Source organism: Pseudomonas sp. GW822-FHT04H02 (genome assembly GCF_058800645.1).
The window spans coordinates 169944-226221 of record NZ_JBXAMM010000001.1 but is presented as its reverse complement, the minus strand read 5'-3'; the positions used below and the strand labels follow the sequence as shown (position 1 = coordinate 226221).

Sequence of the window (56278 nt, the reverse complement as noted above, 5' to 3'; positions counted from 1 at the left end):
TGCCAGCTACATGCTGGCCAACCTCTATGAACTGCCCTTCCAGACCGCCGCCGACATCGCCGAAAAACTCGGCGTCAGCGAATCCAGCGTCGGCCGTTTCTGCCGCGCCATCGGCTACAGCCATTTCAAGGACCTGAAAAACGACCTGAAGAACGACCTCGGCGAAGGCCCGTGGCTGGTGGGCGACCGCCTGCAGGAATTTCGCCAGCAGCCCAACCCGGCGGCCCAGGGCCTGCCCCGCAGCTTCGAGCTGGAAGTGGCGGCGCTGGTCAAGGTCTACGAATACAGCCTGACCCCGGCCTGGCAGACCGTGGTCCAGCGCCTGGCCAGCCGGCGCCGGGTGTACGTGGCGGGGTTCCAGACCGAGCGCGGCATCGCCGCCTCCATGGTCCACCTGCTGCAATACCTGCGTGATGGCGTGCACCTGGTGGACGGCGCCGCCGGGCATTTCGCCGACGTACTGCTGAGCCCCGCCGAGGACTGCGCCCTGGTGGTGTTCGAGGCCCGGCGCTACTCGCGCCACGCCCTGACCCTGTGCCACAAGGCCCGCGAGGCCGGCATTCCGGTGACCCTGGTCACCGACACCTTCTGCGACTGGGCCGAGCAGAACGCCGACGAGGTGTTCCGCGTGCCCACTGAATTCAACCTGTTCTGGGAGTCCACCGCGGCCATGCTGTCGCTGGTGCACCTGTTGGTCAACGAGGTGTGCAAGCACCTGGGACCCGAGGTGGAAAAACGCCTGGAAGCCACCGCTGCCCTGCATAACGAGTTTGTTGGCTACACATCGTCCGCCCGACCAAAACAATAAATAACCGAGGTGCTCCATGAACAACGTCCTCCGCTTCGCCGGCGCTTGCGCCCTGGTCATCGCCGCCTCCACGGCCCAGGCCGAAACCCTGAAGATCGCCACCGAAGGCGCCTACCCGCCCTTCAACTACGTGGACTCCAACAACCAGCTGCACGGCTTTGATGTGGACATCGCCAACGCCCTGTGCGAGCGCATGAAGGTCGAGTGCCAGATCGTCGCCCAGGACTGGGAAGGCATCATCCCGGCGCTGCTGGCGAAGAAATACGACGCCGTGGTGGCCTCGATGATCGCCACCGACGAACGCAAGAAGAAGATCGCCTTCAGCAACCACTACTACCGCACCCCGCTGTCGGTGGCGGTGCCCAAGGACTCGGACATCACCGACGCCCAGACCAACTTCAAGGGCCGCACCGTGGGCGCCCAGGCCTCCTCGACCCAGGCCATCTACGCCGAGGACCACTACGGCCCGGCCGGTGCCGACGTGAAGTTCTACCCGACCCTGGACGAAGCCAACAGCGACCTGGCCGCCGGTCGCGTGGACGGGGTGATCGCCGACAAGTTCCCGCTGCTGGCCTGGGCTGAAAGCACCGGCAAGGATTGCTGCAAGATCATCGGCGACGTCAACGGCACCACCGCCGACGCTTCCATCGCCGTGCGCAAGGAAGACAACGCCCTGCGCGAGCGCCTGAACAAGGCCCTGGACGAGATCGTTGCCGACGGCACCTACAAGAAAATCTCCAGCCGCTACTTCGCCTTCGACATCTACTGACCGCCCGCCTTTGCCGCTGCCCTTGCCCCGCGTTCCCTTGAGCGCGGCGGCGCCCTGCACGGTTCAATTTTCCAGAGGGTTCGCGCATGTTCGAACAGCTGTCACTCCTGTCCTTCGCCAGCGGCGGCTGGGGCTCGGCCTTGCTCGCCGGGGCCCTGGTGACCATCGCCCTGGCACTGGCCTGCGTGCCCATCGGCCTGCCCCTGGGCCTGGCCGTAGCCCTGGCCGCGCGCTCGAAAAACCGCTGGGCGCGGGCCTGGGCCACGACCTTTTCCACGGTGTTTCGCGGCCTGCCGGAGCTCTTGACCCTGCTGATCATCTACTACGGTTGCCAGATTGCCGCGCAGAAGATCCTCGGCGCCCTGGGCTACCCCGGTGAAGTGGCGATCAACACCTTCGTCGCCGCGATGATCGCCTTCAGCCTGGTGTTCGCCGCCTTCTCCAGCGAGATCTGGCTGGCCGCGTTCAAGACCCTGCCCAAGGGCCAGTACGAAGCCGCCCGCGCCCTGAGCCTGTCGCGGCGCACCACCTTCAACCGGGTGCTGCTGCCGCAACTGACGCGCATCGCTCTGCCGGGGCTCTCCAACAACTGGCTGTCGCTGCTCAAGGACACCTCCCTGGTGTCGACCATTTCCCTGGTGGACCTGATGCGCCAGACCAACCTCGCGGTCAGCGTGACCAAGGAACCCATGCTGTTCTACAGCGTGGCCTGCTTTGGCTACCTGTTCTTCTCGGCGCTGTCGGGGCACCTGTTCAGCTTTCTTGAACGGCGCTTCAACCGTGCGCAACGGAGCCTGCAGCCATGAACCTGGATGACCTGCTGAACCTGTTCCTCAACCAGGAACTGCTGGAACGCTACGGCCCGCGCTTTATCGACGGCCTGCTGGTGACCGCCAAGCTGGTGGCGATTTCCTTCAGCCTGGGCGCCGTGCTCGGCCTGCTGATTGCCCTCGGGCGGCTGTCCAGCAATCGTTTCCTGCGGCGCTTCACCGGGGCTTATGTGTACTTCTTCCGTGGCTCGCCGCTGCTGGCCCAGCTGTTCATGCTGTATTACGGCCTGGGTTCGTTCAAAGGCTTCTGGCAGGACGTGGGCCTGTGGTGGTTCTTCCGCGACGCGTGGTTCTGCACCCTGCTGGCCTTCACCCTGAACACCGCCGCCTACCAGGCGGAGATCCTGCGCGGCAGCCTGCTGGCCGTAGCCCAGGGCCAGCGCGAAGCCTGCAAGGCCCTAAGCCTGTCGCGCTGGACCGCATTTCGCAAAGTGATACTGCCGCAGTCGCTGCTGATCGCCATCGGGCCTCTGGGCAACGAGCTGATTTTGATGATCAAGGCCAGCGCCATCGCCTCCCTGGTGACCATCTACGACCTGATGGGGGTGACCAAGCTGGCCTTCTCCCGCAGCTTCGATTTCCAGATCTACCTGTGGGCCGCGGTGCTCTACCTGCTGATCGTCGAAGTGGTGCGGCGCAGCCTCAAGTACCTGGAAGGCCGCCTGGGCCGGCACCTGAACTGAACCCTTGAGCGGGCCGCCCCGCGGCCCCTGTCATAAGGACTGAAACATGCATTGCCAAACCCTCGTCCTGGGCGCCGGAATCGTCGGCGTCAGCAGCGCCCTGCACCTGCAGGCCCGCGGCCGCCAAGTGGTCCTGCTGGACCGCCAGCCCCCGGGCAACGGCACCAGCCACGGCAACGCCGGGCTGATCGAACGCGCCAGCGTGATTCCCTACGCCTTCCCCCGGGAAGTGACCAAGCTGGTGCGCTACGGCCTCAACCAGCAATCGGACGTGCGCTACAGCCTGCGCCACCTGCCCAAGGCCGGCCCCTGGCTGCTGCAATACTGGCGCCACTCCTCACCCAAGGGCCTGGCCGCCGCCACCCGCGCCATGCTGCCGCTGATCGAGCGTTGCGTCACCGAACACCTGGCCCTGGCCCGCCCGGCCAACATGCTGGAGCTGATCGCTGACGGCGGCTGGCTCGAAGCCTTCAACGACCAGCAGGCCTTCGACTTCGCCCAACGCGCCGCCGCCGAACTGCGCGACTACCAGCTCAACTACCGGGTACTGGACCGCGCCGAATTGCTGGCCCTGGAACCCGGCCTGCACCCCGAAGTAGTAGGCGGCCTGCACTGGCTCGACCCCAAGACCGTCAGCGACCCCGGCGGCCTGACCCGCGGCTACGCCGAACTGTTCAAGCAGCGCGGCGGCCAATTCGTCATCGGTGATGCCCTGACCCTGACCCAGATCGAAGGCGGCTGGCAGGTGCACAGCGAACTCGGCCCGATCAGCGCCCAGGAAGTGGTGGTGGCCCTCGGCCCGCAAGCCAGCGGCCTCTTCGAGCCCCTGGGCTACCGCATTCCCCTGGCGATCAAGCGCGGCTACCACATGCACTACGCCGCCGTGCCCGGCACCCGCCTGCAGCACCCGATCCTCGACCCGGTAGGCGGCTACGTCCTGGCGCCGATGGTCGGCGGCATCCGCCTGACCACCGGCATCGAATTCGCCGACTGCGACGACCCGATCAACGAAATCCAACTGCGCCGCTGCGAAGCCCTGGCCCGCCGCTTCTACCCCCTGGGCGAACGCCTAGACGCCGAACCCTGGCTGGGCCGCCGCCCGTGCCTGCCGGACATGTGCCCGGTGATCGGCCCCGCCCCGCGCCACCCTGGCCTGTGGTTCAACTTCGGCCATGCCCACCACGGCCTGACCCTGGGCCCGGTGAGCGGCCAACTGCTGGCGCAGATGGTCACCGGCGAAACGCCCTTCACCGACCCCACCCCCTACCGCGCCGAGCGCTTCAACTGACCGACGGAGAACCGCCATGCAGACCCAGACCGCCCCGCTTCCCGCCGCCTCCCAAGCGCCCGCCCAACCCGTTGCCGACCCGCGTGAAGTGGTGATCGATATTGCCGGGCTGAACAAGTTCTACGGCGCCTTCCACGTATTGCACGACATCGACCTCAAGGTGCGCCAGGGCGAACGCATCGTCCTCTGCGGGCCTTCCGGCTCCGGCAAATCGACCCTGATCCGCTGCATCAACCGCCTGGAGATTGCCGAAAAAGGCCAGATCCTGGTGGACCGCACCGACCTCTCGCAAAACACCCGCGAAGCCGCCCAGGTGCGCAGCCAAGTGGGCATGGTGTTCCAGCACTTCAACCTGTTCCCGCACATGAGCGTGCTGGACAACTGCACCCTGGCACCGATGACCGTGCGCGGGTTGTCGCGGAAAAAGGCAGAAGAGTTGGCGCGGGGGTTTCTGGCCAAGGTGGGCATCGAGAACCAGGCGAATAAATACCCGAGCCAGCTTTCTGGCGGGCAGCAACAGCGTGTGGCGATTGCAAGAGCGTTGTGCATGGAGCCGAAGATTATGTTGTTTGATGAACCGACTTCGGCGCTGGACCCGGAGATGGTGAGTGAGGTGTTGGATGTGATGGTGAAGCTCGCCGGCAGCGGCATGACCATGTTGTGTGTGACCCATGAGATGGGGTTTGCGCGGCAGGTGGCGGAGCGGGTGTTGTTTTTGGATGGGGGGCGGATTGTGGAGGATGCACCGCCGGAGGCGTTTTTTGGCGCGCCGAAGAGTGAGAGGGCTAAGGCGTTTCTTGCGCAGATTGTGCATTGAGATTGGAGGGCATATCCGTTGCTGCGGGTGCTGCCACTGGCGGTTTCGCTCTTACAGCGAGTCACTTTGAAACCCGGAATGCCGGCCAGCCCAAAGTAACCAAAGGCTCCTGCCCCTCCACTCGGTGCCTCGCCTAGGCTCGGCATGCCCTCACTCCGGCATTGATCCGTGGGTCGCCGCCACAGGCCATCCATGGCCTGGGGCGGCTAACCCGGCGTCCTGCCGGGTTACCCACGGCTCAATGCCTGCGTTCGGCCATCGTGTCTAAGGGGGCAGGAAGATCAAAAGCCAAAGCAAGAGCAAAAGCAGACGGCGGCCTACCGGCCGGCCTGTTTTATTGCTGCTCGCGTTCTCTGTAGGAGCTGCCGAAGGCTACGAACGAATGCGAAGCGGGCGTAGCGATCTCAATGGTGGCGTTTACTTATCTGATTCAATCAACAACCGAAATCGACCTCTAGCCAAGCCACGCAGTAACGCCGGAATCTGCCAGTGCGAAAAGAAGATCAACCGCTGCAACACCTGGAGCAACGTCTAAAACCAGAGATCGGTGATCTGACCATCAACCGTTTTTTGTGGGAGCCAGTTCAGTTCGGCCCCTCATTGCCTGCCACTGCGACTAAGACAAACTCAGCCCCCCCAACTGACTGTTAAATCGCGCGACGGTGGGCCTAGACTTTCCAAACCCCACCTGTATCGGTAGCACTCCATCGCGACGAGGCATTTCGCTCGCGGCTGTGGCGCGCAGCCTCCGACCCGAGCAGCAATAGTGTCTTGTGCTGATTTTCCTCGCTGGGACGTCGACCGCTCTCCTCCTTCCAGTAAATCCAAGCGTTGAAATAGGGCTTCTCGCGCTCCTCGGTGATGTCAGGACGCAGGCGTAAAATTTCAGAAGGCTTGGGGTTGGCCCGCACAGTAGCTTGCGTCGGAATGGCTTGGTTCAGTTGCGCCAGGAAATCTTTGGGCTTCAACGGCTCACCACTCGTCCCGTCCGACCGAAGCACCGCGACCAAGTCGCCATACATGTCACCCAGGTAGTCCCGGATTCTGTAGCCGTTGAGCACTTCGAAGCGGAAGAAACCCCGTGTTTCGCCACGGGCGGTGAGTGTCAGGACAAACGGAGTGTCGCGGGTAGAGAAGAGGCAATCAAAGCTCGCGGCGCCCGTTATCACCAAGAACTGCTGCATGTCACTACCAATTGAAATCATGCTTCGATGAAGCAGCCTCAGAGACGTCATTTCCATCCAGCCCTACCTCGCAGAGAACCTCGAGCTAGAGATGATGGCGAGGTCAAACAAGATGAGCAAGCCAAGTGCCACCACTCACATACTAGACCTTAGCCGCACTCCAATAGACTAGTGCAGTTCCCTTCGGACGCTGCACCCGCCGCGGAATAGGCACCTGCAACGGGTACAGGTCATGGAGAGTTCAATCTCACCAATGCGTGATGAGATGGATTAATTTCAGAAGTGCGGCCCACATGCTGAGGACACCCGAAATGGCTTTTACATGCGCCACCATTTCTCGGCCTTGGGCGGTTAGGCCCATCTACAAGGGGCTAATCAGTGAGCCTTGATTTAGTTTTTCAGCTCTTGTGCACCCAATACCAGCGTAGCCACCTCATCTGACCAACATTGAATTGCCTGCCAAGTGCAGCCGTACAGAAAGGGGTTAGCAATCCCCCCAGAACAGACGCTCATTCCATGGTGGTACAATGCCACTTCCTGTGGCCTGGAATAGGCCCAGCGGCCTCAGCTCTCGTATCAGCACCACTATCGATTCGGTCAATAGGGAAGTGTCTAGCATTGAGACAGTTAGAGATTGAGAATGAACTAAGGGATGTCGTCAGCAGAATCATTAATCAGGTTGACCTATCAACCAAACAAGGCAGGCTTGACATCAACCTGTCGCTGGAAGATGCGTTGATTCCGATCCTGAAAGCGGCATACAACCTACCCAACCTGATCAACCTCAATAGGCGGCAGAAAAACTTCCCCGGCATCGATCTGGGTGATGACCATGACCGTGTCGCCTTCCAGGTTACCGCCACCACTTCCCTGGAAAAGGTCAAAAAGACCTTGACCCACTTCGTCGACAAGCAGTTCTACAACACGTTTGATGAACTGTATGTTTTGATGCTGACCAATAAGCAGGCTTCTTACAGCCAGTCCGCGATTGACGCCATCACAAATGGAGCATTCGAGTTTTCGACGAAGAACCATATCATTGATCTTGGCGACATCCTGGCCAAAGTGTCCGGGCTTCGCATCCCCGCTCAGGATCGGGTGCTGAATGACTTCAAGATCATCTTGGGGGACATCAAGGCATACCTGGACTTCAATACTGAGGAAGGCCTTCAATCTCACACACTGACTTCCAACCTCATTGCGGTAACACCGCCTGAAACAATATACGTCGCCGAACTGTTGCTGAATGAAGCCTCAATCCTTGAGCAAGCCCGCGAACACCTGAACTTCAGAAAAAATAGCTGCTCCAGGCAAAGCCTTGTAAAGATGGCTCTACTACTCAATGGATCTGGCACGGATGACTGGGTAGTTTTCGAGAATCGAATCTTCACCTTCGAGGAAATCAACAACTCCAGCATCCGACATATTGTTGATGTCGGCACCATTGAAGCACTTGAGTCCCGAGACCTCTCCGAGTCTGAGATCGACGACAACATCAATATTTTCAAGATACTCCTAAATAATCATGTACGTGAGATCGTCAAGCCTCACAACATCGTGTACGACCGCCGAGACAAGTTCTATTTCTTCAAGCCCCACAACCCAGACGATGAAGGCCGCAAAGAAGACTGGATAGGAAAAAAGAAATCAACCCGTCGAGTGTACGAGAAGGTAATGTCCAAGCGAGAACCCACGCGGCTCGCCCATCATGTTCATTTGTCATTCGAACTGAGCTTTACTAGCATTGCGCAGCAGTGGTATGCACTCGTTGTGCCAAGCTGGCTTTATACCTATGACGGAAATCGCAAGTCTCGCTTCCATGAAGATTTGCTATCAAAACAAAAAAGACTTGAGTTCAACCAAAGCGTACGAAACATTGTTCGATTCTTGGCCTACTACTTACGCTCAACCAATAATCTCACTACTAACGCTTCGCCTAATAATTCTGCCTCGACTCCTGCCCTAGACAGATCAGCGGATGAAATAGAATTCTTCGGCGAGTTATTAGAGATCACTTGCGAAGAAAAATTGGTAGACGGCGAACAAGTCGGCGCTGAATTTGATGAGGAGTTAGCCCTTGAAGATTAAAATCCTCAAAGAGCCAATGCTGGAGTTCGGAAACGGCGCGCACATATGCCCTAGGACGGGAATCGAAACCCTGGGAGTTTATGACAAACGCGATGAGCTGCGACGTAGCGAGTTACGCATTGGCATCGTCGGACGCGGTGAAGGTGTTGATCTCCTGGATGAATGGCTGGACAAATGCAAACGCGGAATCGTCGGAAAAGAAGAAACCAAGTTTCCTAATCTGTTCAGGGGGTTTGGTGGCGTGGATGAATACCATGGGTTCTACACCAAAATCCTGTCCTCTCCCCAGTACACACGTACCCTGCAGAAATCAGAAATCAACAACATATCGCAGATCACGGCCCGTGAAGACCGTGTAGTGAAGTGCGTTGAGCTCTACTACGAGCAGATCCGATTTCTGTCCGAGAACCGCTCCATCGACGTGATAGTCTGTGTTGTCCCAAATGACATCTTCGACTCTCTGACCAAGGCGACTGGGGAGAAAGATACCGAGTCGCTCGAAGCCTACCTGGAACACAACTTCCGCCGACTTCTGAAAGCGCGCTGCATGCACCTCGGCATTCCCCTGCAGCTCGTTCGCGAGAAGACCATCCTGTCCGTCAAACCCTCGATCGATCAGCAAGATCTCGCCACCAAGGCCTGGAATTTCTGCACCGCCCTCTACTACAAGGGCAACCGCACTGTGCCGTGGCGGTTGGTCGAGGACAAGTTCAAGCCCAAAACCTGCTACATCGGGATTGGGTTCTACAAGAGCCGGGATGGCGAAACCGTCTCGACCAGCCTGGCTCAAGTGTTCGACGAGTTCGGCCATGGAGTCATTCTGCGCGGTGCACCAGTGTCCCTGGACAAGCGGGACAGGCGCCCTTACATGGACGAATCTCAGGCCTACGAACTGCTCAACAGCGCATTGGCGGAATATGAAAAAGCGCTGATGCAGAAGCCTGCTCGCGTCGTTATCCACAAGTCCAGCCAGTTCAGGCCTACCGAAGTATCAGGGTTTTCTAGGGTGCTGGATGCCAAGGGGATCAGGACAAAAGACCTGGTGTCGATCACATCCACCGATATCCGGCTGTTCAGCGACAAGAACTACCCACCAAACCGGGGGACACTGCTGAGCCTATCGGAAACTCAGGGCGTGCTCTACACGAAGGGGATTGTCGACTTCTACAAGACGTACCCAGGTATGTACATCCCAAGCCCGCTGCGCGTGGAAACGTTCGAAAGCGACTCATCCCTGGAAGACCTGTGCAAGGAGATCCTTGGTCTGACCAAGATGAACTGGAACAACACCCAGCTTGATGGACGCCTACCCATCACTTTGGAGTGCGCCAACAAGGTCGGGGACATCATGAAATACGTGGCTACCTCGGAGAAGCCACAGGTCAGCTATAGCTTTTACATGTGATGTCTTTAGGCCCTTCAGCTCTGGGGCATCAGACATGCCAGACAGGACGGGAATCAACAACCTTGAACTTCGGGCAACGGCACTCTCAACTGTAGTCCTTGGATAAGCGAAGGTGGCTCATCGGCACTTGGGGCCTGGCAAGCGGAGCGCGCAGGCGTGAGGATCGAAGCCCGCAGAGCCAAGCCTGGCCATTCATGGCCAGGCTTGGCTTGCGAGAGCCGCCCCGGAGCGGGCACGCCCTACAAGTCCTTCTAGTGTCGTCTATCGGCACTGCCGCCCCAGCCGGCGATGGTCAATCGCCCTTGGAGCGCAACAGCGGCGCCAGTGCCTGGGTATATTCAGCTCTTTGGGGTGGGCACCGCCATTGAGGATCCACAACCAGAAGCTCATCACATACCTGCCGTGACCATTGCTATCGTCATGACACACCGCCTCAAACATCCTCATCGGCACACGGTTGTACTGCGCAAACTCTCCCCTTATAGTTCGCCCCTCGCAGCAACATCCGCGGCGACCTTGGCCGGTCGAATTACAACGCAGCATCAGCGTCCACAACACCTTTGCAGTCGCCTTTCCGGTGCCCGCGACAGGATGTTATGGCGACTGTGCGCGGTGATTCTCCGGTCGTCATAGGCGCGCACAGCGGCCATTTTCTTCGTCGTCGGCAACCCAGGTGATTGCTCCATAAACAGGAGCTGTACCGATGATTGACCAGCCACTCTCGCGCTTTACCGCCGTCGACACCCACGACGCCAACCAAGCTGTTTTCTACCTCGACACCCACGCCTCTCTGAGCGATCTGGCCAGCAGTGCGGCCCATCGTTTCACTGTGGTGCGGGATCTGATGGACACGCTGTCCACGCTTAACCTGAAAGACATTGCCGACTGCGACCTGACGCGGGTCACCCGAGGGGTGCATCTGCTCACCCGGGAGGGCTGCGCGGTGCTGGAGGTGATTCAGTGGCGAACAGCGCAAGAGCCTTGAACGCCATTGAACTCAACAAGCGCGTAAAACGCGCTGGGCTTTGCTTTGGCTTTTGATCTGGCTTTTGATTTTCCTGGCTATTCAGGAAGCCGAGCGCAGGCGTCAGCAAGAGCTGATGTATGGCTTATGGGCCAATTCGCCGGCAAGCCGGCTCCTACGAAAGCGCGTAAAACGCGCTCGGTTTTGCTTTGGCTTTTGATCTTGCTCTTGATCTTCCTGCCCCCTCCAGAAGGCCGAACGCAGGCGTTGCGCAGGGGGCAGCTCGGCATGGATGCCGAGCTAGCCGCCATCAGGCCATGGATGGCCTGTGGCGGCGGGCCCCCGGAGCAATGCCGGAGTGAGGGGACGCCGAGCCTAGGCGAGGCGCCGGATGCGGGGGCAGGAGCCCTTTGCTTACTTTGGGGCTTTTCCAAAGTGAGTCGCTGTAAGAGCGAAACCCTAAGCAGCCGTGACCGCAGCAACGGATATGTACACAGAACCGTATGCAGCCAGGTGAAAAGCATCGGCAGGTTTGGCGAGGACTGCGTCCTCGTGCGCAGCCTCGCTGCGCTCGACAGCGGCTACAGGTTTCGACGGTCAGGGCCATCAGGAAACTGCTTACTTTTGCGCTCTTCAAAAGTGAGTCGCTGTAAGAGCGGAACCCTAAGCAGCCATGACCGCAGCAACGGATATGTCCACAGAACCGTATGCAACCAGGTGAAAAGCATCGGCAGGTTTGGCGAGGACTGCGTCCTCGTGCGCAGCCTCGCTGCACTCGACAGCGGCTACAGGTTTTGGTCTGGCCCTTGAGCCTTCGCCACAGGGGTTGTGGCCTGCCAAATGGCGGGGGCTGCCACAGGGAAGACTCCAGCCTCAGCGGCCGTAGCCCCCTTTTCAGCCAATGGCCCGAGCCAACCGCAGCGCCACACTCGCCGCCTGCTCCGCACTGACCACATTAGTGAACCCCATCACCAACCCCTGCCTAACCCCATCCCCCAGATACCACTGCGACAACGGCTCCACCGCAATCCCCTCCCCCCGCGCCCGCCGGGCAATCTGCACATCGTCCCCCTCCCCCAGCCCAGCCACCACATGCATGCCCCCCGCCTGCGGATCTATCTGCAAACGCCCACCCAACGCCTGGTGCAACGCCTCAACCAACCACTGCCGCCGACGCGCATACAGGCCCCGCATTTTGTTCAGATGCCGGGCAAAGTGCCCCTCGTTGAGAAAGGCCGCGACCGTCGCCTGCTGCAGGTGCGGGCAGTGGTTGTGCAAACGATCCGCCTGGCGGGCGAACGCTGGGGTCTGTTCGGCGGGCACCACCAGGTAGGCCAGGCGCAGTCCTGGAAACAGGACTTTGCTGAAGGTGCCGGTGTAGAGCACGCGGCCTTGCTGGTCGAGGCTCTTGAGGGCCGGCAAGGGCTTGCCCTGGTAGCGGTATTCGCTGTCGTAATCGTCCTCGATGATCCAGCTGCCCTGTCGGTTGGCCCAGTCCAGCAGGGCCAGGCGCCGCGGCAGGGACAGCGACACCCCCAGCGGGCTCTGGTGGGTCGGGGTGACCACGGCAAAGCCGGCCTCCGGGGCGCGGGCGATGCCTTGGGCGACGTCCAGGCCCTGATCGTCCACGGGCACCGGCACCAGTTGCGCACCGGCTTCCAGCAGCGCGCTCCTGGCCATGAAGTAGCCGGGCTCCTCCAGCCAGCAGGTGGCGCCCGGGCGCATCAACGTATGACTGATCAGGTCGAGGCAGGCGCGGTAGCCGGCGCAGACGAAAATCTGCTCCGGGTGGCAGCTGATGCCCCGGGAAATCCCCAGGTAGGAGGCAATGGCTGCCCGCAACGGGGCGTAGCCGCGCGCGTCCGGGTAGACCAGGCCTTCGACGCCCGCCTGGCGCAGTTGCCGGCCCGCCAGGCGGGTCCAGAGCTTGCGCGGAAAGGCATCCAGCGCTGGCAGGCCCATTTGCAGGGCCAGGGGCGAGGTGCCGGCATGGGTGGCCTGGTAGGTCGTGGGGGCCACTGGGGCGCGCTGCGTGGGCGCCGAAACCGGTGCCAGTTGCGGGGTGACAATGGTCCCGGCGGCCCCGCGAGCAGTCAGGTAGCCCTCGCCTATCAGCAGCTGGTAGGCCGCTTCCACGGTGCCCCGCGCCAGGTTGAGTTCCGCCGCCAAGGCGCGAACCGCCGGCACTCGGTCCCCCGGACGCAGGCGGCCATCGGCGATAGACTCGCGAAACCGCTGGTAAAGCTGGCGATAGATCGGCGCCGTCTGGCTGCGGTCCAATTCGAAAGGAAGGATCATGGCCTAGTCATTTATGCATTTTTTGGCCCTGTAGCTTAAGCCATTGACCTTCTAAAGTGGGTCATCTCTTTTCAGCGGATGACGGACATGCCCTACACCCTTCAACACCTCGAAAGCGAAGCGGCCCTGGCGGCCAGTTTCGACTTGATGCGTGTCTTGCGCCCCCACCTCACCAGCCCGGCGGCCTATGTCGCCCAAGTAGCCCGGCAGGCCGAACAGGGCTACCGCTTGCTTGCCGTGTGGGACGCTGAGCGCATCGTCGGCCTGGCGGGCTACCGCGAGCTGGAAAACCTGCTCTACGGGCGCTTCATCTACGTCGATGACCTGGTCGTGAGCCCGGAGCTTCAGCGCAGCGGCTTGGGTGCGCGGCTGTTGAGCGCCGTGCGGGAGGAGGCCGTGCAGCGTCAATGCGATCACCTGGTGCTGGATACCGGCCTGCATATGCCCCTGGCCCAGCGTTTCTATTTCCGTCAGGGGCTGCTGGCCCGTGGCATGCATTTCACTCAACGACTTCAAGGTGGGGAGCCGGCATGAACAACCTTCTACTGATCAACGCCAGCCCCCGTGGCCAGGTTTCCCATGGCAACCAGTTGGCACTGGAACTGGTGAGCTCCCTGCGCCAACGCTATCCGCACCTGGAACTGGTCGAGCGCGATCTGGGGGCCAATCCGTTGCCACCCCTGGGCATGGACTACGCCCACGCCCTGACCACCCCCACACCCTTCGACGCGCCACTGTTCGAGGTGTCCGAAGGGCTGATCGGCGAGTTGGAGCGCAGCGATGCCCTGCTCATTGCCACGCCCATGCACAACTTCACCCTGCCGGCGGCGCTCAAGCTGTGGATCGACTACGTGCTGCGCATTCACCGGACCTTCAGTTCCGGCCCGGAAGGCAAGGTCGGCCTGCTCAAGGACCGCCCGGTGCATGTGCTGGTCAGTTCCGGCGGCTTTCACCAGGGCGAACGGGCACGCCAACCGGATTTTCTGACGCCTTACCTGCGCCAGGTGCTGAACACCCTCGGCCTGTTCGACCTGCAGTTCACTTATCTGCAAGGGTTGGTGTTCGGTGACGAGGCCGTGCGTGCAACCCTCGACGAGGCCCGCAGCGCACTGTCCTTGCAGCCCCTGTTCAACCCTCTCGTTTGTGCCTGATCACTTTTTTCCCTATCGGAGTTTCACCATGAGCCAACTCAGACTGCCCTTTGCCACCCTGTCGCCAGCCGCCTATCAAGGCCTGCTCGCCACCAACACCGCCCTGGTCGCAAGCCCCCTGGGCTTGCCCCTGGTGGAACTGGTGTTTTTGCGCGTGTCGCAGATCAACGGCTGCTCGTTCTGCCTGGGCAAGCACTCACAGACCCTGCGCGAGTGTGGGGTGGCGCAAGACAAGCTGGATTGCCTGGCCGGCTGGCGCGTCAGCGAACTGTTCAGCGAACGCGAGCGCGCCGCGCTGGCCTGGACCGAAACCCTCACCTACGTCCACGACAAGGGCGCGCCGGACGAGCTGTACGAACCGCTGAAAGCGCACTTTAGCGACGTTGAAATTTCCGACCTGACCTTGGCCGTGTCCTTGATGAATGCCTTCAACCGGCTGGCGGTGGGCATGAAGCTCTGAGAGCGAAGCCATTGTTGGCGGTGTTGGCTGTGGATCTTCCTGCCCCTGCGCACAGGAGGGTCGAAGGCAGGCATTGAGCCGTGGCCAACCCGACAGGATGCCGGGTTGGCCGCCACCCGCTCCCAGGTGCACGCGGTAAGAAGGTGGATCCGCGTCTTCGTTGGCGAGCTTCGCTGGCAAGCCAGCTCCTACAGGGGAAGCGATATCAGGTCGGTTCGGGGTCGCCGTTTTGCCCCCCCCCTGCTCTATGCGAGAAAAGCTCCGCTGGCGCCGGCATCGGCCAATGCAAACAGCAGTGCTTCCAGCGCTTCTTCGGACGCCGAGCCGAGGTCAATCTTGACCCTGTACCCCTCCTCCGTGGCCTCCGGGTCCGACACAAAGTGCAGCACCCCTTGCAGCCCTTCTTCGGTTGGCGAATTCTCGTCTTCGCCATCGAACCACTCAAAGAACCACACCCGAATAACCTCAGAGGCCTGTTCCAGGCTCAAGCCCCGCACCTCCAGGGGCAACCAGTCCCAGCCAAAGGGCGAGATCACCACCGCCATCTGCTCGATCGCAAAGCGCACAGGCTCAAAGCCCAGCTCGGTTTCGGAATCGACCTGCACCGGCTCCCCGCTCTCGGCCGCAATCACATCCACCCGGCAAGGCGTGCCCATGGCCCCTTCAACCGCCAGCGAACCATCGCTGTTGCGGTAAGCGGGCTCGACATGCGCCGCCCCTTCTGCGGCGATACGCGCCAGGGTTTCGACATAGGGTTTACGAATGGCGGCAAGCAGTTCGCTGACGGTCATGGGTCTGATGACTTCCTTGGCAAGGGGCCGTCGAGGGTTCTGTCTTCGACGGGAGGGTGATGGGTGGCTGAAAGGCCGGCGCAATAGTGCAATGGGCGGCCGTGCAACGTCCATGAAAAGCCGATGGGGCTTTTATGTCACCTGCGACAAGCCCATCACACCGGCCCCTGCTCAACGACACCCCTTGATACATAACTCCAGACACACAATTCAACCTGGGCTATCATGCGCCTGGAGTTATAAAGCACCTCTCACCCCGACAAGGAGATGGAGGTGCAAAGCAGACTGTTGATCAAGGAGCTTGAAGCCGCGGGATGGGTGCTGGAGCGAGTCACTGGCAGCCATCATCTGTTCCAGCATCCCTACAGGCCCAACACCGTTCCGGTGCCTCACCCGAAGAAGGATCTGCCACGGGGAACGGTCAGGGCCATCAGGAAACTGGCCGGGCTGCTTTAGCTCCCAGCATTCTTCGCACCTGTTTTGAGGAGAACCCCGTGCAATATCCCATCTGCATCGAGTGGGGCGACGAGCACACCGCCACCGGCATCCAGATTCCCGACATTCCCGGCGCGGTCACCGCCGGTGACACCTTCGAGGCTGCCTACAGCGCCGCCATCGAGATTGCCCACGTCATGCTCGAAGAACGGGCCCGCGCCGGGCAGGCCATTCCCCTGCCCTCTGCCACCGGCAAGCTCCGCACCCACCCTGATTTTGCGGGCATGGGCTGGGGCATGCTGGAGATCGACATCACGCCTTACCTGGGCAAGACCGAGAAGGTCAACGTGACCTTGCCGGGGTATGTGATTCAGCAGATCGACCGCTTTGTCCGCGAGCACAACATCAAGAGCCGGTCGTCCTTTCTGGCCGATGCAGCAATGGAGAAGCTCGGGCGCTAAACACAGATTCAAGCGTGCAACAGAGCGAACGCCAGAACACATTCGGGCAGGCGCACGCTGGCTTGCAAAACACTCGCCGACGCCGCATTGATTCGCTGATTGCACATCATCGTTGGCGAGCTTCGCTGGCAAGCCAGCTCCTACGGAGGAACCAGACCACCGTAGGGCAAAAAACCGCGCTCAAACCTTGAACCGTGCCACCAGCCGGTTCAACTCGATCGCCAGATTGGCCATCTCCCCGCAGGCGCTGGCCGTCTGGCTGGCCCCCGCCGAGCTCTGGATCGACAGCTCGCGAATGCTGGTCAGGTTCTGGTCCGCCTCGCGCGCCACCTGGGCCTGTTCTTCCGAGGCGGTGGCAATCAGCAGGTTGCGTTCGTTGATCTGGGTAATCGCCTGGGCGATCTGCTTGAGGGACAGGTCGGCGTTCTGCGCCACGGAGATCGAGCTGCTGGCCATCTCGGCGCTGACGTTCATGGCGCTCACCGCGTGGGTCGAGTCGGCCTGGATCGCGCTGATCATCTGTTCGATTTCCTGGGTCGACTGCTGGGTGCGGTGGGCCAGGGCCCGCACTTCATCGGCCACCACCGCAAAGCCGCGGCCCTGCTCGCCGGCGCGGGCGGCTTCGATGGCGGCGTTGAGGGCCAGCAGGTTGGTCTGTTCGGCAATGGCGCGAATCACTTCCACCACTTTGCTGATGTCCTGGGCGCGGCTGGACAGCGCCTTGACCTGCTCGCCAGTGCTGGCCACGTTGCCGGCCAGGCCTTCGATGGCCTTGAGGGTCTGGGCCACGTTCTCGATGCCGGAGCGAGTGAACTCCATGGACTCGCGGGACGACTGGGCGGCGGCTTCGGCGTTGCGGGCCACCTCGTCCACCGCGGCGCTCATTTCGGTCACGGCGGTGGCCGCCTGGCTGACTTCGTCGTTCTGGCGCACCAGCCCGCGGCTGGCGTCTTCGGTCACTGCGGTCATTTCTTCCGAGGCCGAGGCCAGTTGGGTGGAGGAATCGGCGATGTGAGCGATGGTTTCCCGCAGGTTGGTCTGCATCTGCGCCAGGGCGGCCAGCAGGCGGCCGGCTTCATCGCGGCCACTGACGCCGATCTCCCGGGACAGGTCGCTGCCGGCAATACGTTCGGCCACGGCCAGGGCGTCGCTGATGGGCGCGGTGATGCTGCGGGTCAGCACCGCCGCCAACACCACGGTGAGCACCACCGTCACCCCCATCAACACCAGCACCAGCGTCAGGCCACTGCTGTAAACCGACGCGGCAGTGATCCCCGCCTGCCTGGCGCCCTCGTCGTTGAAGTCCGAGAGTTTGTCCATCTTCTCCTGCATGGCGTTGGTCATGGGGCTGATGCGGGTGTTGATCAGGGTGATGGCCGCGGCGTTGTCGCCACTGCGCAGCAGCGGCTCCAGCTCGTCCACCAGCTTGAAGTAGGCCTGCACATCGGTCGCTACAGCCTGGTACAGCTCACGCTCCGCCGGCCCGGTGATCAGGGGTTCGTACTGGTTGATGGTGTTCTGCAGGTTGGATCGATAACCGCTCAACGAGGCGATGCGGGTCTGGCGCTGCTGTTCGTCGGTGGTCACGGTGATGCGGATGCTTTCCAGACGCAGGCGCAAGACGCTGCTCTTCATCTTGCCGATCTCGCGGATGCTGGTCATCCAGTTGGTCTCGACATCCTGCTCCGCGTCTCGCAGCTTGCCCATTTGCAGCACGGCGACAATGCCCAGGGCGAACACCACCAGGACAATGAGCGAGAAAAAGGCGGCAGACCTTGGAGCAAGATTCATTGTCCTGACGTTCATTTTTTATCTCTCTAATAGAATGGTCGGTACTTCCCTGCTGTCATTCCACGCTATCGACTGAGTGTCAGAGAGCTGCAAACACCCCGACGACCAGGTTAGCGGCCCACCCGGCACGGCAACGTCGATACTCACTCGGGTCAATCCAGGCCTGTCGGGACGCAGGCCCCACTCGGTCCTCCTGCGCCCATGTCCCCCTTGGCGGGTGAGCATCAGTTAAGTCGAATAACGCGGCCCGCGCCGTCTCGATTTTTCTGGGCAATGGCACCTGGAGCTCGGCATCTATCCAGGGGGGCCTAACAAGCCATAGCAGATGGTGGCGTTTTGTCACTACCGTCGATCAGACCGCTGTTGAAAAGAGCACAACGCCGCTCGATCAGGTTGCGCCTGAACGGGGCAAGCCCCGGCAGCCCATCCTGGCCTCGCCCACGGGCCGGAACCGCGACCACCGATTGCCCACTGAAGAAACCCATCGCTACGGCCTATAATGCCGCCGCCCCCACGTTCTGAAGGATCAGCAATGTCCATCACCAATCCAAAAGTCATCGATATCTGGGCCATCCCCAAATCCGCGCCCGACAGCCTGCTGTTGATCATGGTCGACCCCCTCGAATGGGGTGACGAAGCGGCACACAGCGAACACCTGCTCCTGCTGCAAGAGAAGATCAACACCTACATCACCTTCATCGAAAGTGAAGAGATCTACAGCGAAATTCCCGATGCCTGCGGCAAGCACCTGATTATCCGGGTACTGGGTTTGCACGAACTGCCCGAGCAAGTCGATTGGTTTTTCAAACGCATTACCGAGATCCTCCATGAACGGAGCATCGGCTTCGATTTCGAGCTGAAAGTGAACCAAGAGGCTCCCAGCCTGTAGCTCGCCCCCTGCGCGCTCGCCGATTGAGCCGCGCGCAGGAACACCTTGTGCAGGCAGGATCAGCGCCCGATCAAGCGCAATGAAATCCACATGCGGCTCATGGAAAACGCGTCGAGCACCCCGCCAGCGTGACGGTGGGAGCCAGCAAAACGCATGGGGTCTTGCCTGTCGTCAGGCTGCCGGCCAGGGCACCGAGAGCGAGCCGGGCGCGAATGAACTTCTATTTGAACTCGAAATACTCTCTCATCATTTCAATTGGCTTCATCGGTTCCACATTCAAGAAACCCAACACCTCAAGAAACCACGAGAGGTTATCTCCCAACACGGAAATATCGTCCTCATCATTCGACAGCAGACAAATGGCCAGTCGTGCCTTCAATACCTCCCGGTCCTTGAACCCTCGTATTGCCCCTTGCTCATCGATTTTTGCCCACCAGAGTGCAGCCTGCGCCTTGCAGCGTTCAGCAGGAATCTCCCCGGCAACATAGGCTTTCGCCAGGCGCAGAGGATCCTGCTCGCAGTCGGAGAACTGGATATCCAGTTCCTCCAGAACCTTGATCAGGAAGCCGAGCTGGTGTTTGAGCGCAGCAGAGCTTTGAGTGGCCCGAACAATTGAGCCGATATTGAATTTCTTGAAGTCATCCGGATTCATGCAGCAACCTTGAAACTGAGTAAAGGATCACGACGATGGGGCCCGATCATCATCGGCAACGCGCACATCCTATGGCCAACTATCCATTACGCAACGGTTGTTGGAAAATCGCCGGAGCGGTTCTCGCCATCAGGGCCCGGCCCGGCCACTAGAACAGTTCCTGCATCGTGCGCTGCATGTCCGCAGCGCCGTCGACAGCTGCCCCCTCTCCCGCGCCCACCGGCGGCACGTTGTCACTCCTGAACACCTCCATCGCCGTGCCCGGCGCCTGCGCGCTGGCGGCGCTGCCATCTTCCAGGTTGATCCGGCGGGTCACGATGCCATCCGGCTCCGGCTGGGAGTAAGGCGCCGTTCCCTCGAGCGCCGCCGTCATGAAGTCCATCCAGATCGGCAGCGCGATGGTCACGCCCCATTCGCGCCGCCCCAGGCTCTGCGGCTGGTCGAAACCGGCCCAGACGCTGGTGACGTAGTGGCCGTTGTAACCGGTGAACCAGGAGTCCTTGGCCTCGTTGGTGGTGCCGGTCTTGCCCGCGATGTCCGGGCGCTGCATGGCGGCTGCGGCGCGGCCAGTGCCGCGCTTGACCACGTCCTGCAGCAGGCTGGTGAGCAGGTAGGTGGTGCGGCTGTCGACTATCTGCTCGGCCACCGCCTCGGGGGCTGGCCGCTGTGCAGTGGGGGCCGAACGCGGGCTGGCCTGGAACACGATCTGGCCCTTGGGGTCTTCAATGCGCTCTATGAAGTACGGGCTGATCTTGTAGCCGCCGTTGGCAAAGGCGCTCCAGCCCGCAACCACCTCCATGGGCGTGACCGACGCGGTGCCCAGGGCCAGGGAAAGGTTGTGAGGCAGGTCCTGGGGGTCGAACCCGAAACGGGCGATGTAGTCGATGGTCTTGTCCACCCCCATGGTTTGCAGCAAGCGTATGGAGACCATGTTCCTTGAGCGGTTGAGGGCTTCGCGCAGGCGAATCGGCCCCAGGAAGGTCCGGTTCTCATTCTGCGGGCGCCACACCGGGCCGGAGTAGTCGCCCCCCAGGACGATGGGGGCGTCGTTGACCAGGGTCGCCGGGGTGTAGCCGCTGTCCAGCGCCGCGCAGTAGATGAAGGGCTTGAAGCTCGAACCCGGCTGGCGCCTGGCCTGCAGCACACGGTTGAAGCTGCTTTGTTGAAAATCAAAACCGCCCACCAGCGCCTGGATCGCCCCGTCCTCCGGGGCGATCGACACCAGCGCGCCCTGGGCCCTGGGCACCTGGCTGAAGCTCAGCAGCGGATCGTGCTCGGGGTCGACACGGATCACATCCCCGACCTTGACCACCTCGGCCGGGCGCACCGGCTGGCGCCCCAAGGCGCTGTGGCCCAGATAGGGGCGCGCCCATTTCATGCTGCTCCAGGGCACGGAGTGCTCCTGGCCACGGTCATCCACCACGCTGATGCTTTGCTCGAAAACCTGGGTCACCGCCACCGCCCGCAAGCCGCCATACGCTGGAAAAGCCTTCAGTCGCTCGGGCCACTGGCTGCCGGCCCGGCCTGCGAAATGCCCTTCAGGGCCGCGGTAACCATGGCGCTTGTCATAGACCTTCAAGCCCTTGCGCAGCGCGGAAGTGGCCGACGCCTGCAATGAACCGGGAACCGTGGTCACTACCCGCAGGCCCAGGGTGTAGGCCTCATCGCCAAAACGCCGGAACATTTCCGCCCTGACCATTTCTGCGATGTAGGGAGCATCGATCTCGGGTTCCGGGGCGTGGTAGCTGGCGTCTACCCCTTGCGCCAGGGCTGCTTGATACCTGGCTGTATCGATGCTGCCCAACGCGTGCATGCGCCCCAGAATCCAGTCGCGGCGCTGCTTGGCCCTGGCGGGGTTGTTGATCGGGTTGTAGCGCGATGGCGCCTTGGGCAGCCCGGCAATCATCGCCACCTGAGCCAGGCTCAGCTGCGCCACCGGCTTGCCGTAATAAATTCTGGCGGCTGCCGCGATGCCATAGGCGCGCTTGCCCAGGTAGATCTTGTTGACATACAGGTTGAAGATTTCCTCCTTGCTCAGGCTGCGCTCGATCTGCAGGGCCAGGAGAATTTCGCTGAGCTTGCGTGAAAAGGTCTGCTCGCGGCTCAGGAAGAAGTTCTTCGCCACTTGCATGGTGATGGTGCTGCCGCCGGAGCGAACGTGGCCGCTCTTGAGCAACTCGAACGCCGCCCGCAGCAACCCGGCCGGGTCGACCCCGGGGTGCTGATAGAAGTTGCCGTCCTCGGCGGCCATGAAGGCCGCTCGAAAGTCGGGGGGGATGTCCGCGCTGGCGAGGGGTATGCGCCGCACTTCACCGAACTCGGCAATGAGTTTCCCATCCCGGGTGAAGACCTGCAGGGGCTCTTGCAGATGCACGTCCCTGAGGGCAGCGACATCGGGAAGCCGGGGTTGCAGATACAGGTAGGTGCCGCTTGCGGCCAGCAGCCCCACGCTGACCAGCGCGAGCACACTCCAACCCAGATATTCAATGACTCGCACCCGCTGTTTCCTCGCTTACCGTTTTGAATGTGAACCTGACGGGCCCTGGAGCCCTGGCTGATTTCCTGCGCGCCTAGCTGGCGTTTACCGTCAGGGTGTTTGCGCGCTTGTCGCTGGATACCGGTACGGCGAACTGCGGCTGCAGATGCCCACTGGCATCGAGCAGCCAGGCGTCCATGACTTTCCTCACCACAGGGCCGGCCACCCGGGCCCCGGCCTCGCCGTTCTCGATCATCACCGCCACCACGATGGCCGGCTGTTCGGCCGGGGCGAAGCCGACAAAGAGCGCGTTGTCCCGGTGGCGCTCATGGGTCTTGTTGCGGTTGTAGCGTTCGCCCTGCTTGATCGCCACCACCTGCGCCGTGCCGCTTTTCCCGGCAATGCGGTACTGCGCGCCCCGGGCTGCTGCGCGGCCTACGCCACGGGGGTTGTGCATGACCATCTGCATGCCCTGGATGACCTGATCCCAGGAATGGGCATCCTTGAGCACGATGTTCGGCATGGGCCTGGGGTCGACCGGCGCCTGGCCGCCGACCGCCAGCGCCAGGTGCGGCCGGTGCCAGATCCCCCGATTGGCGATCAGGCTGGTGGCCTGGGCCAGTTGCAGGGGCGTGACCTGCATATAGCCCTGGCCGATGCCCAGAATCAGGGTTTCCCCGGGGAACCAGGGTTGTCGGCGGGTGGCGCGCTTCCATTCAGGGGACGGCATCAATCCCGCTGCCTCTTCGAACATGTCGATCGAAACCTTTTGCCCCAGGCCGAATTCGCTGAGGTAGCTGTGCAGCCTTCTGACCCCCAGCCTGTGGGCCAGGTCATAGAAGTAGGTGTCATTGGAGCGCATGATCGCGTCGTACATGTCCACCCAGCCTTCGCCGCCCCGGTTCCAGTTGCGGTACTTGTGCTTGTAGTTGGGCAGCTCGAAATAACCCCGGTCAAACACCTGGCTGGTGGGGGTGATCACGCCGCTGTCCAGGCCCGCCACCACCACCATGGGCTTGATGGTCGAGCCCGGGGGATAGAGCCCGCGCAACACCCGGTTGAACAGCGGCATGTCATCGGAATCGCGCAAGGCGGCGTAGCCTGGCGCAGAGATGCCCTTGACGAAGGGGTTGGGGTCGAAGCTCGGCCGGCTGACCATTGCCAGCACCTGCCCCGTGGCCGGGTCCAGGGCCACCACCGCGCCCCGCCGGTCCCCCAGCGCTTCCTCGGCGGCACCCTGCAGCCCGGCGTCGAGGGTCAGGACTATGTCCTGCCCGGCAATCGGGTTGTGCCGGCGCAGCACCCGCATCACCCGGCCCTGGGCATTGGTCTCCACTTCTTCAAACCCCATCTGGCCATGCAGGGCGTCTTCGTAGAAACGCTCGATCCCGGTCTTGCCGATCAACTGGCTGCGCAGGTATCGGGCCGGATCGAGGCGCTTGTACTCCTGCTCGTTGATCCGCCCGACATACCCCACCGAGTGGGCAAAATGCTCGCCATGGGGGTACTGCCTGAGAAACTGCGCCTGGACCTCGACACCGGGCAACAGGAACTGATTGACCGCTACCTGCGCGATCTGTTTTTCCGTCAGGTCCAGCATCAGCGTCACGGGCTCGAAGGCTCTTCTTGCGCGGCGCAGTTCCTTCTCGACCCGGCTGCGTTCGGCTTCGGGCAATTGCAGAATCCGCGCCAGATGGCCAAGGACGACACCGACATCCCCGGCGCGTTCACGGGTCAGGGTCAAGTTGAAACTGGCTACGTTATCGGCCAGAACCACGTTATTGCGGTCATAGATAAGCCCCCGTTCTGGCGGGATGAGCCTGATGTGCACGCGGTTCTTTTCCGCAACGGCAACCTGGTACTCATGTTGCGTCACTTGCAGAAAATAAAGCCTGACCACCAGCGCCGCGGTCAGCAGAACCACCAGCACGGCACTTGCCATTATTCGTTTGGTGACGATCGCATCTTCTGTTTGCTGGTGATTGAAGTTACTGATTTGCGGCATGGGCAACTCTTGCTGCATAGGCTTCAAATATCATCGGGAGCCACGTTATTGAGGCGCAGAGTCTGCGACATGATCTTGCTGAACAACGGGGCGGATACCAGCCCGCCAAAAAAGCCGTGGTGCCTGGGGTTGTCCACCACGACCACAATCACGAACCTGGGGTTTGCCGCCGGGGCGAAACCGACAAACATGGCGCGATAGGAGCTGGCCAGATAGCCCTTGGCACCCTGGCTGGTTTTTTTCGCGGTGCCGCTTTTTCCACCCACGTGATAGCCAGGCACCTTGGCCCGATAGATGCCCCTGGGGCCTTCAACCACCTGCACCAGCATGTCTTTCACGGTGTTGGCCACGCTGGCCGGCATCACCTGGACGCCCTTGGGCACGGCAGAAACCCGCAGCAGTGAAGCGGGCACCCGGACACCGCCGTTGACCAGGGTGGCGTAAGCCCTGGCCAGCTGTACCGCGGTAACGGACACCCCATAGCCGTAAGCCAGCGTCGCGGTTTCGGTGGGCCGCCACTCCCGGCGCAGGGGCAGCACCCCGGTCTGTTCACCGGGGAACCCTACGCCCGTCTCCTGGCCCAGCCCCACCCGGTGCAGCAGGTCATGAATCCGCGGTGCGCCGATATCGAAGGCCACCTGGCTGATGGCAACGTTGCTCGAACGCACCAGGATGCCGGTCAGATCCAGAGTTTCGCCCGCGGTCCTGGAAGCATCGCGAATGGTGTATCGGCCGATCTGCAAGGTGCCGGTTGCCACGTGCACCCTGTCCCCCGGCTTCCAGCGCCCGCTTTCCAGCGCGGCGGCCACCGAGAACGGCTTCAGGGTTGAAGCCGGCTCGAATACATCAACCACTGCGCGATTGCGCATCATCGACGGCGTCACCCGAGAGCGATTGTTCGGGTTGTAGCTGGGCTGATTGGCCAAGGCCAGGATCTCGCCGGTGCGCACATCCATGATCACCACGCTGCCGGCATCCGCACCATTGCTGGCAATGCCCTCGCGCAGCTCTCGATCGGCCACGTATTGCAGGCGCAGATCCACAGACAGCGCGAGTGCCTGCCCGGGCCTGGCCAGGCGCGAAACCCCCAGGTCCTCGATCAAGTGGCCACGGCGATCCTTGAGCACCAACTGCTTGCCATCGCGCCCGCGCAGCACACTCTCATAAGCCAGTTCGAGCCCTTCGCTACCGCGGTTGTCGATATCGGTAAAGCCGATGACGTGCGCGATGGAGGCGCCCGCCGGATAAAACCTGCGGGACTCTTGCAGCGTATGAACCCCCGTGACCTTGAGTGCCTGCACCGCCTGCATCATCTGTTCCGCCACCTGGGGAGCAACGCGCCGATGCAGGTAGGCAAACTCTTTCTGCCGGTTGCGCAGGATGATCGAGCTCAACCGGCTCTGTGGCACGTCAAGCGCCTGGGCCAGCGCAGCCCAGTGGCCCTGCTCGCCCATCAGCTCCCGGGGGTTGAGCCAGACCGTGGTCACCGGCGTGCTGACGGATAGAGGCTGCCCATGGCGATCGGTGATCAAGCCTCGGTAGGCCGGGATAGCCACAGAGCGCAGGCTTCGGGCATCGCCCTGCTTGATCAGAAACGCCTTGTCGGCGATCTGCAGTTGAATGATCCGGCCGCACACAATTGCGGCCATCACCCCCACCAGAACAACAGCCAGCCTGAATCGCCACGGATAACCAGACGCTGGGCTATGGGTTAAAGCCATAAGAATAAAACCACTTTCCAGCCACTGACCTTTGATAGCGAAACAATTACGTTTCCCTGTACCGGACCTTCAAGCCACACACTTATTCCGATAACCACAAGGGCGGCCTTATATCCAGCCTTTGCAGGATCTGCGAGTTGATACTGCCGGTTAACGGAAGTTCACAGTCCATCTGGAACAGAAAGATGGCTTCTTCGGTTTTCTCCCCCACCACGCCATCTATTGTTCCCTGATAATAATTTCGCGCCGCCAGGGCCTGCTGCAATCTACCCACAACTTCTTCTCCCAAAGGTGAGCCGATGGCGGTTTCAAACAGGCAAGCAGAAGCCGCAAAGGCCCAGGCAAAGAGCACCATGGCCGCAAGATACTTACAGTGGCGCGCCATACTTCAACCTCTGGTTAAAACCTCTTACCCAACAGCCAAGGCTTATGCCCGCCTATAAAAAAAACCGAACTAACGGGCACTAACCCAGTATTGGAAACATCAACACCGGCTCTGTAATTCAAGCCGTTGATTGTTTTGGCGGGTCATTTTATGGCTGGTACAATATAGATCAACGCTCTATTCAAGCTATCTGATATGAAAACCATTGATATCGAGAACGCCGACCTGAACCTGCTCCGGGTTTTTGCCGCCCTGGTCGAAGAAGGCGGTGCCAGCCGCGCGGCTATCCGGCTGGGCGTCACCCAGCCGGCGGTCAGCGCTTCCCTTGCACGTTTGCGAGAGATCTATAGCGACCCGTTGTTTGAGCGCACAGGGCGCGGCCTGCGCCCGACCATGCGCGCAAGCGAGTTGTACCCCCTGGTCGAAGAAGCCATCAACCGCTGCAGGCTGGCCCTGGCCATGGCCTCCGACGGCCAGCAAGTGCAGGGCCGCACCCTCACCATCGGGCTCTCCGATGACAGTGAAATCGCCCTGGGGCAGAAGATTCTCTCGGTGGTGGAAGAGCGCCTGCCCGGGCTGCGCATCCTCTTCCGGCAAACCCACAGCGGCGTCGTACAAGACATGCTGATGGGCCACAAGATCGATCTCGCCATCTCCGCCGGAGGCTTGTCCTCGCACTTGATCACCCGCATCAGGCTGGGCCGCGGCAACTACCTGGGCATCGCCGATGCCCACAACACCGTCCCGGTGACCGCGGAGGATTACGCTCAGCGCCCGCACCTGCTGGTGTCGTCCGCAGGTTATGTCGGCATTGTCGATGAAGGCCTGAACAACGTCGGCCTGACCCGCACGATCAAGGCCTCGACCTCGCACTTCGCCGCCGTTCCCTTTCTGCTGGTGGGCTCCAAACTGATCACCACCGTGCCCACCCACGCCGCACGCGCAATGGAACGGATCAGTTCGCTGCAAACCTTCCCCTGCCCCGTGCCCATGCCTTCCTACGAACTTGAGATCGGCATGCGCGTGGGCAGCAAACACGACAACGCGTTGCAGATCGTCAAGTCACTGCTGCTGGATTCGATCAAGGAGCATTTCTTTCTGCAATGAAGGGCGAAGGCTTACGAACGTCTCAGAACGGACACTTGCTACAGCACCGCCACTAACCCCGGGGCGCGTAATACAATCCCCACCCCCACCGCCTGAAGGATCAGCCATGTCCGTCACCAACCCCAAAGTCATCGATTTCTGGGGGGTCTCCAAGGAGGCTCCCAACGACCTGCTACTGGTGATGACCGACCACCTCGAATGGGGCGACAAGGCGGAACAAGGCGAGCACTTGCTCGTGCTGCAAGAGAAAATCAACAGCTACATCGCCTTCATCGAAAGTGGCGAGATCTACACCGAGATCCCCGGCGCCTATGGCAAGTACCCGATCATCCGGGTCATTGGCTTGTATGAATTGCCCGCGCAGGCCGAGTACTTCATGGCCCGGGTCACCGAAACCCTGAATGACGTGGGCATTGGCTTCGAGTTCGAGCTCAGGGTCGACGAGAGGATTCGCAACATGTAAGCCGGGCCGGGCACGGCGCTGCCTCAGGCAGGCTTGATCACAGCCCGGTTGAGGGCAATCACATCCACATGCTGCTGGTGCGAGAAGTGCTCGATCACGTCTTGCAGGTGCACATGCTCCAGGCCATTGGCCGCCATGTCGGCTGAAGCGTTGATCAGGAACTCACCCAGTGCCCTGAGTGTGTCCGGCTCGGCGAGAATCGAAATTTCGTCCAGTTGAATGCGCTGGTCACTGCCAACTGCGGTGCCATGCACGGTGAATGTCTTCAGCTTTTTCAAAGGTTGAATGCCTGCGCCTGTAGGTGGTTCTTTAACTTTGGCCAAGCCCAGGGCCTGGCCGATAGCCGCTGTTGCCCCGACAGCCCGCAGCAGGCCGCACGCCCGCCGACGACGCTGCTAATACAGCCGGGAACGACTCTACAGCAACCCCAAACGCCTGCGCAGGCAAAGCACTTTCTCATGCCATGTTCTGATATGATTTTTTTCAATATCTTTGCAAATTGATTTTTATTGTGTCATTTATGACTGCACTGATCACAGGACAGATCCAGCGCGCCACCCCGGATGGCGGGTACCCGCTCCCCCCCCAATGCCTTCCCAGGAGTCAACAATATGAACAAGACAGAACTTCTAGGTGCCCTGCTGCTAAGTGCGTCCAGCTTCCTGGCTCATGCCGACGAAGACAGCCTGCGCATCGGTATCGAGGCCGCCTACCCGCCTTTCTCCTTCAAGACACCCGAGGGCAATGTCAGCGGCTTCGACTACGACATCGGCAACGCCCTGTGCGAAGAAATGAAGGTCAAGTGCCAATGGGTCATTCAAGAGTTCGACGGCATGATTCCGTCGCTCAAGGTGCGCAAGATCGATGCCGTTCTGTCGTCGATGTCTATCACCGAAGACCGGATGAAATCCGTGGACTTCAGCAAAAAGTACTACCACACGCCTGGCAAGTTCGCGATGAAGGCCGGCAGCCTGATCAACGACCCGCTGCAGGACCTCAAGGGCAGGAAAGTCGGTGTACAACGCGCCTCGACCTATGATCGTTTTGCCACCGAGCAACTGGAACCCGCAGGCGTCGTCGTGGTGCGCTACGCCTCACAGAACGAAGCCTTCCTCGACCTCGCCTCGGGGCGCCTGGACGCCACTCTGGCCGATATCGTCAACACCGATGAAAGCTTCATCCAGACCGCGGCGGGCCAGGGCTTTGCCCTCACAGGGCCTGATATCAACGATCCGAAGTACTTTGGTCGGGGCGCCGGGATCGCCGTGCGCAAGGGTGACAGCGCCAACCTGGCGCGCCTGAATGCGGCAATCGACGCGATTCGCGCCAACGGCAAGTACCAGCAGGTGATGGCCCGGTACTTCGCGTTCGATATCTACGGCGAGTAAGCCTTTCTCTGAGCCCCGGCGCCGCTGCTGGCTGGCGTCGTCTACGGCTTGTCTTGCGCGCCTTGTGGCGCGAGCTTGAGGAATTTCATCATGCTCCACGGCTACGGTTCGAGCATTCTCGATGGCGCCTGGCTGACCATCAACCTGGCGCTGACGTCCATGGCCCTGGCGATTGCCCTGGGCCTGATCGGCGCGGCCCTGCGCCTGTCATCGCTGAAATGGCTGGCAGTGCTCGGGGAAAGCTACACCACCCTGATTCGCGGTATTCCAGACCTGGTGCTGATCCTGCTGATTTTCTATGGCGGCCAGGACCTGGTGAACCGCCTGGCGCTGGCGCTCGGCTACACCCGCTACATCGACATCAACCCCTTTATCGCCGGGGTCTGCACCATGGGCTTCATTTTTGGTGCCTACCTATCGGAAACCTTTCGCGGCGCCTTCATGGCGATCCCCAAGGGCCAGGCCGAGGCCGGGCTGGCCTATGGCATGGGCGGTGCCCAGGTGTTCTGGCGAATCATGGTGCCGCAGATGGTGCGTTTCGCCATTCCCGGGTTCACCAACAATTGGCTGGTGTTGACCAAGTCCACCGCGCTGATCTCGGTGATCGGCCTGCAAGACATGATGTTCAAGGCCAAGAACGCAGCGGATGCCACCCACCAGCCCTTTACCTTTTTTCTCGCGGTGGCGGCGCTGTACCTGATGCTCACCAGCCTGTCCTTGCTGGTGCTGCGCTGCCTGGAAAAACACTACTCGGTCGGCCTCAAAGCCGCCGAACTGTAAGGGGAGCCACCCATGATGCTTGACTACCACCTGATCTGGGACAACCTGCCGCTGTACCTCAACGGCGCCCTGGTGACCCTCAAGGTCCTGCTGATTTCCCTGGCCCTGGGTCTGGCCCTGGCAGTGCCCCTGGCGCTGATGCGGGTGTCGCGCTCGCCGCTGATCAACGCACCGGCGTGGCTCTATACCTATGTGATTCGCGGCACGCCGATGCTGGTGCAACTGTTCCTGATCTACTACGGCCTGGCGCAGTTCGAAGCGGTGCGCCAGAGCCTGCTCTGGCCGTATCTGTCCAGCGCGACCTTCTGCGCCTGCCTGGCCTTTGCGATCAACACCAGTGCCTACAGCGCCGAGCTGCTGGCCGGCAGTTTGCGCACCACCCCCGCAGGCGAGATCGAAGCCGCCAGGGCCATGGGCATGTCGCGCCTGACCCTGTACCGGCGCATTTTGCTGCCGTCGGCCTTGCGCCGAGCCTTGCCGCAGTACAGCAACGAAGTGCTGATGATGCTGCAAACCACCAGCCTGGCTTCCATCGTCACCCTGGTGGATATCACCGGGGCCGCGCGCACCGTCAGCTCGCGGTTCTACCTGCCCTTCGAGGCGTTTATCACTGCCGCTCTCTTCTACCTGGTTCTGACCTTCATTCTGGTGCGTCTGTTCAAGCTGGCCGAGCGCCATTGGCTGGCGTATCTGGCACCACGCAAGCACTAAGGAGCTGCTATGGAGCACATTCAATACCCGTTGCCATGGAGTGCGTCGGGCACCGTACGCACACTGACGCTGTTTCGCTTTGGCAGTGGAACACGCAAGGCCTATATCCAGGCGTCCTTGCATGCCGACGAGTTGCCGGGGATGCGCGTCGCCGTCGAGCTCAAGCGCCGTCTCCTGGAGCTGGAGACACAGGGCCGGCTGACCGGGGTGATCGAACTGGTGCCCCTGGCCAACCCGATCGGTATCGCCCAGATGTTCCAGGCCACCCATCAGGGGCGCTTCGAGTTCTCCAGCGGCAAGAACTTCAATCGCGACTTCCCGGAACTGTTCGAGCCGGTTGCAGCAGAGCTGCAAGGGCAATTGGGCTCTGACGCCGAGGCCAACGTCACGCTGATCCGCCGCGCCATGGCCGAGACCCTCGCGGCCATGCCGGCCCCCGCCTCGGAACTCGACGGCCTGCGCCGCCTGCTGCTGCAGCACGCGCATGACGCCGACCTGATGCTGGACCTGCACTGCGATTTCGAATCGATCATGTTGCTGTACGCCATGCCGCAACACTGGCCGCGCCTGCAGTCACTGGCCGCGCGCCTCGGCGCCGGGGTCACCCTGCTGGCCGAGGATGCGGGCGGCAGCGCCTTCGACGAAGCCTGCGCGATTGTCTGGCTACGCCTGGCAGAGCACTTTCCCGAGGCCAATATTCCCCTGGCGTGCGCCGCCACCACCATCGAATTGCGCGGCATGGCAGACACCGGACGCGAGCAATGCCTCGACAGCGCCGAAGCCATTCTTGGCTATCTGGCCGAGCAGGGCCTGATCAGCGGCGACTGGCCGGCGACGCCGCCGAGCCATTGCCAGGCACTGCCTTTTTCCGGCGCGCAGTATGCCTGCGCGCCCCATCCCGGCGTGGTGAGTTTCCTGCAACCGCTGGGTGCACAGGTCAAGGTCGGCGACCCGCTGTTCGAAGTCATCGATCCCTTGACCGACCGCCACAGCCTGGTCCGCGCCAGCATCGACGGCATTCTCTATGCCCGCGAACGGCTGCGCTTCGCCCAGCCGGGATTGTGGTTGGCCAAAGTGGCAGGTGCTACCCCCATTCGCCAGGGTCGCTTGCTCAGCGACTGATTCCAGAGAGTTCACAACATGTACAAACTTGAAGTTCAGGACCTGCACAAAAGCTACGGCGCGCACCAGGTGCTCAAGGGCGTCTCCCTGCAGGCACAGGCCGGTGACGTGATCAGCCTGATCGGCTCCAGCGGCTCGGGCAAAAGTACCTTCCTGCGTTGCATCAATCTGCTGGAGCAACCCAATGCGGGCACTATCCGGCTCAATGGCGAAGCACTGAAGCTGGTGGCCACTCCCCTGGGCGGGCTCAAGGCTGCCGAGCCCAGGCAGTTGCAACGCATGCGCTCACAGCTGTCGATGGTGTTTCAACATTTCAACCTCTGGTCACACATGAGCGCTCTGGAAAATGTCATGGAAGCCCCGGTGCAAGTGCTCGGCCTGAGCAAGCAGGAAGCGCGGGAGCGGGCCGAGCACTACCTGGACAAAGTCGGGGTGGCGCGGCGCATGAGCGCCTGGCCGGGACACATGTCCGGTGGCGAACAGCAGCGCGTGGCCATTGCCCGCGCACTGGCGATGGAACCGCAGGTCATGCTGTTTGATGAACCGACCTCGGCACTCGACCCCGAACTGGTCGGTGAAGTACTGAAAGTCATGCAGGATCTGGCGCAGGAAGGCCGCACCATGGTGGTGGTCACTCACGAAATGGGCTTTGCCCGCGAGGTGTCCAACCAGCTGGTGTTCCTTCACCAGGGCCGCGTGGAAGAACGCGGCGCCCCACGCGAGGTACTGGCCAACCCGCAATCCGAGCGCCTGCAGCAGTTTCTCGCGGGAAGTTTGAAATAAGATCGCCACGCCGCGGTGCAGCACTGCCCTGACGAGCCCGGCCTCGGATACACTCCAGCCCACCTCGCCAGGGCACCAGGCACAGCCCTTCTTTCACCCTCAGGAACTGTCGAGCCGGACATGCCAAGTTCATCGAAAGACACCACGATCTATGCCGCACCGGTCATGCGCAAACTGACGGAAATCGTTGCCGAGCTGCCGCCGTCGCTGCGCAAGGTGGCGGACTTCATCCTGCGCCACCCGCTCAAGGCCGCGACGCTGACCATCGAGGAGATGGCTCACGAAACCTTGACCTCCCCCGCCGCCGTCAACCGCCTGGCCAAGGCACTGGACCTGGGTGGATACAGCGGCATGAAGGCCGAGCTGGTCGCCACCTTGCAGCAGATGGTGTCGCCGGTGGACAAGCTGCGCAACGAACTGGCGCTGCGCCCGGGCGGTGCGTTCGGCCTGCACGAGCAGTTGCAGAGCGCCAGCAGCAACCTGGCCACAGCCACGACCAGCAACCACGCTGACAGCTTCGATGCCTTCATCAGCCGCCTGACCACAGCACGCAAGATCTACATTCTGGGGTTTGGCAACAGCGTCTACCTGGCCGGCCTCGCCGCTGCGACGCTGATGCCCTTCTGCGCCGACGCCACGGCCATCAGCATGGAGGGTGGCAACGAAAACGCCGCGTACCGGCTCGCCGCGATCACGGATCAGGATGTGCTGCTGGCCATCTCCCTGCCCCGCTATTCCCTCGACACCCTGCAACTGGCGCGCTTTGCCAACGAACGCGGGGCAACGGTCCTGGCCATTACCGACTCCCCCGCCTCGCCACTCACCGCGATTGCCGAGCACACACTGTTTGCGCCGTGCGACCACCCGGTACTGACCAGTTCCAATATTGCCGTGCTGGCCTTGATCGAAGGCCTGGTCGCCGGTGTCATGGCGCGCAATGAAAAAGCGGTGAAACTGGCCACGGAACTGACGGAAAGCGTGATGTCGTACCTGCATATGCCCAGCCACGGCAAATCGCTGAAAAAGTGAGGGCGGTGCGGTTTTGCCAGAAAGCCCGGTGCTGCACCCGACAGGCCCGAGCCAAGGTGCGCGGCGCCAACCCCCATCCAGGGTTGCGCCCCACGCGGCCTGCAGCGGCTCCCGCCCGCTCAAGCGGGGCAAGCGCCCTCAGCCCTCCTGCTGCAACCGCGCAATCAAGGTGTCGATAAAGAACGCCAGGCTTTCCGGCAACACCCGCTTGGGCATGGTCAGCACCTGAATGTCCCGATCGCCCAGGCGCGGGTTGGACAGCGGCACCGATACCAGCCCATCCATCCCCTGCCCTTCGCCGCTGATGGCGCTGGCAAAGGCCACCGTGTCGGACTGGCGCACAAACTCATGCAGGGCCCCGGAGAAGTTGCAGGTCATCACCTGATCGAAGCTCAGGCCGTCCATCTGGCACACCAGGTCCAGCAGTTGCCGCTGGGTGGTGCCCTTGGGCGTCAAGGCCACGGGAAACGCCTGCACCTGCTCCAGTGACAGCACCCCGGCGCTGGCCAGCGGATGCCCGGCGCGCATCAGGGCGCGAATCGGCGAGCGGATCGAGTAGCACACGTTGACCCCCTCCACCGGCTCGGTGCTGAAGGTCAGCCCCACGTCCGCCTCGCCCCGGCGAATGCGCTGCACGCACTCGTGGGGCGAGATCACGTCCAGGCGGTACTCGGCTCCGGGCCGCAGGCGGTAATGCTCCAGCAGCACCCGGGGCAGGAAATACCGCGACAGGCCCTCGGTGGATACCAGGCGGATCACCTTGGCCCCCGGGTAACCCTCGCCCCGCAGTTCGGCGAGGATGTTCTCCTGTTCCAGCCAGGTGCGCCGGGCGTGTTCGGCCAGGGCTTCGCCAGCGGCGGTGAGTTGCATGCCCCGCGGGCGCCGCTCGAACAGCGCCACGCCAACGCTCTCTTCCAGCAGGGCGATCTGCCGGCTCACCGCGCTGGGGGCGATGTGCAAACGCTCCCCCGCCGCGGCCAGGGAGCCCGCATCGATCACCGCCAGAAAATACCGATAGTCCATCTGCATCCCCTTGCCAGGCATCCAATTTTTAGAATCATGCCTTCAAAAAACAGCAATATACAGATGCCTTTGCCAACTCCACCATGGGCCCGTTCCCTTGCCCGACCGGAGTTGCAATGACCAAGCAAGCTGCCCTCGCCGGCGTTCGCCACTACCTGGACGACGGCCATTTTGAACAGGACCTGCGACGCCGGGTGGCGTTTCGCAGTGACAGCCAGGACCCGGCCCACGCCAGCGAGTTGCCGCGCTACCTGCTGGAGGAAATCCAGCCGCTGCTGCAGCGCCTGGGCTTCGACTGCCACATGCTGGCCAACCCCGAGGCCGGTGGGCCGTTCCTGATTGCCACGCGCCTGGAAGACCCAGCCCTGCACACAGTGCTCAGCTACGGCCACGGCGACGTGGTGCCGGGTTACGCCGAACAGTGGCGCACGGGCCTGAATCCCTGGCAGCTGACCCTGGAGGGCGAACGCTGGTACGGCCGTGGCACCGCCGACAACAAGGGCCAGCACAGCATCAACCTGACCGCCCTGGAGCAAGTGCTAAAGGCCCGCGACGGGCGCCTGGGCTTCAACCTCAAGCTGCTGTTCGAGATGGGTGAGGAAGCCGGTTCCCCGGGGCTGCGCCAGCTGTGCCAGGAGCAGCGCGAACTGTTGCGGGCCGATGTGTTCATCGCCTCCGACGGCCCACGGCTGAATCAGGCCCGACCGACGCTGTTCCTCGGCTCCCGCGGCTCGGCGCAGTTCCGCCTGGAGGTCAACACCCGGGACAAGGGCCTGCACTCGGGCAACTGGGGCGGGGTGATGAGCAACCCCGGCGTGGTACTGGCCAACGCCCTGGCCAGCCTGGTGGACCAGAACGGCCGCATCCGCTGCCGCGAACTGCTGCCGGCGAACATTCCCGACAACGTGCGCGCCGCCATCGCAGATCTGGAGATCCAGCGCGAGTCCCTGGGCCGCCCCCTGGACGAACACTGGGGCGAACCGGGGCTGACCCTGGGCGAGCGCCTGTTCGCCTGGAACACCCTGGAAATCCTCGCCTTCAGCACCGGCAACCCGCAAAAGCCGGTGAACGCGATTCCGCCCCGGGCCGTGGCCTTCTGTCAATTGCGCTTTGTCCTCGGCACGCCCTGGCAGCAGCTGGAAAGCCTGCTGCGGGCGCACCTGGACCGCGAAGGTTTCAGCCAGGTGGAGATCGTCATGGAGCGCTGCTCCCCGGCCACCCGCCTGGACCCGGACAACCCCTGGGTCAGGTTCGCCAAGACCTCGATTGCAGGTAGCAGTGCGCAGCGCCTGGCGCTGTTGCCGAACCTGGCGGGCACCCTGCCCAACGACATCTTCGCCGAAGTGCTGGGGCTGCCGACCCTGTGGATTCCCCACTCCTACCCCGGCTGCTCGCAGCACGCCCCGGACGAACACCTGCTGCTGCCGGTGATTCGTGAAGGCCTGGAGATCATGACGGCCCTGTTCTGGGACCTGGGGGACCTGCCCCGGGCCTGAGGCCATCGCTTACCCCGCCCGACTCAGCTCGGGCACCTGTCGCTCAAAATCCAACAATAAGCAGGAGCGTCCTGTATGACAGAGTTAGCCGCCACCTCGACCGCGATCCGAGTCGAACCCAAAGCCCTGTGGAAACCCATAGGCGCCGCCTTGATCGGCAACACCCTGGAGTGGTTCGACCTGTCGATCTACGCCTACTTCGCCCTGACCATCAGCCAGGTGTTCTTTCCCACGGCCGACCCGACCTTCTCCCTGCTGCTGGCCTTTGCCACCTTCGGCATCTCGTTCCTAATCCGCCCCCTGGGCGCGGCAGTACTGGGTTCCTACGCCGACCGCCGGGGCCGCAAGAAAGCCCTGACCCTGTCGATCCTGATCATGCTGGCGGGCACCCTGCTGATCGCCATCATGCCCAGCTACGCCACCCTGGGCCTCGCCGCGCCCATCGGCATCCTCCTGGCCCGGCTGCTGCAAGGCTTCTCCGCCGGCGGCGAATTCGGCACCTCCACCGCCTTCATGCTGGAACACGCGCCGCCGCGCACCCGGCACTTTGTCGCCAGCCTGCAATTCGCCAGCCAGGGCTTTGGCGTGGTCATCGCCTCGACCTTCGGCTACTTCCTGACCAAGCACCTCGATGCCCAGCAAATGCTCGACTGGGGCTGGCGCGTGCCGTTCTTCTTCGGCCTGCTGCTGGGCCCGGTGGGCCTGTACATCCGCCGCACCGTCGACGAATCGCCGGACTTCAAGGCCAGCGAACCGGGAGAGCGCCCCTTGCGCGAAGTCCTGATCAGCCAAAAGACCCTGCTGCTGATCGCCATGGGCACCCTGGTGGTGTCCACCGCCTCGAACTACATGATCCAGTACATGCCGTCCTACGCCGCCACCAGCCTGAACATCGCCCAGTCCTCGGGCTTTTTGGCGACCCTTACCGGCGGCCTGATCCTGACCATCATCACCCCCATCGTCGGCTACCTGTCCGGCCATATCGGGCGCCTGAAAATCATGCTGGCAGCGGCGGTGGTCTACGCGGTGGCGATCCTGCCGGCATTCCTCTGGCTCAACAGCCGCCCCAGCGCCAGCTCCCTGCTACTGGTGGTGGCGCTGATGGCCCTGATCAAGGCGGTGTACTTCGCCCCCCTGCCGTCGCTGATGGCGGACATCTTCCCGGTGCGCACCCGGGTCACCGGCATGTCCCTGAGCTACAACCTCGGCGTCACGATCTTCGGCGGTTTTGCCCCCGTGATCGCCACCGGCCTGATTGCCCTGACCGGCTCGCCACTGGCACCCAGTTTTTATCTGATGCTGGCAGCCTGTTTGAGTATTGGTGCAATTTTGATGGCGGGGAGAAAACTCAAGTTGCAGTGAGGCTGGATGCATCGGCTGAGGTTCTTGCCACTCCGTCACCCAAGGGCAGCGTAGGGGTAACGGACTTCACCGTGCAGGACTGATGCCCCAGCTGACATTCAACACACGCAGACGGATGAAAGAGTGCGCTGACTCTTTAATAGAGAAATGTTCCTTGAGCGTAAGCCTGCCAAAGGCGGTGTATAAAACCGCTATCGACCTGGTGCTTGAATGCCTGCGCGATCAGGCCAAAATCATCCGACACATAGCCTGCAAGATCCGGATTGCCAGTGATCTGATAGACCTTCTTGAAGGCAGCCTCTCTGACTTGCCTGATGGATTCATCTTCAGGCGGACATGACGAAAGCACTTGTTCATAGCTAGCGCTCCACGCGCTGGCAAACTCGATGCCATCCCGTGAATCCAACCTGGCATCCCAGTCAGTGTTCTCCTGGAAAATCAGCTCAAGAAAAACACCGTCATTTATCCTGGAGAGTATTTCACTCAGCCCCATCATCCCAGCCCATCTCCTTGAACCACTTCTCGATCAGCTCTAGCGCTTGCAATGGCGCGACACTTCCACCCAAGAGGGGCGGCCATGAAAACGCAGGACAACCGGCAATTAATAAACACCTCTGGCATTTATTGTTGAATAGCTTGTTTATAGAGATCCGTGAGAAACCCTGGAAGACCATCACTGATCATGTACATATTGCTTGCGCTGGGCTCCTCACCTTCATCTGCCTCGGTCTCATGATCCCAGGAGAATATCTCCGGGGAGTTATTGTCCAATCTGATTAATACAAGATTGCCCCCGGGGTCGTGGGCAATAGGCAAGAACCCATTGCATACAAGCAGAAGCCTTGTAGTGTGCGCACCACACGCTATGCCCTCCGACCTCGGTCATTTCCTGCGGTATGCCAGGTCCGGGCATGGATCAGGTGGCTTTCGCAGGATCAAAAATCCTCAAGGCACAAAGTTCAAAACCTCTTTCGCATAGTTCTTCCAATCAGGAATACGGGAGGACTTAAAGTACTGTTCAAGCTCCTTACTCCCCCGCCTAGCCACTATGAGGTCCACAAGATTGATCAAGAGAAAGGCTTTTGAATACCCGTGACACTTGACCAGCACGCTGGGCTCATAGCCTTCCTGCTCCACATCCTGGTCTTTTTTGGCAAGTTTATTGATTGAGAATTTCAATAAACCCTCTCCATCATTCAAAGCTTCCTGTATTTCTTTATACGACACGCCAGACAAGGCAATCCTTCTGGCGTCTATTGCAGCCATTACATCTTCATACTCTTGAAAAATCTCAATCCCTGCAGCGGACTTAATGGCATTCACTATAGATTCATACTTTTCACAAAATATGATCGATTTAATTTCCTGAATGTGATCCAGCATCCATCGACTCCTTTTAATATCCGTATCAAATCCGAACTTGATGACTGCTTCACATCCCCAAAGATCGGCCAGTCGGTCTGATCATCGGAAAACACCAGCATTTGATGATCGAGACTGTGCTCATGGTGCCAGCAGGTCATGTGCTTGCCGTTGTCGCCAAATCCAACATCATCGATCGGGCCGTGAATACCCTCACCGTTGAGGCCGAACGGCAACAACGCCAGTTGCTTGAGCAGGCGTTCCAGATCGATACCCGTGCCATACCTGGACCGGAACATTTGACATTACTGCTGGACAATCCAGCGCTCAAACTCGGCAGCCTGCGAAGGGCAATTGGTGTCCCTGATCCAATGGATTTCCGTCTCCGGGTCGAGAGTGTCTGTCACCGAGAAAGCGAAAATGACGCCAGCCAACTCGGTCTGGCGCAACTCTTTAAGGGCGTCGACGCACAGGCCAAAAACAGCATCGCGATACTGTTTGAAGTCGGGCCCTTCCGAGACCGACTCACAGGAGCGCCGCATATCCTCGGATATGTCCGCAAAAAACTCCTCGCCAAAGCCCTCATGACTCCATTCGCCGGGACTCCACTTGAAATAGACGGGATCTTCAGGGTACTTGGCCTGCATCTTCGCCAGGTGGGTTTTGCAGTTGAGCGATACAGACAGGGAGGTTGCGTCCGCGTCGGAGTACAACGCAAAGCCGCACACTTCAGACTCGGGCATTTGCATTGTAAATTTCGCTATCACCTGACGAGAGGCCGCGACAACTCGGCGGTGAAATTCAGCGGCATCAAAAACAACCATGATGCTATTCCTTATGGCAACATGTTGATTGTTTCGCCAGCACCGTGCCGGCGTATTTTTCGTAAAGCCAAGACCCTATCCGCAGCGTTCCCGGCGCTGCCAGTAACCGTCCTGGCCAAAGCTTCACACACTCGCCCGGTATTTTGCGCGGTACGCGCCTCACAGCACCAGTCCTTCGACGCCGGACCTTATCGCAGCCTTCGGTAGCGGCGCTTGTCGGCTACTGCACCGGCAAAAAATTCATCAACAACAAACTCTGCGCATAATTGAACCCCACCCGCCGATAGCGCTCATCCAGAATCTGCGTCAGCAAATCCAACCGCGCCACAATCTTGCCAAACTCCACGGCAAAACTCAGATTGCTGCCCTCCTCGGAAATCTCATTGGAAAACAGCAACAGCACCCCATTGGCATCCTGACGCTGGCTCAGCAGCCAGGTGGCTTTTTCAATATTGCGCGCCGCATTGCTGATGAACTGCGGATCGATGGTGTCGGTCATGTAGAACTCGGTCCGCCCGCCGTGGGCCGTCACCAGCATGCTGCCAATGGCATAGATGAACGCGCCGACCCGATCCCCCTCAAACTCCGGGCTCAGGGAATAGCTCAGGGCCGCCAGGTCGCGACGGTCCCCCAGGGCCGGCAGCGGCTGGCGCTTTTCGATGGCATTGCGGATCTCGCGCTGGGCCGTGGTGCCATCGGGGAACCCCGACTTGCGCCACTGGCTGGGGTTGCGCAGGTAGAGCTTGCCCATCAGCAGGTACAGGCTCTGCAGGTTGTCGCGCATGCCGATGGTGGCCATGCGGTCAACGCTGGTCTGGAAGAATTCGTCAGGCTTGCCTTCACGAAACTGTTTGGCGATATCGCGCCCTTGCTGCTGGGTACAGGCTGTGGCGCCAAGCATCAGCAGCGCCACCAGGAACAGGCGCTGAAATCGGGTTTGCATCATGCAAGAAGAGGGAGCGTAGGCCATCGGCACCGGGTCGGAATTCACGGGCTGCGGCGGGGATCGGCGCGGCCAGGCCTGGTGATAGAACGCAAAACTGTAAAAAAGTGCGATGGCCGCGGCCGGCCATCGCCAAATCGCTCGTTTACGAGCGTCGCAACTGACCGGGGGACACGATGATCTTGACGTTGTGCTCCTTGTTGTTGACCAGCTCCTCAAAGCCCTGGCCAACGATCTCTTCCAGCTGGATGCGCCCGGTCACCAGGGGCGAAATATCCAGCCGGCCATCGGCGATGAAGGCGATCACATCGGCGAACTCACCGTTGTAGGCCAGGGCCCCCAGCACCGTTTTCTCGGTGGCCACCAGCTCGAAGAAGTTGAACTCGCTGGGCTCTTCGAATATCCCCACCATCACGCACTTGCCGGCCTTGCGGATCAGGTCGATGGCCAGCTTGGCGGTGTGCTTGTTGCCGATGCACTCAAAGCTGACATCGGCCCCCAGCCCGCCGGTCAGGCGCTTGACCTCGGCCAGGGCATCGCACTCCTTGGGGTCGAGCACGTGGGTCGCGCCCACCTCCAGGGCCTTGGCCTTGCGCGCGCCGGACATTTCCAGGGCGATCACCTGGGCCGCGCCGGCGGCCTTGGCGCACATGATGGTGCACAGGCCGATGGTGCCGGCGCCGACCACCACCACGTTCTGCCCCAGCAGGCTGCCGGCTTTTTTCACCGCGTGCATGCCCACCGCCAGCGGCTCGATCAGCGCTCCGGCCTCGGCGGGAAAGTTGGCCGGCAAGGCGTACAGCAGGTTGGCCGGCACGTTGACCAATTCGGCGAAGGCGCCGTTGTTCATCAGCCCGGTAAAGGCCAGGTTTTCGCAGATGTTGTACAACCCGTGGGTGCAGTAATAGCAGGTGCCGCAGTGCTGGCAGGCGTCGGCGGCCACCGGCTGGCCAACGCTGAAACCCTGGACCCCTTCGCCCAGGGCGACGATTTCGCCGCAGAACTCGTGGCCGAGGATGCACTGGCCCTTGATCCCGGTCAGCGGGTGCGGTGCGTCCACCGGAATGAACACCGGCCCGGCCACATATTCGTGCAGGTCGGAGCCGCAGATGCCGCACCAGTCGACACGGATCTGCACCCAGCCCGCAGGCGGCGCGTCGGGCAGCGGTACGTCTTCGACGCGGATATCGTGGCGGCCGTGCCAGACCGCGGCGCGCATGCTCGGAACAGGCTTGAGGGAAACACTCATCTTGGCTTCTCCTTATTCTTGTAGAGCTGCGACGGCCCCCTGGCCGCCGCAGAACAGCTCAGTGCTGCTGGATAAAATCGAGGATTAGGCGGTTGACCTGCTCCGCCGCTTCCATCTGCAGCATGTGCCCCTGCCCCGGCAGCACCTCGATCTGCGCCTTGAGATCGGCGCTGTGGCTCACCGGAATGATCCGGTCGTCGCTGCCCCAGATCACCAGCACCGGCTGCGGGCCGTCCTGCACCACCGGGCGCAGGTCGGCCTGCTGGCGGCCGTCGGCGAACAGCTGTTGCGCAAGCTGCCCGAGGGCCGCTTGCACCCCTTCCAGGCGCTTGTACTTGAGCATGTCGTCGAGCATCTGCCGGTTCACCAGCTCGGCGTTGGAGAACAACTGCACCAGCTGCGGCTTGAGGGCATTGCGGTTGCTGGCCTCGACAAAACCTTGCAGGTAGTCGCCGTTGATCTCGCGGCCCAGCCCGGCGCTGCCGATCAGGGTCAGGGTGCGCACGCGGTCCGGCGCCAGCCGCGCGGTGTTGAGGGACACCGCGCCGCCCATGGAGTGGCCCACCAGATGGGCCACGGGAATCTCCAGGTGATCCAGCAGCGCCAGCAGCACTTCGCTCAATTCATCCAGGTCGCCCCGTTGCAGGGCCTTGGTCGATTCGCCGTGGCCCGGCAGGTCGAGGGCGATCACCCGGCGCCCGGCGGCCAGGGCTTCGTGGTTGAACAGCCAGTTGTTGAGGTCGCCGCCAAAGCCGTGCACCAGCAGCAGCGGCGTGCCACCTTCACCGCGCTCGAAATAGCGGATCAGGCGGCCGCCCAGTTCAACCTTCTGCGGCGCCGGGCCACTGTCTTCATCGGCGCTGTCGCCGGGCACGAAGCTGGCCTGGAACTGCTCGATCACCGCGTCGATCTCGGCGTCACTGGCTTCGCCATCGACCACGATGCCCAGCAGCGCGCCCACCGCCAGGGTCTCGTCCTGGCGGGCGATCTGCCGGCGCAGGATGCCGGAGAACGGCGCCTCGACGCTGCTGGAGATCTTGTCGGTCTCCACGTCCAGCACTTCATCGCCCTTGCTGATGCTCTGGCCTTCTTCCTTGAGCCAGGCATCGACCCGGCCCTCGGTCATCGACAGGCCCCACTTGGGCATGGTCAGGGTATGGATCTGGCTCATCAGCGGCTCCACTCGATCACGGTGAGCACGGCTTTCTCGATCTTCGCCGCGTCGGGGATGTACAGGTCTTCCAGGGCGTCGGAGAACGGCACTGGGGTGTGGGGCGCGGTGACCATTTCGATCGGCGCCTTGAGGGAGGCGAAGGCTTTCTGCGCCACCAGGGCCGAGATGTCGGTGGCCATGGAGCAGCGCGGGTTGGCTTCGTCGATCACCACCAGGCGCCCGGTCTTCTCCACGCTTTCCAGGATGCTGTCTTCATCCAGCGGGCTGGTGGTGCGCAGGTCGATCACCTCGCAGTCGATACCGCGCCCGGCCAAGCTGCGGGCCGCGTCCAGGGCGGTATTCACCGTGCGCCCGTAGGACACCAGGGTCACGTCCTTGCCGTCGCGCAGGAAGTTGGCCTCGCCGAAGGGAATCGCGTAGGACTCCTCCGGCACTTCGCCCTGCAGGCTGTAGAGCAGCTTGTGCTCGCAGAAGATCACCGGGTCGTTGTCGCGGATGGCCTGGATCAGCAGGCCCTTGGCGTCGTAGGGCGACGAGGGGCAGACCACTTTCAGCCCGGGGATGTGGGTCCACAGCGAGGTCAGCATTTGCGAGTGCTGGGCCGCGGCGCGCAGGCCGGCGCCGACCATGGTGCGGATCACCAGCGGGGTCTGGGCCTTGCCGCCGAACATGTAGCGAAACTTCGCCGCCTGATTGAGGATCTGGTCCAGGCAGCAGCCGGCGAAGTCGACGAACATCAGCTCGCACACCGGGCGCACGCCACGGGTGGCGGCGCCGACCGCGGCGCCGACGTAGCCGATCTCCGATAGCGGGGTGTCCAGCACCCGCCCGGGGAATTGATGGTAGAGGCCCTTGGTCACCCCGAGCACGCCGCCCCAGGCGTCGTTGTCGCCGGGGGCGCCGGCGCCGCCCGCCACGTCTTCGCCCATGATGAACACGCTGGGGTCGCGCCGCATTTCCTGGGCCAGGGCTTCGTTGATAGCCTGCTGGTAACTGATTTTTCTCGCCATGATGGTGGTCTCTTGTTGTTCTGTGGGGCGTTATGGATAAGCGACGTAGACGTCGCTGAGCAGGTCGGCGGGGCTCGGCTTGGGGTCGGTCTTGGCCTTGCGCACCGCGTCTTCGATCAGCGCTTCCACGTCGGCATCGATCTGGTCCAGCTGGCTGGCCTGCACCAGGCCCGAACGGGTGGTGCGCTCGCGGAACTGCATCAGGCAGTCGTTGTGCTCGCGGTAATGCTTGACCTCGTCGGGGGCGCGGTAGGTCTGGGCGTCGCCCTCGAAGTGGCCGTAGTAGCGGGTCAGCTTGACCTCGATCAGCGACGGCCCCTCCCCGGCCCGGGCCCGCTCCACGGCGGCGCCGGCGGCTTCGTGCACGGCGAAGAAATCAAAACCGTCCACCGTTACCCCGGGCATGCCGAAACCGGCGGCGCGGTCGGCAATGTGGTCGCACGCCACCGACCAGTTGGAGGCCGTGGCTTCGGCGTAGCCGTTGTTCTCGGCGATGAACAGGCACGGCAGGTTCCATACCGAGGCCATGTTCATGGCCTCGAACACCGCGCCTTCGTTGGAGCCGCCGTCGCCGAAGAACACCACCGACACACCGTCGGTGCCTTGCAGCCGGGCGGCCAGGGCCGCGCCCACCACCAGCGGCGCACCGGCACCGACGATGCCGTTGGCGCCGAGCATGCCCTTCTCGAAATCGGCGATGTGCATGGAGCCGCCCTTGCCCTGGCAGACCCCGGTCTTCTTGCCGTAGATCTCCGCCATCATCCCGTAGACGTCCACGCCCTTGGCGATGCAATGGCCGTGGCCACGGTGGTTGGAGGCGATGCAGTCGTCGTCCCGCAGGTGGGCCATGACTCCGGCGGCCGAGGCTTCTTCCCCGGCATAGAGGTGGACGAAACCGGGGATCTCGCCGGTGGCGAATTCCACGTGCAGGCGTTCTTCGAATGCGCGGATGGTGCGCATCACCCGGTAGGCGTGGAGCAACTGGTCAGTGGTCAGGGGTGTCGACATTTTTATTCTCCAGGGTGTCTTCGGACTGAAGGTTCACGGGGTGTTGCCGGTGATCACGGTCGATGGCCAGCAGGCGCTGGCGCGCCGCGTGTTCCAGGACCGCGTTGACGTCAATGCTCAGCGGGCCGCCGGCATCCAGGGTGACCGTGGGCCGGTCGTGGGGGTTGAACTCGATCTCGCGCTCGCCATCCAGGGCCAGGGTGCCGGCGTTCAGGCACAGGGGCTGGGGCACATCGGGTTGCAGGTAGCCGGCCTCCAGCACCCCGCAGCCCTGCAGCAGGCCGGGAGCCAGGGGCACCAGCAGCGCCTCGGGGGATTGCGGGTCCAGGCGCATCCAGGCGCCGTGGGGTTCCTGGCGGGTGACCGGCAGCCACAGCCCGCAGAGCGCGGAAATGCCGATGGACTGCGGTTCGGCGAAGGTCACGAAGACCTCGGCCAGATCGCTGGCGCGGCTGATGGCCCGGGCGCCGAGAAAGGCCAGGGGCGACACCGCCACATCCACCAGGGCCACTTCGCACAGGCCCCGGGACGGTTCGCGCACCAGCAGGCGCTTGTTGCGCCGCAGGGCGATCTCGGCGGGCACCCGGCCGCTGGCGTAGAGCCCGCCGGCCAGCCCGGCGCTGGTGGCTTCGCGCAGCTCCGGAAAGGCGTTGTTGGTGCCGGTGGACAGGGTCAGCAGCGGAATGTCGCCGACCTCGGCGGCCACCGCCTTGTGGGTGCCGTCGCCACCGAGCACGGCGATCAGCGACACCTCGCGCTCGGCCATCCAGCGCGCCGCCCGGCGGGTGTCCTCGACGCTCTGGCGCAGGGTCAGGTCGAGGAATTCCAGGGCCGGCCAGTGCTGCTCCCGGGCCTGGCGGCTGCGGCTGTTCTTCTGCACCGCGGCGGCGATGCCGGTCATGTCGGTGGGCATCAGCACCTGCTCGATGCCGGTGGCGCCGAAGGCCGCCAGCAGGCGCTGGATCACCGAGACCTTGTCGGTGCTGGAGAACAGGCCGGCGTTGGCGGTGAGGCGGCGCACATCACGGCCCGAAGCCGGGTTGGCGATGATGCCGACAGTGAGGCGGCGGCGGCTCATGGGCTCACCGCGGGCGGAGCACAGGCAGGAGAAAACATCGGGCACCTCGTTCTTATTCTTCGATGGGCCAGTCGGCGCGAGTTGCCGAGAACTGGTTGCCAAGAGCCAGAGCAAGGCCGGTGCCAGTTATGGAAAAACCGCTGCAAAGGCCCGTGGCAGAGCGGCTGTTGCACTCGCCTGCAGGTGTCGGGAAGCCCAGCGCCTGAGACGTTGCATGTCAGGCTGCACGGGGCCTTGGCGAGACCCTGAGACGTTGCGTCTCAGCGCCCCCACGGCGGCGCCCGGTGCTTGTCGGGAGCCGCGGATCGGCGCTTAATGCGCCCACAACGATAAGAAGCTGCAACCGGAGGCCTTCATGCTTTCCGCACATTCAAAAGCCCATGTGGACTGCGTCAGCCGGGTCCTGAAAAACGCCGATCACCTGCCCCAGGCGCCGGTGCCGAGCCTGATCCTCGATTCCTGGCGCCGCTCCATGGAGCAGCACCAACTGGACCCCGGCTCGCTGCAGGGGCCGCGCATTCTGTCCGAAAACGTGCTCAAGGAATGCCGCGAGCGTTCCGAGCTGTTCCTGCGCATCGCCAGCGAAGAAGTGGCCCGCCTGCATGGCCGGGTGCGCGACGCCGACTACTGCGTGCTGCTCACTGACGCTCAGGGCCAGACCATCGACTACCGGGTGGAGTCCACCCTGCGCAACGACTGCCGCAAGGCCGGGCTGTACCTGGGCACCTGCTGGTCGGAGGGTGAAGAAGGCACCTGCGGCGTGGCGGCGGTGCTCACCGCGCGCACGCCGATCACCGTGCACAAGCGCGACCACTTTCGCGCCGCGTTCATCGGCCTGACCTGTTCCGCCGCCCCGGTGTTCGATCCCCAGGGCGAGCTGCTGGGGGTGCTGGATGTGTCGGCGGTGCGTTCCCCGGACGACCGCCGTTCCCAGCACCTGATCCGGCAGATGGTGGTGCAGAGCGCGCGGGAGATCGAACAGGCATTCTTCATGAACAGCGCCCAGGGCTACTGGGTGCTGCGGGCCCATGCCAGCCCCGGCTATGTCGACAGCCAGCCGGATTACCTGCTGGCCTGGGACGACGACGGTTGCCTGCGCGCGCTCAACCCGGCGGCGCGCCATTACCTGCTGCGCCGCTATGGCCGGTTGCCGCAGCACATCGCCCAGGTGTTCGACCCGCAGCTGTTGCAGCGCGCCCGCGACGAAGCCCTGTGCCCCCTTTCCGATAACCTCCACGGCCGCCTGCAAGCCCCAAGGCGCCCGGCACAGCGCCCGCGCCTGAGCCTGGCCGGAGAACCGCTGGACCCGCGGGTGGAACAGAGCCTGCGCCTGGCGGTGCGGGTCAAGGACCGCCACCTGCCGGTGCTGATCCAGGGCGAGACCGGTTCCGGCAAGGAAGTCTTCGCCCGCCAGCTGCACCAGGCCAGCCAGCGTCGGGACCGGCCCTTTGTCGCGGTGAACTGCGCGGCGATTCCCGAGAACCTGATCGAAAGCGAACTGTTCGGCTACGTTGCCGGGGCCTTTACCGGCGCTTCGAACAAGGGCATGCAGGGCCTGCTGCAACAGGCCGATGGCGGCACCCTGTTCCTCGATGAAATCGGCGACATGCCCCTGGCCTTGCAGACCCGCCTGCTGCGGGTGCTGGCCGAGGGTGAAGTGGCGCCCCTGGGGGCCGCGCAACGCAAGGCGGTGGATATCCAGGTGATCTGCGCCACCCACCGCGATCTGGAGGCGCTGGTGGCCGAGGGCAGCTTTCGCGAGGACCTGTATTTCCGCCTGGGGGGCGCGCGCTTTCAGTTGCCACCGCTGCGCGAGCGCAGCGACCGGCTGGCGCTGATCACCCGGATTGTCGAAGAGGAATCCAAGCGCTGCGGTGCGCCGGTGCAACTGGGCAATGCGGCACTGGAATGCCTGCTGGGCTACCGCTGGCCGGGCAACGTGCGGCAATTGCGCCATGTGCTGCGCTACGCCTGCGCGGTGTGCGAAGGGCCGCTGATCCAACTGCATGACTTGCCCGAACAACTGCGCGGCGCCGAGGCCGAAGGCGCCCTGCCCGCCCTGGAAACCGCCACCAGCCCCGAGCGCCAGGCCCTGCTGGATGCCCTGGTGCGCCACCGCTGGAAACCCGTGGCGGCAGCCAAGGCCCTGGGCATTTCCCGCGCCACCCTGTACCGCCGCGTGCAGCAGCACGGCATCCAGATGCCCGGCCGCAGCCCGGCCTAATCCACACCAACCGTAGGCGCCGGCTTGCCGGCGAACAGGCCCTCGGATGGGGCGGTGATCTTGCAGGCGCCTTCGCTGGCAAGCCAGCTCCTACAAGGGACTGCGTGACGGGACGAAATCCGTAGGAGCCGGGATGTCGTGGAATCAGGCGGGGGCTGGCTGGAAACGCGCGCGGTAGCGCCCGGGACTTTCGCCGGTCCATTTCTTGAACGCGCGGTGGAAGGCGCTGGGCTCCTGAAAGCCGGTGAGTTCGGCAATCTCGCTGATGCTGACGGAGGTGCGCCGTAGCAACTCGACGGCGACGCCGCGGCGCACTTCATCCTTGATTTCCTGGTACGAGCCGCCTTCGCGCTCCAGGCGCCGGCGCAGGGTGCTGGCGCTCATCTGCACTTCGCGGGCGAAGGCTTCCAGGGTCGGCCACTGGCTGTAGTGGCTGCCCCGCAAGCGCTGGTGCACCTGGGTGGTCAGCCCGTGCTGGTTGCGAAAGCGGATCACCAGCCACTGCGGCGCGCTGCGCAGGAACACCTTGAGCGAGGCCAGGTCCTGGACCACCGGCAGGCGCAGGAAGCGGCTGGCGAATTCGATCTCGGTGCGCCCGGCGTTCCAGCTCAGGTTGCTGCCCCACAGCAGCGCATCGTCGCTGAGGCTCAGGCGCGAGTGGCGAAAGTCGGCACGGTCGATGGGAATCCGTCGCCCGCCGAGCCAGCACAACAGGCTGATAACCAGCACCAGCAGGGTTTCCTCGGCGTAGTGGCTGCGCAGCGGGTCGGCGCAGCGGCTGTCGAGGCTGATCACCGCACGCTTGCCCCGCAGGCTGAGGCTGGCACCGACGTCCCGCAGGAACAGGCCGAAGTTGTTCAGGCACTGGCGCAGGGCTTTTTCCAGGTTGGGCTCCTGGATCAGCCCGCGGCAGATCAGGGCAAAGGCCCCCGGCGGCATGCCCCGGGAGTCGAGCTGGAAGAATTCGTCCTGCAACTCGCGGATCTGGATCAGCCACAGTGCGGCAAAGGCACTGCCGGGCACCCGCGCCCGGGGCTGGTCGAGCAACGCCGGATCGATACCGGCCTCGCGCAGCACGGCCGCCAGCCGCGCCGGCTGCTGGCGCAGGGCGTGGGTCATCACCCGGACAAAGTAGACCGCGACCGAATCCGATTCACGCATGTAGAGGCTGTGCTCCCGTAGCTGGACCTATGGCAAAAAACGCCAGCACGCTTGACCGCTTTCGGCATAGGCCGGCCACCGCGCCGGGCTCTAGACTCGCGCTGGATAATGCGCAGTGCAAGGCAACCGCGCCATGCTCCGCGAAGGCAATGAACAAAGGAAGAGCTGAAGATGAATCTTGCGAATATCGGGGTGATCGGCGCCGGCACCATGGGCAACGGCATCGCCCAGGTCTGCGCCCAGGCGGGCTTTGACGTGACCCTGCTGGACATCGCCCAGGGCGCCCTGGAAAAGGCCCTGGCCACCATCGGCAAGAACCTCGACCGCCAGGTGAGCAAGGGCACCCTCGGCGAAGACGACAAGCTCGCCGCCCTGGGCCGGATCCGCATCAGCACCGACTACGGCGTGCTCAAGGATGCGCAACTGGTGATCGAAGCCGCCACCGAGAACCTCGACCTCAAGCTCAAGGTGCTGCAGCAGATCGCCGCCCAGGTCAGCGCCGAGTGCGTGATCGCCTCCAACACCTCGTCGCTGTCGATCACCCAACTGGCCGCCAGCGTCAGCGCGCCCGAGCGGTTCATCGGCCTGCACTTCTTCAACCCGGTGCCGGTGATGGGCCTGATCGAGGTGATCCGCGGCCTGCAGACCAGCGACGCGACCCACGCCCTGGCCATGGACATGGCCCAGCGCCTGGGCAAGACCGCGATCACCGCCGGCAACCGCCCCGGTTTTGTGGTCAACCGCATCCTGGTGCCGATGATCAACGAGGCGATCCTGGTGTTCCAGGAAGGCCTGGCCAGCGCCGAGGACATCGACGCCGGCATGCGCCTGGGCTGCAACCAGCCGATCGGCCCGCTGGCCCTGGCCGACCTGATCGGCCTGGACACCCTGCTGGCGATCCTTGAAGCCTTCTACGACGGCTTCAACGACAGCAAGTACCGCCCCGCGCCGCTGCTCAAGGAAATGGTTGCCGCCGGCTACCTGGGGCGCAAGACCGGTCGGGGTTTCCATCACTATGGCTGAGCGTTGCTCACGCTTTGCCGAAAGCCGCGACAAGGCCCTGGAGCTGTTCGCCAGCAAGGGCTTCGGCCAGGTCGGCATGCGTGAGCTGGCGAGCCATCTGGGGCTGACCCCGGGCTCGCTGTACCACCATTACCCGAGCAAGCAGCACCTGTTGCTGGACCTGATCGAGGAGTTCTTCGATGAGCTGCACAGCACCCTCAAGCGCCTGCAACGGCGCAAGTTGCAGGGCGACTGCCTGCCGGCGCTGATCCGCGCCCACCTGAAGCTGCATCGGGAATTGCCGCGGCATTTCCGCCTGGTGGAGCGCGACAGCGGCTGCCTCAATCCCGACCAGCAACTGCGGGTCGGGCAATTGCGCGAACGCTACGAACAACAGCTGGTGCAGTTGCTGGGCACCCCGACCGGCCTTGGCCCACAGGCGCAGCGCGCCGCGGCCCATGCTTTGGCCAACCTGCTCAACAGCGCCCCTAGCTGGTTCAGCGAACAACCCCTGGCCGAGCGGGAACGCGAAGCCCTGTTGGAAAACCTGCTGAGCGGCGCCATCGAGCGCCTGCTGGGCGGCGTGCCCGTGCGCAGCGCGGTGGCCTGAGCCTCAGCGCAGGTGCAGCGGGTCTACCAGCCCGGCGGCAATGGCCATACCCACCAGTTCCGGCAGGTGTTCGGCCTGCATGCGCTTCATCACCCGTGAGCGATACAGGTCGATGGTCTTGATGCTGACCCCCAGTTGCTCGGCAATTTCCCGGTTGGTGTAGCCCTGCACCAGCGGCAGCAACACGTCTTTCTCCCGTGGCGTCAGGCTTTCCAGCAGCGCCTGCACCCGGGCCTGCCCGGCACTCTGGTTCTGATGGCGGTCGGCGCGGCTCAGGGCCTGCTGCACGCTGTCCAGCAACAGTTGTTCGTTGTAGGGCTTCTCGATGAAGTCCACCGCCCCGGCCTTGAACGCGCGGACCACGATGGGCACGTCGGCGTGGCCGCTGACAAAGATCAGCGGCAGGCGGATATCGCGCTGGCGCAGCTCTTCCTGGACGTTCAGCCCGCCCATGCCGGGCATGCGCACATCCAGCAGCACGCAGGCGTTCAGGCTCGGGTCGCAGTGTTCGAGAAACTCGCGGCCACTGGTGAAGGGCACCGCCTTGAGCCCCACCGACTCCAGGAGCCAGACGGTGGAGTCGAGCATGCCCGGGTCGTCGTCGACCACATACACCAGTTGCTGCGCCACACTCGTCATTGCCTTGCTCCTGTCGTTGCGGGGGAAGTTGCCTGGGACGTTGCCGAGGGGTCGGCCGGGGCACTGGCCGGCAGCCGGCAGCACATGCGCAGGCCGACGGCCTGGGGCTGGGCCTGCAAGTCGCCGCCAAAGCCCTCGACGATGCTGCGGCTCATGGACAGCCCGAGCCCCAGGCCATTGGCCTTGCTGGTGTAGAACGGCGTGAACAGCTGCGGCAGTTGCTCGGCGCAGACACCGGGGCCCTGGTCGCTGACGCTGATCTGCACCCCGCCTTCGGCCGTCGCCTCGGCGGCCAGCACAATGTGCGAGCCCTGCTGCCCATGCACTTCGCGGTTGGCCTCGATGGCGTTGCGCAGCAGGTTCAGCAGCACCTGCTCCAGCAGCACCCGGTCGGCGTACACCGGCGGCAGATTATCCGTCAGCTGCAAGTCGATCGTCACCTGGCTGGCCTGGGCTTCCCAGGCACACAGGCGCACGGTTTCCCGGGCCACTTCGGCGATGTCCAGGGCCTGCACCCGGCGCCCGCCCTTGCGCAAAAAGGCCCGCAGGCGCTTGATCACTTCGGCGGCGTGGGTCGCCTGCTCGGCAATCCGTTCCAGGCCCTGGGCCACCTTGCGGGCGGCCTCGGGCTGGGTGCCCAGGGCCTGCAAGTAGCGCTGGCTGGCATTGGCGTAGTTGACCACTGCGGCCAGCGGCTGGTTGATCTCGTGGGCGATGCCCGAGGCCAGTTCGCCCAGGGTCACCAGGCGCGCGGTGTGGGCCAGTTCGTCCTGGTGATGGCGCTGCTGGGCTTCGCGCAGTTCGCGCTCGCTCTGGTCGTGGGCCACCAGGGAATAGAAACGCTCGCCACTGGCCGCGCGGTGGGCCAGGAGCATCAGCGAGACCGGCACCGAGGCGCCGCCGGCCGGCGGTTGCAGGCGCGCCTCGATGCTCCAGCGGCCGCTGTGTTCAGCGCGGTCCCAGCCTTCGCGTTGCAGGCTGTCGAGTACCGCAGCGCTGAGGATGGCCGCCAGTGGCGGCATTGCCTGCCCGTCGCCGAGCCCCAGGGTGCGCCGCGCCGCCGGGTTGAGGTAGGTGACCGCGCCGCCGGGCTGGATGAACAGCACCGGGTCGGGGTTGGCCTCTACCACTTCCGCCAGGCGCCGCTTGTTCTCTTCGGCCTGGACCCGGGCGGTGATGTCCCGGGACACCGCCACCACTTCCACCACGGTGCCGGTGTAGGTGTCGCGAATGCCGCGGCAGGCGGTTTCGAACCACAGGTAGTGGCCGTCGCGATGGCGGATGCGATAGGTCATGGTGTGGTAGCCGTCCTGCTCCAGGGCATCGCGGGTGCGCTGCATCAGCCCGGCCAGGTCCTGGCTGTGGAACAGGCTGCGGGCCAGGCGCCCGCGCAGTTGCTCGGGCCAGTAGCCGAGCAGGGTCCAGGAGGCCGGTGAGGCGTCGAGGAAGCTGCCGTCCGGGGTGTGCCGGGAAATCAGGTCAGTGGTGTTTTCGGTGATCAGGCGGTACAGGCGCCGGGCCTTGGCCGACTCGCGCTCGGCCCGGACCTGGGCCGTGGCTTCCTGGCAGCGCGCCAGTACCCGCTGGCGATGCGGATCGGGGATAAAGCTCCAGAGCAGGATGCGCTCGCCCCACTGGGCTTCCACCTGCTCGATGGCCCGCTGCTGCTCCAGGCAGGCCCGTACCAGGGCCGGGTGGTTGACCGGCAGCAGGGCCGCGAGATCGCCAGTGGCAGCATCGTCCAGCCACTGGCGCAGTGCCGGGTTGAGGTCCAGCGGCTGCGCCTGGGCGTCCAGCAGCAGGCTGGGTTGCGGGTCGTGGCCGAGCCAGGGCGAGTCCGGCAACTGGCCTTCACGCTGCAGGCGCAGCCAGTGACGCAGGTGGGTAGAGTCGGGCATGGTCGATCAGTCTCGCGGCCGGAAGGGTAGGTTCTTTTTATAGTACAATTACTATACAACTCAGGTAGTACTTCCATATCAATCGACAAACAGTATATAAAAGACCCCGGATAAGTCACCGAGCTTTCGCTGGGTGTGCTGCGTACCTGTAAGCAACGCCGAACGTAGGAGCTGGCTTGCCAGCGAAGAGGCCCGTGGGATCGCTTTCGCCGGCAAGCCGGCTCCTACAGTCAGTGCCCCCAGGTACACAGCACGCGCCACTCAAGCCTCGGCCAATAGAGCTAATAATCAGCCACCGGGTACCCGAACCATGTCCATCTACGAGCAAGGCCTGGCGCCGACTGCCGTCAACCATATCGCCCTCTCCCCCTTGAGCTTCATCGAGCGTACCGCTGCGGTTTACCCCGATTACCCGGCGGTGATCCACGGTTCGATCCGTCGTACCTGGGCCCAGACCTACAGCCGCTGCCGGCGCCTGGCCTCGGCCCTGGCCGGGCGCGGCATCGGCAAGAACGACACGGTGGCGGTGATGCTGCCCAACATCCCGGCAATGCTCGAAGCACACTTCGGCGTGCCGATGATCGGCGCCGTGCTCAATGCCCTCAATGTGCGCCTGGACGCCGAGGCCATCGCCTTCATGCTGGCCCACGGCGAAGCCAAGGTGCTGATCGCCGACCGCGAGTTCCATGAGGTGATCCACGCCGCCGTGGCCATGCTCGATCACCCGCCCCTGGTGATCGACCTCGACGACCCGGAGTACGGCGAGGGCCAGCCGGTCAGCGAGCTGGACTACGAAGCGTTCCTGGCCGAGGGCGATCCCGAGTTTGCCTGGCAGTGGCCGGATGACGAGTGGCAGGCCATCGCCCTGAACTACACCTCGGGCACCACCGGCAACCCCAAGGGCGTGGTCTATCACCACCGCGGCGCCTACCTCAATGCCCTGGGCAACCAGATGACCTGGGCCATGGGCAACCACCCGGTGTACCTGTGGACCCTGCCGATGTTCCACTGCAACGGCTGGTGCTACCCCTGGACCGTCACCGCCCTGGCCGGGGTGCATGTGTTTTTGCGCCGGGTCGACCCGCAGAAGATCCTCGACCTGATCCGCGAGCACCAGGTCACGCACCTGTGCGGCGCGCCCATCGTGCTCAATGCCCTGGTGAACATGCCCGACACCGCCAAGGCGGCCATCGACCACCCGGTCAACGCCATGGTGGCCGGGGCCGCGCCGCCGGCCAAGGTGATCGGCGCGGTGGAGGAAATGGGCATCAAGGTGACCCACGTCTACGGCCTGACCGAGGTCTATGGCCCGGTGACCCTGTGCGCCTGGCACGCCGCCTGGGATGAACTGCCCCTTGAACAGCGGGCGCAGATCAAGTCGCGCCAGGGCGTACGCTACCCGACCCTGGAAGGGGTGATGGTGGCCGACCCGAAAACCCTCGAACCCACGCCCCGGGACGGCCAGACCATCGGCGAGATCTTCATGCGCGGCAACACCGTGATGAAGGGCTACCTGAAGAACCCCACGGCAACCGCCGAAGCCTTCGAGGGCGGCTGGTTCCATACCGGCGACCTGGGGGTGACCCACCCGGACGGCTACGTGGAGATCCGCGACCGGCTCAAGGACATCATCATTTCCGGGGGCGAGAACATTTCCACCATCGAACTGGAAGGCGTGCTCTATCGCCACCCGGCAGTGCTGGAAGCCGCGGTGGTGGCCCGGCCCGATGAAAAATGGGGTGAGACGCCCTGCGCCTTCATCACCCTCAAGGCCGACCACCAGCAGGTGCGCGAAGCCGAGATCATCGCCTTCTGTCGCGAGCACCTGGCAGGCTTCAAGGTGCCGCGTACCGTGGTCTTCAGCCCGTTGCCCAAGACCTCCACCGGCAAGATCCAGAAGTTCGTCCTGCGCGACATGGCGAAAAACCTCTAGCCTGAATACACCGACCCAGCCCTTGTAGGAACTGGCCGGGCGGCGCTTCGCTTGCCAGCGAAGGCGTCGGCCAGGGCGATGCATGGCTTGCGGGCCTCTTCGCCGGCAAACCGGCTCCTACATGGTGGCGGGGTTTTCGTTGTCGATTCATGCGGCCGAGGCCGCTCAACCTCCACTTTTGCCCGAGGTTCCTGCAATGCCCGAATTCAACGCTCCGCTGCGCGACATGCGCTTTGTCCTGCATGAAGTGTTCAACGCACCCAAGCTCTGGGCCCGCCTGCCGGCCCTGGCCGATACCGTGGACGGCGACACCGCCGACGCCATTCTCGAAGAAGCGGCCAAGGTCACCGGCAACCTGATCGCCCCGCTCAACCGCAGCGGCGACGAGGAAGGCGCCAGCTGGCACGCCGGGCAGGTGCGCACCCCGGCCGGTTTCAAGGAGGCCTACAGCACCTATATCCAGGGCGGCTGGGTCGGCCTGAGCGGCAACCCGGCCTACGGCGGCATGGGCATGCCGAAGATGCTCGCGGTGCAGTTCGAGGAAATGC

General features: G+C 63.0%; 53 protein-coding genes and 2 pseudogenes (2 of these 55 only partly in view). 30 read left to right on the top strand and 25 right to left on the bottom strand.

Annotated features, from left to right (window positions below):
- The 6 genes from AC1RMG_RS01105 to AC1RMG_RS01080 form a co-directional block, all read left to right on the top strand.
- Positions 1 to 808, top strand: partial view of a MurR/RpiR family transcriptional regulator gene (locus AC1RMG_RS01105; protein WP_047285528.1) — the 3' portion only. It extends 68 nt beyond the left edge of the window; 808 of the gene's 876 nt are visible here — the last part of the coding sequence; its start codon lies beyond the left edge, outside the window; the stop codon is at positions 806 to 808.
- Positions 809 to 824: 16 nt separating this feature from the next.
- Complete coding sequence (locus AC1RMG_RS01100) at positions 825 to 1577, top strand: transporter substrate-binding domain-containing protein (RefSeq protein WP_123723547.1); 753 nt, start codon at positions 825 to 827, stop codon at positions 1575 to 1577.
- 86 nt (positions 1578 to 1663) lie between these two features.
- The gene (locus tag AC1RMG_RS01095) at positions 1664 to 2383 is read left to right on the top strand and encodes an ABC transporter permease (RefSeq protein WP_011060497.1); all 720 of its coding nucleotides are present in this window, start codon (positions 1664 to 1666) and stop codon (positions 2381 to 2383) included.
- A complete protein-coding gene (locus AC1RMG_RS01090; RefSeq protein ID WP_011060496.1) occupies positions 2380 to 3090 on the top strand; it encodes an ABC transporter permease in 711 nt (236 codons plus the stop codon). The genes AC1RMG_RS01095 and AC1RMG_RS01090 overlap by 4 nt, the downstream gene beginning before the upstream one ends.
- Before the next feature lie 46 nt (positions 3091 to 3136).
- Positions 3137 to 4378, top strand: a complete 1242-nt coding sequence (locus AC1RMG_RS01085) for an NAD(P)/FAD-dependent oxidoreductase (RefSeq protein ID WP_493168028.1) — start codon at positions 3137 to 3139, stop codon at positions 4376 to 4378.
- 16 nt (positions 4379 to 4394) lie between these two features.
- Positions 4395 to 5195 carry an amino acid ABC transporter ATP-binding protein gene (locus tag AC1RMG_RS01080; protein ID WP_493168026.1) on the top strand — a complete coding sequence of 267 codons (801 nt, stop codon included), beginning with the start codon at positions 4395 to 4397 and terminating at the stop codon, positions 5193 to 5195.
- 668 nt (positions 5196 to 5863) lie between these two features.
- Here the strand turns inward: AC1RMG_RS01080 and AC1RMG_RS01075 are convergent.
- The gene (locus AC1RMG_RS01075; RefSeq protein WP_493168754.1) at positions 5864 to 6430 is read right to left on the bottom strand and encodes a DUF6037 family protein; all 567 of its coding nucleotides are present in this window, start codon (positions 6428 to 6430) and stop codon (positions 5864 to 5866) included.
- Between the two features lie 567 nt (positions 6431 to 6997).
- On the opposite strand from AC1RMG_RS01075, the gene AC1RMG_RS01070 reads away from it, so the two are divergent.
- The 3 genes from AC1RMG_RS01070 to AC1RMG_RS01060 all read left to right on the top strand — a co-directional run bounded on the left by AC1RMG_RS01070 (position 6998) and on the right by AC1RMG_RS01060 (position 10857).
- Complete coding sequence (locus AC1RMG_RS01070) at positions 6998 to 8467, top strand: SMEK domain-containing protein (protein ID WP_493168024.1); 1470 nt, start codon at positions 6998 to 7000, stop codon at positions 8465 to 8467.
- Entirely contained in the window at positions 8457 to 9872 is a 1416-nt protein-coding gene (locus tag AC1RMG_RS01065; protein WP_493168022.1) for an argonaute/piwi family protein, read from the top strand. The genes AC1RMG_RS01070 and AC1RMG_RS01065 overlap by 11 nt, the downstream gene beginning before the upstream one ends.
- 703 nt (positions 9873 to 10575) lie before the next feature.
- A complete protein-coding gene (locus AC1RMG_RS01060) occupies positions 10576 to 10857 on the top strand; it encodes a hypothetical protein (protein WP_493168020.1) in 282 nt (93 codons plus the stop codon).
- Between the two features lie 873 nt (positions 10858 to 11730).
- Here AC1RMG_RS01060 and pdxR read toward each other — a convergent pair.
- A complete protein-coding gene (gene pdxR, locus AC1RMG_RS01055; RefSeq protein WP_493168018.1) occupies positions 11731 to 13134 on the bottom strand; it encodes a MocR-like pyridoxine biosynthesis transcription factor PdxR in 1404 nt (467 codons plus the stop codon).
- A gap of 87 nt (positions 13135 to 13221) precedes the next feature.
- Here pdxR and AC1RMG_RS01050 point away from each other — a divergent pair, with 87 nt between their 5' ends.
- The 3 genes from AC1RMG_RS01050 to AC1RMG_RS01040 are packed head-to-tail and all read left to right on the top strand — an operon-like array spanning position 13222 to position 14745.
- Entirely contained in the window at positions 13222 to 13668 is a 447-nt protein-coding gene (locus AC1RMG_RS01050) for a GNAT family N-acetyltransferase (protein ID WP_493168016.1), read from the top strand.
- On the top strand, positions 13665 to 14285 hold the full coding sequence (locus tag AC1RMG_RS01045; RefSeq protein WP_103408227.1) for an FMN-dependent NADH-azoreductase: 621 nt from the start codon (positions 13665 to 13667) through the stop codon (positions 14283 to 14285). Before AC1RMG_RS01050 ends, AC1RMG_RS01045 begins: the two co-directional genes overlap by 4 nt.
- A gap of 28 nt (positions 14286 to 14313) precedes the next feature.
- Positions 14314 to 14745, top strand: coding sequence for a carboxymuconolactone decarboxylase family protein (locus AC1RMG_RS01040; RefSeq protein ID WP_011060488.1), 432 nt, complete (start codon positions 14314 to 14316; stop codon positions 14743 to 14745).
- A gap of 245 nt (positions 14746 to 14990) precedes the next feature.
- Here AC1RMG_RS01040 and AC1RMG_RS01035 read toward each other — a convergent pair whose 3' ends face one another.
- Positions 14991 to 15536: a hypothetical protein gene (locus AC1RMG_RS01035; protein ID WP_041774153.1), complete on the bottom strand. Its 546-nt coding sequence runs from the start codon at positions 15534 to 15536 to the stop codon at positions 14991 to 14993.
- 273 nt (positions 15537 to 15809) lie between these two features.
- Here AC1RMG_RS01035 and AC1RMG_RS01030 point away from each other — a divergent pair, with 273 nt between their 5' ends.
- Together AC1RMG_RS01030 and AC1RMG_RS01025 are read left to right on the top strand one after the other, a co-directional pair.
- Positions 15810 to 15992 (top strand): type II toxin-antitoxin system HicA family toxin, encoded by a 183-nt coding sequence (locus AC1RMG_RS01030; protein WP_077935001.1) that lies wholly within the window; start codon positions 15810 to 15812, stop codon positions 15990 to 15992.
- 38 nt (positions 15993 to 16030) lie between these two features.
- Entirely contained in the window at positions 16031 to 16432 is a 402-nt protein-coding gene (locus AC1RMG_RS01025) for a type II toxin-antitoxin system HicB family antitoxin (protein ID WP_123473651.1), read from the top strand.
- 180 nt (positions 16433 to 16612) lie between these two features.
- Here AC1RMG_RS01025 and AC1RMG_RS01020 read toward each other — a convergent pair whose 3' ends face one another.
- Positions 16613 to 17401 (bottom strand): methyl-accepting chemotaxis protein, encoded by a 789-nt coding sequence (locus AC1RMG_RS01020; RefSeq protein WP_370059486.1) that lies wholly within the window; start codon positions 17399 to 17401, stop codon positions 16613 to 16615.
- 66 nt (positions 17402 to 17467) lie between these two features.
- A pseudogene (locus tag AC1RMG_RS01015) lies at positions 17468 to 18223 on the bottom strand (MCP four helix bundle domain-containing protein); the annotation flags it as partial.
- Positions 18224 to 18755: 532 nt separating this feature from the next.
- On the opposite strand from AC1RMG_RS01015, the gene AC1RMG_RS01010 reads away from it, so the two are divergent.
- Positions 18756 to 19112 carry a DUF6572 domain-containing protein gene (locus AC1RMG_RS01010; RefSeq protein WP_065363518.1) on the top strand — a complete coding sequence of 119 codons (357 nt, stop codon included), beginning with the start codon at positions 18756 to 18758 and terminating at the stop codon, positions 19110 to 19112.
- 220 nt (positions 19113 to 19332) lie between these two features.
- Here the strand turns inward: AC1RMG_RS01010 and AC1RMG_RS01005 are convergent, their stop codons facing one another.
- The 5 genes from AC1RMG_RS01005 to AC1RMG_RS00985 form a co-directional block, all read right to left on the bottom strand.
- Positions 19333 to 19764, bottom strand: coding sequence for a hypothetical protein (locus AC1RMG_RS01005; RefSeq protein WP_041752106.1), 432 nt, complete (start codon positions 19762 to 19764; stop codon positions 19333 to 19335).
- A 148-nt stretch (positions 19765 to 19912) separates the two neighbouring features.
- A complete protein-coding gene (locus AC1RMG_RS01000) occupies positions 19913 to 22261 on the bottom strand; it encodes a penicillin-binding protein 1A (RefSeq protein ID WP_493168011.1) in 2349 nt (782 codons plus the stop codon).
- 73 nt (positions 22262 to 22334) lie between these two features.
- On the bottom strand, positions 22335 to 24245 hold the full coding sequence (gene mrdA, locus AC1RMG_RS00995) for a penicillin-binding protein 2 (protein ID WP_072444777.1): 1911 nt from the start codon (positions 24243 to 24245) through the stop codon (positions 22335 to 22337).
- Positions 24246 to 24268: 23 nt separating this feature from the next.
- Complete coding sequence (locus tag AC1RMG_RS00990; protein WP_493168009.1) at positions 24269 to 25894, bottom strand: peptidoglycan D,D-transpeptidase FtsI family protein; 1626 nt, start codon at positions 25892 to 25894, stop codon at positions 24269 to 24271.
- A gap of 154 nt (positions 25895 to 26048) precedes the next feature.
- On the bottom strand, positions 26049 to 26351 hold the full coding sequence (locus tag AC1RMG_RS00985) for a peptidoglycan-binding domain-containing protein (protein WP_041117152.1): 303 nt from the start codon (positions 26349 to 26351) through the stop codon (positions 26049 to 26051).
- Positions 26352 to 26546: 195 nt separating this feature from the next.
- Between AC1RMG_RS00985 and AC1RMG_RS00980 the strand changes: the two genes are divergently transcribed.
- Both AC1RMG_RS00980 and AC1RMG_RS00975 read left to right on the top strand, forming a co-directional pair.
- Positions 26547 to 27458 carry a LysR family transcriptional regulator gene (locus AC1RMG_RS00980; protein WP_072444779.1) on the top strand — a complete coding sequence of 304 codons (912 nt, stop codon included), beginning with the start codon at positions 26547 to 26549 and terminating at the stop codon, positions 27456 to 27458.
- 106 nt (positions 27459 to 27564) lie between these two features.
- Entirely contained in the window at positions 27565 to 27921 is a 357-nt protein-coding gene (locus tag AC1RMG_RS00975; RefSeq protein WP_053157429.1) for a DUF6572 domain-containing protein, read from the top strand.
- A gap of 23 nt (positions 27922 to 27944) precedes the next feature.
- Here AC1RMG_RS00975 and AC1RMG_RS00970 read toward each other — a convergent pair whose 3' ends face one another.
- Positions 27945 to 28199 carry an Imm32 family immunity protein gene (locus tag AC1RMG_RS00970; RefSeq protein WP_493168004.1) on the bottom strand — a complete coding sequence of 85 codons (255 nt, stop codon included), beginning with the start codon at positions 28197 to 28199 and terminating at the stop codon, positions 27945 to 27947.
- Positions 28200 to 28532: 333 nt separating this feature from the next.
- On the opposite strand from AC1RMG_RS00970, the gene AC1RMG_RS00965 reads away from it, so the two are divergent.
- From AC1RMG_RS00965 to AC1RMG_RS00940, 6 genes are all read left to right on the top strand, one after another.
- Positions 28533 to 29309 (top strand): ABC transporter substrate-binding protein, encoded by a 777-nt coding sequence (locus tag AC1RMG_RS00965; RefSeq protein WP_493168002.1) that lies wholly within the window; start codon positions 28533 to 28535, stop codon positions 29307 to 29309.
- A 90-nt stretch (positions 29310 to 29399) separates the two neighbouring features.
- The gene (locus AC1RMG_RS00960) at positions 29400 to 30089 is read left to right on the top strand and encodes an ABC transporter permease (RefSeq protein WP_103408093.1); all 690 of its coding nucleotides are present in this window, start codon (positions 29400 to 29402) and stop codon (positions 30087 to 30089) included.
- A gap of 12 nt (positions 30090 to 30101) precedes the next feature.
- Complete coding sequence (locus AC1RMG_RS00955) at positions 30102 to 30800, top strand: ABC transporter permease (RefSeq protein ID WP_072451484.1); 699 nt, start codon at positions 30102 to 30104, stop codon at positions 30798 to 30800.
- Between the two features lie 9 nt (positions 30801 to 30809).
- Complete coding sequence (locus AC1RMG_RS00950) at positions 30810 to 31922, top strand: succinylglutamate desuccinylase/aspartoacylase family protein (RefSeq protein ID WP_125062914.1); 1113 nt, start codon at positions 30810 to 30812, stop codon at positions 31920 to 31922.
- 18 nt (positions 31923 to 31940) lie between these two features.
- A complete protein-coding gene (locus tag AC1RMG_RS00945; protein ID WP_093406006.1) occupies positions 31941 to 32705 on the top strand; it encodes an ABC transporter ATP-binding protein in 765 nt (254 codons plus the stop codon).
- Positions 32706 to 32825: 120 nt separating this feature from the next.
- Entirely contained in the window at positions 32826 to 33734 is a 909-nt protein-coding gene (locus AC1RMG_RS00940; protein ID WP_248766096.1) for a MurR/RpiR family transcriptional regulator, read from the top strand.
- Positions 33735 to 33872: 138 nt separating this feature from the next.
- On the opposite strand, the gene AC1RMG_RS00935 is transcribed toward AC1RMG_RS00940, so the two are convergent.
- Complete coding sequence (locus AC1RMG_RS00935) at positions 33873 to 34757, bottom strand: LysR family transcriptional regulator (RefSeq protein ID WP_493167999.1); 885 nt, start codon at positions 34755 to 34757, stop codon at positions 33873 to 33875.
- A 116-nt stretch (positions 34758 to 34873) separates the two neighbouring features.
- Between AC1RMG_RS00935 and AC1RMG_RS00930 the strand changes: the two genes are divergently transcribed.
- Both AC1RMG_RS00930 and AC1RMG_RS00925 read left to right on the top strand, forming a co-directional pair.
- On the top strand, positions 34874 to 36253 hold the full coding sequence (locus AC1RMG_RS00930) for a M20 family metallopeptidase (protein WP_493167997.1): 1380 nt from the start codon (positions 34874 to 34876) through the stop codon (positions 36251 to 36253).
- Positions 36254 to 36328: 75 nt separating this feature from the next.
- On the top strand, positions 36329 to 37615 hold the full coding sequence (locus tag AC1RMG_RS00925) for an MFS transporter (RefSeq protein WP_401019243.1): 1287 nt from the start codon (positions 36329 to 36331) through the stop codon (positions 37613 to 37615).
- Between the two features lie 136 nt (positions 37616 to 37751).
- Here AC1RMG_RS00925 and AC1RMG_RS00920 read toward each other — a convergent pair whose 3' ends face one another.
- The 10 genes and pseudogenes from AC1RMG_RS00920 to AC1RMG_RS00875 form a co-directional block, all read right to left on the bottom strand.
- Positions 37752 to 38111: an immunity protein PIM1 family protein gene (locus AC1RMG_RS00920; protein WP_125062909.1), complete on the bottom strand. Its 360-nt coding sequence runs from the start codon at positions 38109 to 38111 to the stop codon at positions 37752 to 37754.
- 449 nt (positions 38112 to 38560) lie between these two features.
- Positions 38561 to 38998, bottom strand: a complete 438-nt coding sequence (locus AC1RMG_RS00915; RefSeq protein WP_125062908.1) for a hypothetical protein — start codon at positions 38996 to 38998, stop codon at positions 38561 to 38563.
- On the bottom strand, positions 38938 to 39276 hold the full coding sequence (locus AC1RMG_RS00910; RefSeq protein WP_493167994.1) for a hypothetical protein: 339 nt from the start codon (positions 39274 to 39276) through the stop codon (positions 38938 to 38940). Before AC1RMG_RS00910 ends, AC1RMG_RS00915 begins: the two co-directional genes overlap by 61 nt.
- A 6-nt stretch (positions 39277 to 39282) precedes the next feature.
- Positions 39283 to 39720: a DUF4303 domain-containing protein gene (locus AC1RMG_RS00905; protein ID WP_493168752.1), complete on the bottom strand. Its 438-nt coding sequence runs from the start codon at positions 39718 to 39720 to the stop codon at positions 39283 to 39285.
- Positions 39721 to 40021: 301 nt separating this feature from the next.
- Entirely contained in the window at positions 40022 to 40747 is a 726-nt protein-coding gene (locus tag AC1RMG_RS00900) for a hypothetical protein (RefSeq protein ID WP_493167992.1), read from the bottom strand.
- 142 nt (positions 40748 to 40889) lie between these two features.
- Positions 40890 to 41963, bottom strand: a complete 1074-nt coding sequence (locus tag AC1RMG_RS00895; RefSeq protein WP_228102375.1) for a 2,3-butanediol dehydrogenase — start codon at positions 41961 to 41963, stop codon at positions 40890 to 40892.
- Positions 41964 to 42051: 88 nt separating this feature from the next.
- Positions 42052 to 43164, bottom strand: a complete 1113-nt coding sequence (locus tag AC1RMG_RS00890) for an acetoin dehydrogenase dihydrolipoyllysine-residue acetyltransferase subunit (RefSeq protein WP_493167990.1) — start codon at positions 43162 to 43164, stop codon at positions 42052 to 42054.
- On the bottom strand, positions 43164 to 44177 hold the full coding sequence (locus tag AC1RMG_RS00885; protein ID WP_011060471.1) for an alpha-ketoacid dehydrogenase subunit beta: 1014 nt from the start codon (positions 44175 to 44177) through the stop codon (positions 43164 to 43166). Before AC1RMG_RS00885 ends, AC1RMG_RS00890 begins: the two co-directional genes overlap by 1 nt.
- A 30-nt stretch (positions 44178 to 44207) precedes the next feature.
- A complete protein-coding gene (locus tag AC1RMG_RS00880) occupies positions 44208 to 45185 on the bottom strand; it encodes a thiamine pyrophosphate-dependent dehydrogenase E1 component subunit alpha (RefSeq protein WP_019094732.1) in 978 nt (325 codons plus the stop codon).
- A gap of 2 nt (positions 45186 to 45187) precedes the next feature.
- Positions 45188 to 46263 (bottom strand): annotated as a pseudogene (locus AC1RMG_RS00875) (ATP-NAD kinase family protein).
- 355 nt (positions 46264 to 46618) lie between these two features.
- Between AC1RMG_RS00875 and AC1RMG_RS00870 the strand changes: the two are divergent.
- Positions 46619 to 48487 carry a sigma-54-dependent Fis family transcriptional regulator gene (locus tag AC1RMG_RS00870; protein WP_019094734.1) on the top strand — a complete coding sequence of 623 codons (1869 nt, stop codon included), beginning with the start codon at positions 46619 to 46621 and terminating at the stop codon, positions 48485 to 48487.
- A gap of 144 nt (positions 48488 to 48631) precedes the next feature.
- On the opposite strand, the gene AC1RMG_RS00865 is transcribed toward AC1RMG_RS00870, so the two are convergent.
- Positions 48632 to 49648: an AraC family transcriptional regulator gene (locus tag AC1RMG_RS00865; RefSeq protein ID WP_210672233.1), complete on the bottom strand. Its 1017-nt coding sequence runs from the start codon at positions 49646 to 49648 to the stop codon at positions 48632 to 48634.
- Positions 49649 to 49819: 171 nt separating this feature from the next.
- Between AC1RMG_RS00865 and AC1RMG_RS00860 the strand changes: the two genes are divergently transcribed.
- Together AC1RMG_RS00860 and AC1RMG_RS00855 are read left to right on the top strand one after the other, a co-directional pair.
- Complete coding sequence (locus AC1RMG_RS00860) at positions 49820 to 50671, top strand: 3-hydroxybutyryl-CoA dehydrogenase (RefSeq protein WP_011060466.1); 852 nt, start codon at positions 49820 to 49822, stop codon at positions 50669 to 50671.
- The gene (locus AC1RMG_RS00855; RefSeq protein WP_011060465.1) at positions 50664 to 51260 is read left to right on the top strand and encodes a TetR/AcrR family transcriptional regulator; all 597 of its coding nucleotides are present in this window, start codon (positions 50664 to 50666) and stop codon (positions 51258 to 51260) included. The genes AC1RMG_RS00860 and AC1RMG_RS00855 overlap by 8 nt, the downstream gene beginning before the upstream one ends.
- A gap of 3 nt (positions 51261 to 51263) precedes the next feature.
- On the opposite strand, the gene AC1RMG_RS00850 is transcribed toward AC1RMG_RS00855, so the two are convergent.
- Both AC1RMG_RS00850 and AC1RMG_RS00845 read right to left on the bottom strand, forming a co-directional pair.
- Positions 51264 to 51899, bottom strand: a complete 636-nt coding sequence (locus AC1RMG_RS00850) for a response regulator transcription factor (protein ID WP_493167985.1) — start codon at positions 51897 to 51899, stop codon at positions 51264 to 51266.
- Positions 51896 to 53797 carry a PAS domain-containing sensor histidine kinase gene (locus tag AC1RMG_RS00845; RefSeq protein WP_493167983.1) on the bottom strand — a complete coding sequence of 634 codons (1902 nt, stop codon included), beginning with the start codon at positions 53795 to 53797 and terminating at the stop codon, positions 51896 to 51898. The genes AC1RMG_RS00850 and AC1RMG_RS00845 overlap by 4 nt, the downstream gene beginning before the upstream one ends.
- Positions 53798 to 54107: 310 nt before the next feature.
- Here AC1RMG_RS00845 and AC1RMG_RS00840 point away from each other — a divergent pair, with 310 nt between their 5' ends.
- The gene (locus AC1RMG_RS00840) at positions 54108 to 55730 is read left to right on the top strand and encodes an acyl-CoA synthetase (RefSeq protein ID WP_072451497.1); all 1623 of its coding nucleotides are present in this window, start codon (positions 54108 to 54110) and stop codon (positions 55728 to 55730) included.
- Positions 55731 to 55926: 196 nt separating this feature from the next.
- Positions 55927 to 56278, top strand: partial view of an acyl-CoA dehydrogenase C-terminal domain-containing protein gene (locus AC1RMG_RS00835; protein ID WP_370058876.1) — the 5' end (the start) only. 1421 nt of this gene lie beyond the right edge of the window; the window shows 352 of its 1773 coding nt (coding positions 1–352); its start codon is at positions 55927 to 55929; the stop codon falls past the right edge of the window.

Coding starts and splice junctions, on each gene's coding strand:
- AC1RMG_RS01035 (WP_041774153.1), bottom strand. CDS start 15,536: ATGACCGTCAGCGAACTGCTTGCCGCCATTCGTAAACCCTATGTCGAA.
- AC1RMG_RS01080 (WP_493168026.1), top strand. CDS start 4,395: ATGCAGACCCAGACCGCCCCGCTTCCCGCCGCCTCCCAAGCGCCCGCC.
- pdxR (WP_493168018.1), bottom strand. CDS start 13,134: ATGATCCTTCCTTTCGAATTGGACCGCAGCCAGACGGCGCCGATCTAT.
- AC1RMG_RS00980 (WP_072444779.1), top strand. CDS start 26,547: ATGAAAACCATTGATATCGAGAACGCCGACCTGAACCTGCTCCGGGTT.
- AC1RMG_RS01005 (WP_041752106.1), bottom strand. CDS start 19,764: ATGAATCCGGATGACTTCAAGAAATTCAATATCGGCTCAATTGTTCGG.
- AC1RMG_RS00850 (WP_493167985.1), bottom strand. CDS start 51,899: ATGACGAGTGTGGCGCAGCAACTGGTGTATGTGGTCGACGACGACCCG.
- AC1RMG_RS00975 (WP_053157429.1), top strand. CDS start 27,565: ATGTCCGTCACCAACCCCAAAGTCATCGATTTCTGGGGGGTCTCCAAG.
- AC1RMG_RS00900 (WP_493167992.1), bottom strand. CDS start 40,747: ATGATGCAAACCCGATTTCAGCGCCTGTTCCTGGTGGCGCTGCTGATG.
- AC1RMG_RS01060 (WP_493168020.1), top strand. CDS start 10,576: ATGATTGACCAGCCACTCTCGCGCTTTACCGCCGTCGACACCCACGAC.
- AC1RMG_RS00840 (WP_072451497.1), top strand. CDS start 54,108: ATGTCCATCTACGAGCAAGGCCTGGCGCCGACTGCCGTCAACCATATC.
- AC1RMG_RS00855 (WP_011060465.1), top strand. CDS start 50,664: ATGGCTGAGCGTTGCTCACGCTTTGCCGAAAGCCGCGACAAGGCCCTG.
- AC1RMG_RS01010 (WP_065363518.1), top strand. CDS start 18,756: ATGTCCATCACCAATCCAAAAGTCATCGATATCTGGGCCATCCCCAAA.
- AC1RMG_RS00955 (WP_072451484.1), top strand. CDS start 30,102: ATGATGCTTGACTACCACCTGATCTGGGACAACCTGCCGCTGTACCTC.
- AC1RMG_RS01050 (WP_493168016.1), top strand. CDS start 13,222: ATGCCCTACACCCTTCAACACCTCGAAAGCGAAGCGGCCCTGGCGGCC.
- AC1RMG_RS00925 (WP_401019243.1), top strand. CDS start 36,329: ATGACAGAGTTAGCCGCCACCTCGACCGCGATCCGAGTCGAACCCAAA.
- AC1RMG_RS00890 (WP_493167990.1), bottom strand. CDS start 43,164: ATGAGCCAGATCCATACCCTGACCATGCCCAAGTGGGGCCTGTCGATG.
- AC1RMG_RS00920 (WP_125062909.1), bottom strand. CDS start 38,111: ATGATGGGGCTGAGTGAAATACTCTCCAGGATAAATGACGGTGTTTTT.
- AC1RMG_RS00870 (WP_019094734.1), top strand. CDS start 46,619: ATGCTTTCCGCACATTCAAAAGCCCATGTGGACTGCGTCAGCCGGGTC.
- AC1RMG_RS01045 (WP_103408227.1), top strand. CDS start 13,665: ATGAACAACCTTCTACTGATCAACGCCAGCCCCCGTGGCCAGGTTTCC.
- AC1RMG_RS01095 (WP_011060497.1), top strand. CDS start 1,664: ATGTTCGAACAGCTGTCACTCCTGTCCTTCGCCAGCGGCGGCTGGGGC.
- AC1RMG_RS01100 (WP_123723547.1), top strand. CDS start 825: ATGAACAACGTCCTCCGCTTCGCCGGCGCTTGCGCCCTGGTCATCGCC.
- AC1RMG_RS00865 (WP_210672233.1), bottom strand. CDS start 49,648: ATGCGTGAATCGGATTCGGTCGCGGTCTACTTTGTCCGGGTGATGACC.
- AC1RMG_RS01020 (WP_370059486.1), bottom strand. CDS start 17,401: ATGACCGCAGTGACCGAAGACGCCAGCCGCGGGCTGGTGCGCCAGAAC.
- AC1RMG_RS00885 (WP_011060471.1), bottom strand. CDS start 44,177: ATGGCGAGAAAAATCAGTTACCAGCAGGCTATCAACGAAGCCCTGGCC.
- AC1RMG_RS00910 (WP_493167994.1), bottom strand. CDS start 39,276: ATGTTCCGGTCCAGGTATGGCACGGGTATCGATCTGGAACGCCTGCTC.
- AC1RMG_RS00895 (WP_228102375.1), bottom strand. CDS start 41,963: ATGCGCGCCGCGGTCTGGCACGGCCGCCACGATATCCGCGTCGAAGAC.
- AC1RMG_RS00930 (WP_493167997.1), top strand. CDS start 34,874: ATGACCAAGCAAGCTGCCCTCGCCGGCGTTCGCCACTACCTGGACGAC.
- AC1RMG_RS00845 (WP_493167983.1), bottom strand. CDS start 53,797: ATGCCCGACTCTACCCACCTGCGTCACTGGCTGCGCCTGCAGCGTGAA.
- AC1RMG_RS01040 (WP_011060488.1), top strand. CDS start 14,314: ATGAGCCAACTCAGACTGCCCTTTGCCACCCTGTCGCCAGCCGCCTAT.
- AC1RMG_RS00950 (WP_125062914.1), top strand. CDS start 30,810: ATGGAGCACATTCAATACCCGTTGCCATGGAGTGCGTCGGGCACCGTA.
- AC1RMG_RS00965 (WP_493168002.1), top strand. CDS start 28,533: ATGAACAAGACAGAACTTCTAGGTGCCCTGCTGCTAAGTGCGTCCAGC.
- AC1RMG_RS00940 (WP_248766096.1), top strand. CDS start 32,826: ATGCCAAGTTCATCGAAAGACACCACGATCTATGCCGCACCGGTCATG.
- AC1RMG_RS00860 (WP_011060466.1), top strand. CDS start 49,820: ATGAATCTTGCGAATATCGGGGTGATCGGCGCCGGCACCATGGGCAAC.
- AC1RMG_RS00880 (WP_019094732.1), bottom strand. CDS start 45,185: ATGTCGACACCCCTGACCACTGACCAGTTGCTCCACGCCTACCGGGTG.
- AC1RMG_RS01085 (WP_493168028.1), top strand. CDS start 3,137: ATGCATTGCCAAACCCTCGTCCTGGGCGCCGGAATCGTCGGCGTCAGC.
- AC1RMG_RS00935 (WP_493167999.1), bottom strand. CDS start 34,757: ATGGACTATCGGTATTTTCTGGCGGTGATCGATGCGGGCTCCCTGGCC.
- AC1RMG_RS00985 (WP_041117152.1), bottom strand. CDS start 26,351: ATGGCGCGCCACTGTAAGTATCTTGCGGCCATGGTGCTCTTTGCCTGG.
- AC1RMG_RS00990 (WP_493168009.1), bottom strand. CDS start 25,894: ATGGCCGCAATTGTGTGCGGCCGGATCATTCAACTGCAGATCGCCGAC.
- AC1RMG_RS00945 (WP_093406006.1), top strand. CDS start 31,941: ATGTACAAACTTGAAGTTCAGGACCTGCACAAAAGCTACGGCGCGCAC.
- AC1RMG_RS00905 (WP_493168752.1), bottom strand. CDS start 39,720: ATGCCCGAGTCTGAAGTGTGCGGCTTTGCGTTGTACTCCGACGCGGAC.
- AC1RMG_RS00960 (WP_103408093.1), top strand. CDS start 29,400: ATGCTCCACGGCTACGGTTCGAGCATTCTCGATGGCGCCTGGCTGACC.
- AC1RMG_RS00915 (WP_125062908.1), bottom strand. CDS start 38,998: ATGCTGGATCACATTCAGGAAATTAAATCGATCATATTTTGTGAAAAG.
- AC1RMG_RS01075 (WP_493168754.1), bottom strand. CDS start 6,430: ATGACGTCTCTGAGGCTGCTTCATCGAAGCATGATTTCAATTGGTAGT.
- AC1RMG_RS01090 (WP_011060496.1), top strand. CDS start 2,380: ATGAACCTGGATGACCTGCTGAACCTGTTCCTCAACCAGGAACTGCTG.
- mrdA (WP_072444777.1), bottom strand. CDS start 24,245: ATGCCGCAAATCAGTAACTTCAATCACCAGCAAACAGAAGATGCGATC.